This is a genomic window from Rhodococcus sp. NPDC059968, assembly GCF_042738615.1.
Taxonomy (GTDB): domain Bacteria; phylum Actinomycetota; class Actinomycetes; order Mycobacteriales; family Mycobacteriaceae; genus Rhodococcus_F.
Genome location: NZ_JBHWUE010000011.1, coordinates 1 through 57671, shown reverse-complemented (window position 1 = coordinate 57671; position 57671 = coordinate 1). Strand labels below are relative to the sequence as shown.

52 protein-coding genes and 1 pseudogene (1 of these 53 running past the window's edge) are annotated in these 57671 nt (G+C 68.1%); 34 read left to right on the top strand and 19 right to left on the bottom strand.

The window, feature by feature from the left end:
- The 4 genes from ACFWAY_RS12840 to ACFWAY_RS12825 form a co-directional block, all read right to left on the bottom strand.
- A protein-coding gene (locus ACFWAY_RS12840) for an AMP-dependent synthetase/ligase (protein ID WP_378510860.1) crosses the window boundary here: on the bottom strand, positions 1–91 show its start. 1727 nt of this gene lie to the left of the window's left edge; the window shows 91 of its 1818 coding nt (coding positions 1–91); it begins with the start codon at positions 89–91; its stop codon lies beyond the left edge, outside the window.
- Positions 92–230: 139 nt separating this feature from the next.
- Positions 231–935 (bottom strand): heme peroxidase, encoded by a 705-nt coding sequence (locus ACFWAY_RS12835; protein ID WP_087558999.1) that lies wholly within the window; start codon positions 933–935, stop codon positions 231–233.
- Between the two features lie 99 nt (positions 936–1034).
- On the bottom strand, positions 1035–1664 hold the full coding sequence (locus ACFWAY_RS12830) for a phosphoribosyltransferase (protein ID WP_378455223.1): 630 nt from the start codon (positions 1662–1664) through the stop codon (positions 1035–1037).
- 57 nt (positions 1665–1721) lie between these two features.
- Entirely contained in the window at positions 1722–2519 is a 798-nt protein-coding gene (locus ACFWAY_RS12825) for a carbon-nitrogen hydrolase family protein (RefSeq protein ID WP_378510859.1), read from the bottom strand.
- Positions 2520–2628: 109 nt separating this feature from the next.
- On the opposite strand from ACFWAY_RS12825, the gene ACFWAY_RS12820 reads away from it, so the two are divergent.
- Complete coding sequence (locus ACFWAY_RS12820) at positions 2629–4389, top strand: DEAD/DEAH box helicase (RefSeq protein WP_378455225.1); 1761 nt, start codon at positions 2629–2631, stop codon at positions 4387–4389.
- Positions 4390–4425: 36 nt separating this feature from the next.
- Here ACFWAY_RS12820 and ACFWAY_RS12815 read toward each other — a convergent pair whose 3' ends face one another.
- The 3 genes from ACFWAY_RS12815 to ACFWAY_RS12805 form a co-directional block, all read right to left on the bottom strand.
- On the bottom strand, positions 4426–5058 hold the full coding sequence (locus tag ACFWAY_RS12815) for a hypothetical protein (RefSeq protein ID WP_378510858.1): 633 nt from the start codon (positions 5056–5058) through the stop codon (positions 4426–4428).
- A gap of 87 nt (positions 5059–5145) precedes the next feature.
- Positions 5146–5610, bottom strand: coding sequence for a DUF664 domain-containing protein (locus ACFWAY_RS12810; protein WP_378510857.1), 465 nt, complete (start codon positions 5608–5610; stop codon positions 5146–5148).
- A 58-nt stretch (positions 5611–5668) separates the two neighbouring features.
- Positions 5669–8035 (bottom strand): arylsulfatase, encoded by a 2367-nt coding sequence (locus ACFWAY_RS12805; RefSeq protein WP_378510856.1) that lies wholly within the window; start codon positions 8033–8035, stop codon positions 5669–5671.
- A gap of 240 nt (positions 8036–8275) precedes the next feature.
- On the opposite strand from ACFWAY_RS12805, the gene treS reads away from it, so the two are divergent.
- Complete coding sequence (treS, locus tag ACFWAY_RS12800; protein WP_378455229.1) at positions 8276–10132, top strand: maltose alpha-D-glucosyltransferase; 1857 nt, start codon at positions 8276–8278, stop codon at positions 10130–10132.
- Positions 10129–11532, top strand: a complete 1404-nt coding sequence (locus ACFWAY_RS12795; protein WP_378510855.1) for a hypothetical protein — start codon at positions 10129–10131, stop codon at positions 11530–11532. The genes treS and ACFWAY_RS12795 overlap by 4 nt, the downstream gene beginning before the upstream one ends.
- On the opposite strand, the gene ACFWAY_RS12790 is transcribed toward ACFWAY_RS12795, so the two are convergent.
- The 5 genes from ACFWAY_RS12790 to ACFWAY_RS12770 all read right to left on the bottom strand — a co-directional run bounded on the left by ACFWAY_RS12790 (position 11513) and on the right by ACFWAY_RS12770 (position 17117).
- Positions 11513–13411 carry an ABC transporter ATP-binding protein gene (locus tag ACFWAY_RS12790; RefSeq protein WP_378510854.1) on the bottom strand — a complete coding sequence of 633 codons (1899 nt, stop codon included), beginning with the start codon at positions 13409–13411 and terminating at the stop codon, positions 11513–11515. The two genes, ACFWAY_RS12795 and ACFWAY_RS12790, sit on opposite strands and share 20 nt — an antisense overlap.
- Positions 13412–13512: 101 nt before the next feature.
- Entirely contained in the window at positions 13513–14115 is a 603-nt protein-coding gene (locus tag ACFWAY_RS12785; RefSeq protein ID WP_378510853.1) for a hypothetical protein, read from the bottom strand.
- A 24-nt stretch (positions 14116–14139) separates the two neighbouring features.
- On the bottom strand, positions 14140–14568 hold the full coding sequence (locus ACFWAY_RS12780; RefSeq protein ID WP_378455233.1) for a YchJ family protein: 429 nt from the start codon (positions 14566–14568) through the stop codon (positions 14140–14142).
- Positions 14565–16127 carry a long-chain-fatty-acid--CoA ligase gene (locus ACFWAY_RS12775; protein ID WP_378455234.1) on the bottom strand — a complete coding sequence of 521 codons (1563 nt, stop codon included), beginning with the start codon at positions 16125–16127 and terminating at the stop codon, positions 14565–14567. Before ACFWAY_RS12775 ends, ACFWAY_RS12780 begins: the two co-directional genes overlap by 4 nt.
- Positions 16128–16199: 72 nt before the next feature.
- The gene (locus tag ACFWAY_RS12770) at positions 16200–17117 is read right to left on the bottom strand and encodes a hypothetical protein (RefSeq protein WP_378510852.1); all 918 of its coding nucleotides are present in this window, start codon (positions 17115–17117) and stop codon (positions 16200–16202) included.
- 144 nt (positions 17118–17261) lie between these two features.
- On the opposite strand from ACFWAY_RS12770, the gene ACFWAY_RS12765 reads away from it, so the two are divergent.
- The 4 genes from ACFWAY_RS12765 to ACFWAY_RS12750 all read left to right on the top strand — a co-directional run bounded on the left by ACFWAY_RS12765 (position 17262) and on the right by ACFWAY_RS12750 (position 22628).
- Positions 17262–18035: an ABC transporter ATP-binding protein gene (locus ACFWAY_RS12765; RefSeq protein WP_378510851.1), complete on the top strand. Its 774-nt coding sequence runs from the start codon at positions 17262–17264 to the stop codon at positions 18033–18035.
- A 4-nt stretch (positions 18036–18039) separates the two neighbouring features.
- Entirely contained in the window at positions 18040–20571 is a 2532-nt protein-coding gene (locus ACFWAY_RS12760; protein WP_378510850.1) for an ABC transporter permease, read from the top strand.
- Positions 20572–20640: 69 nt separating this feature from the next.
- The gene (locus ACFWAY_RS12755) at positions 20641–21822 is read left to right on the top strand and encodes an NAD(P)/FAD-dependent oxidoreductase (protein WP_378510849.1); all 1182 of its coding nucleotides are present in this window, start codon (positions 20641–20643) and stop codon (positions 21820–21822) included.
- Between the two features lie 32 nt (positions 21823–21854).
- Positions 21855–22628, top strand: coding sequence for a glutamate racemase (locus ACFWAY_RS12750; protein WP_378510848.1), 774 nt, complete (start codon positions 21855–21857; stop codon positions 22626–22628).
- Here the strand turns inward: ACFWAY_RS12750 and ACFWAY_RS12745 are convergent.
- Together ACFWAY_RS12745 and ACFWAY_RS12740 are read right to left on the bottom strand one after the other, a co-directional pair.
- Complete coding sequence (locus tag ACFWAY_RS12745; RefSeq protein WP_378455240.1) at positions 22616–23269, bottom strand: TetR/AcrR family transcriptional regulator; 654 nt, start codon at positions 23267–23269, stop codon at positions 22616–22618. The genes ACFWAY_RS12750 and ACFWAY_RS12745 overlap by 13 nt on opposite strands.
- Positions 23270–23356: 87 nt before the next feature.
- A complete protein-coding gene (locus ACFWAY_RS12740) occupies positions 23357–23722 on the bottom strand; it encodes an SPW repeat protein (RefSeq protein WP_378455241.1) in 366 nt (121 codons plus the stop codon).
- A 174-nt stretch (positions 23723–23896) separates the two neighbouring features.
- Here ACFWAY_RS12740 and ACFWAY_RS12735 point away from each other — a divergent pair, with 174 nt between their 5' ends.
- Positions 23897–24625: a DNA alkylation repair protein gene (locus tag ACFWAY_RS12735; RefSeq protein ID WP_378510847.1), complete on the top strand. Its 729-nt coding sequence runs from the start codon at positions 23897–23899 to the stop codon at positions 24623–24625.
- A 25-nt stretch (positions 24626–24650) separates the two neighbouring features.
- On the top strand, positions 24651–25247 hold the full coding sequence (locus ACFWAY_RS12730) for a CHAP domain-containing protein (protein WP_378510846.1): 597 nt from the start codon (positions 24651–24653) through the stop codon (positions 25245–25247).
- Between the two features lie 6 nt (positions 25248–25253).
- Here the strand turns inward: ACFWAY_RS12730 and ACFWAY_RS12725 are convergent, their stop codons facing one another.
- Positions 25254–26309 (bottom strand): 2Fe-2S iron-sulfur cluster-binding protein, encoded by a 1056-nt coding sequence (locus tag ACFWAY_RS12725; protein WP_378510845.1) that lies wholly within the window; start codon positions 26307–26309, stop codon positions 25254–25256.
- Positions 26310–26631: 322 nt separating this feature from the next.
- On the opposite strand from ACFWAY_RS12725, the gene mdo reads away from it, so the two are divergent.
- From mdo to ACFWAY_RS12685, 8 genes are all read left to right on the top strand, one after another.
- Complete coding sequence (mdo, locus tag ACFWAY_RS12720; protein WP_378510844.1) at positions 26632–27903, top strand: NDMA-dependent methanol dehydrogenase; 1272 nt, start codon at positions 26632–26634, stop codon at positions 27901–27903.
- Between the two features lie 106 nt (positions 27904–28009).
- The gene (locus ACFWAY_RS12715; protein WP_378510843.1) at positions 28010–29116 is read left to right on the top strand and encodes an AAA family ATPase; all 1107 of its coding nucleotides are present in this window, start codon (positions 28010–28012) and stop codon (positions 29114–29116) included.
- 2 nt (positions 29117–29118) lie between these two features.
- Complete coding sequence (locus tag ACFWAY_RS12710; RefSeq protein WP_378510842.1) at positions 29119–30657, top strand: VWA domain-containing protein; 1539 nt, start codon at positions 29119–29121, stop codon at positions 30655–30657.
- A 138-nt stretch (positions 30658–30795) separates the two neighbouring features.
- A complete protein-coding gene (locus tag ACFWAY_RS12705; RefSeq protein ID WP_378455247.1) occupies positions 30796–31983 on the top strand; it encodes an iron-containing alcohol dehydrogenase in 1188 nt (395 codons plus the stop codon).
- A 4-nt stretch (positions 31984–31987) separates the two neighbouring features.
- The gene (locus ACFWAY_RS12700; RefSeq protein WP_378455248.1) at positions 31988–33328 is read left to right on the top strand and encodes a histidine kinase; all 1341 of its coding nucleotides are present in this window, start codon (positions 31988–31990) and stop codon (positions 33326–33328) included.
- Positions 33325–34011 carry a response regulator gene (locus ACFWAY_RS12695; protein WP_378510841.1) on the top strand — a complete coding sequence of 229 codons (687 nt, stop codon included), beginning with the start codon at positions 33325–33327 and terminating at the stop codon, positions 34009–34011. The genes ACFWAY_RS12700 and ACFWAY_RS12695 overlap by 4 nt, the downstream gene beginning before the upstream one ends.
- Before the next feature lie 70 nt (positions 34012–34081).
- Positions 34082–35017, top strand: a complete 936-nt coding sequence (locus ACFWAY_RS12690; protein WP_378510840.1) for an ATP-binding cassette domain-containing protein — start codon at positions 34082–34084, stop codon at positions 35015–35017.
- Positions 35014–36678 (top strand): ABC transporter permease, encoded by a 1665-nt coding sequence (locus ACFWAY_RS12685; RefSeq protein ID WP_378510839.1) that lies wholly within the window; start codon positions 35014–35016, stop codon positions 36676–36678. Before ACFWAY_RS12690 ends, ACFWAY_RS12685 begins: the two co-directional genes overlap by 4 nt.
- Here ACFWAY_RS12685 and ACFWAY_RS12680 read toward each other — a convergent pair.
- A complete protein-coding gene (locus ACFWAY_RS12680) occupies positions 36665–37237 on the bottom strand; it encodes a putative immunity protein (RefSeq protein WP_378510838.1) in 573 nt (190 codons plus the stop codon). The two genes, ACFWAY_RS12685 and ACFWAY_RS12680, sit on opposite strands and share 14 nt — an antisense overlap.
- A 42-nt stretch (positions 37238–37279) precedes the next feature.
- Positions 37280–37582, bottom strand: coding sequence for a putative quinol monooxygenase (locus ACFWAY_RS12675; RefSeq protein ID WP_378510837.1), 303 nt, complete (start codon positions 37580–37582; stop codon positions 37280–37282).
- 219 nt (positions 37583–37801) lie between these two features.
- Between ACFWAY_RS12675 and ACFWAY_RS12670 the strand changes: the two genes are divergently transcribed.
- The 4 genes and pseudogenes from ACFWAY_RS12670 (at position 37802) to ACFWAY_RS12655 (ending at position 40666) form a co-directional block, all read left to right on the top strand.
- Positions 37802–38173, top strand: a complete 372-nt coding sequence (locus ACFWAY_RS12670; protein WP_378510836.1) for a DUF664 domain-containing protein — start codon at positions 37802–37804, stop codon at positions 38171–38173.
- A gap of 261 nt (positions 38174–38434) precedes the next feature.
- Positions 38435–38965 (top strand): annotated as a pseudogene (locus ACFWAY_RS12665) (DUF6226 family protein); the annotation flags it as partial.
- Between the two features lie 84 nt (positions 38966–39049).
- Positions 39050–39247 carry a hypothetical protein gene (locus ACFWAY_RS12660; RefSeq protein WP_378455257.1) on the top strand — a complete coding sequence of 66 codons (198 nt, stop codon included), beginning with the start codon at positions 39050–39052 and terminating at the stop codon, positions 39245–39247.
- Positions 39248–39382: 135 nt separating this feature from the next.
- A complete protein-coding gene (locus tag ACFWAY_RS12655; RefSeq protein WP_378510835.1) occupies positions 39383–40666 on the top strand; it encodes an HNH endonuclease in 1284 nt (427 codons plus the stop codon).
- 5 nt (positions 40667–40671) lie between these two features.
- On the opposite strand, the gene mftM is transcribed toward ACFWAY_RS12655, so the two are convergent.
- Both mftM and mftR read right to left on the bottom strand, forming a co-directional pair.
- Positions 40672–41496: a mycofactocin oligosaccharide methyltransferase MftM gene (gene mftM / locus ACFWAY_RS12650; protein WP_378510834.1), complete on the bottom strand. Its 825-nt coding sequence runs from the start codon at positions 41494–41496 to the stop codon at positions 40672–40674.
- 38 nt (positions 41497–41534) lie between these two features.
- On the bottom strand, positions 41535–42158 hold the full coding sequence (gene mftR, locus ACFWAY_RS12645) for a mycofactocin system transcriptional regulator (protein WP_378455260.1): 624 nt from the start codon (positions 42156–42158) through the stop codon (positions 41535–41537).
- Positions 42159–42291: 133 nt separating this feature from the next.
- On the opposite strand from mftR, the gene mftA reads away from it, so the two are divergent.
- The 13 genes from mftA to ACFWAY_RS12580 all read left to right on the top strand — a co-directional run.
- Positions 42292–42387: a mycofactocin precursor MftA gene (gene mftA / locus ACFWAY_RS12640; protein ID WP_005573048.1), complete on the top strand. Its 96-nt coding sequence runs from the start codon at positions 42292–42294 to the stop codon at positions 42385–42387.
- A gap of 2 nt (positions 42388–42389) precedes the next feature.
- Positions 42390–42692: a mycofactocin biosynthesis chaperone MftB gene (gene mftB, locus ACFWAY_RS12635; protein ID WP_080578158.1), complete on the top strand. Its 303-nt coding sequence runs from the start codon at positions 42390–42392 to the stop codon at positions 42690–42692.
- A 35-nt stretch (positions 42693–42727) separates the two neighbouring features.
- Positions 42728–43945 carry a mycofactocin radical SAM maturase gene (gene mftC, locus ACFWAY_RS12630; protein WP_378510833.1) on the top strand — a complete coding sequence of 406 codons (1218 nt, stop codon included), beginning with the start codon at positions 42728–42730 and terminating at the stop codon, positions 43943–43945.
- Between the two features lie 29 nt (positions 43946–43974).
- Positions 43975–45156: a pre-mycofactocin synthase MftD gene (gene mftD, locus ACFWAY_RS12625; protein ID WP_378455262.1), complete on the top strand. Its 1182-nt coding sequence runs from the start codon at positions 43975–43977 to the stop codon at positions 45154–45156.
- 16 nt (positions 45157–45172) lie between these two features.
- The gene (locus ACFWAY_RS12620; RefSeq protein WP_378510832.1) at positions 45173–47137 is read left to right on the top strand and encodes a mycofactocin system FadH/OYE family oxidoreductase 1; all 1965 of its coding nucleotides are present in this window, start codon (positions 45173–45175) and stop codon (positions 47135–47137) included.
- Between the two features lie 8 nt (positions 47138–47145).
- The gene (locus ACFWAY_RS12615) at positions 47146–47958 is read left to right on the top strand and encodes a mycofactocin-coupled SDR family oxidoreductase (protein WP_378510831.1); all 813 of its coding nucleotides are present in this window, start codon (positions 47146–47148) and stop codon (positions 47956–47958) included.
- Entirely contained in the window at positions 47955–49916 is a 1962-nt protein-coding gene (locus tag ACFWAY_RS12610) for a mycofactocin system FadH/OYE family oxidoreductase 2 (RefSeq protein ID WP_378510830.1), read from the top strand. Before ACFWAY_RS12615 ends, ACFWAY_RS12610 begins: the two co-directional genes overlap by 4 nt.
- A 129-nt stretch (positions 49917–50045) precedes the next feature.
- A complete protein-coding gene (locus ACFWAY_RS12605) occupies positions 50046–51728 on the top strand; it encodes a transposase (RefSeq protein WP_378510829.1) in 1683 nt (560 codons plus the stop codon).
- Positions 51729–51933: 205 nt separating this feature from the next.
- A complete protein-coding gene (gene mftE / locus ACFWAY_RS12600; RefSeq protein ID WP_378455266.1) occupies positions 51934–52656 on the top strand; it encodes a mycofactocin biosynthesis peptidyl-dipeptidase MftE in 723 nt (240 codons plus the stop codon).
- Positions 52657–52762: 106 nt separating this feature from the next.
- On the top strand, positions 52763–54163 hold the full coding sequence (gene mftF / locus ACFWAY_RS12595; RefSeq protein WP_378455267.1) for a mycofactocin biosynthesis glycosyltransferase MftF: 1401 nt from the start codon (positions 52763–52765) through the stop codon (positions 54161–54163).
- A complete protein-coding gene (gene mftG / locus ACFWAY_RS12590; RefSeq protein ID WP_378510828.1) occupies positions 54163–55638 on the top strand; it encodes a mycofactocin system GMC family oxidoreductase MftG in 1476 nt (491 codons plus the stop codon). Before mftF ends, mftG begins: the two co-directional genes overlap by 1 nt.
- Positions 55639–55704: 66 nt before the next feature.
- Entirely contained in the window at positions 55705–57021 is a 1317-nt protein-coding gene (locus ACFWAY_RS12585) for a transcriptional regulator (RefSeq protein WP_378455269.1), read from the top strand.
- A gap of 75 nt (positions 57022–57096) precedes the next feature.
- The coding region (locus tag ACFWAY_RS12580) for an aldehyde dehydrogenase family protein (protein ID WP_378510827.1) at positions 57097–57671 on the top strand (575 nt) is incomplete at its 3' end.

The following is a 57671-nucleotide window of genomic DNA, read 5'->3' as shown; positions in this document are numbered from 1 at the left end:
TCGGATCTTCCTCGGCGTGACGGAAGACCGTGTCCGCCATGGAGGCGTCCTCCGGAATTGAGAACGACTGCGGTACCGAGAATTCACGCACTATGACCCCTCCACTGAAACGACATGACGGATGTGCATTCGATCACATTTGTCCCAGTTTCGCACCAGGGTCGATGTCCGTTATGTGTATTTCTGTTCTGACCAGCGGAGATTAGTGTAACTCGGCGTAAACTGATAACTCAGGCGGCCTCTTCGAGACGGCGCGAGTTGGCCGACAGCCAGCGCCGGATCGCGTAGTTCAACTGGTCCGGATCGACACCGAGTTCGGTCGCGGTCGCCGCGAGGATCTCCTCGGCAAGGCCGTCGTCGGTGGCTTCCGAAATGCCGAGCGCGCCGCTGATGAACACGTCCGCCACCCGATTCGGCCGAACCCCGGGGATCCCGGCGAGCATCAGGAAATGCGCCCACGTGACGTCGCTGCTCTCCCCGCAGACCTCGATCCACGCATCGTGGATCTGTTCCAGGGCGGCTTCGTCCCGGGCGGCCTCGAGAAGGTCGTCGATGCTGTTGATGCGGAGCTGGTGTAGTCGCTCCGCCGCCAGCTGGATGTGACGAGCCTCGATCGGCACGCCGGTCGCGGTGTACCGCCGCTTGTACGAGCCGACTTTGCCCGCCCACTGATCCGAGCTGCCCGCCTCCTCGAACGTGCGCAGAAGGTCGCGGGCGCCGTCGGTGAGGGGCTGATCGGGGTGCGCCCGCCGGTACGCCAGATAGCGGTCGACGACGGCGACCTCGCTGTGCCCGGCGCTCGACTGCACCGATTCGATGATGCAGAGGGCGAGGCTGTGCCGATAGGCATCGGAGGTGACCCAGCCGGACGGGTCGCCCAATCGGTCGCGGCAGGCGGTGACGACGGTTTCGACGGTATCGGCAGAGACGGTCACGAGATCCTCCAAAGGCAGTCTGTTCTGTGCTCTGTCCGGTGTATCGACAGGGCCTCCGGGAACGTTGCACTGGAGCTGAAGATTCCTCGAGAATCACCGTCAGCGGTGGGCCAGCAGGTCTGTGACCTCGGTGTCCGAGAGTTGATGGAAATCGTCGTACGCGTTGCCGACGCCGCCGAGATCGGCCGGGATGTACGGGCAGACCACCTCGTCGGCGGTCACGCGCAGGCGGCCGACAGCCTCGGGGGCGGCCACCGGAACCGCGACGATCACGCGTGCCGCGCCCAGTTTCTTCACCGATTGGCAGGCCACCGCCGCGGTCGCGCCCGTGGCCATGCCGTCGTCGACGAGGACGGCCGTGCGGCCCTTCAGTGACGCTCGCGGCTTGCCGCCGCGCAGCACCCGTGCCCGCCGTTCGAGCTCGCGGCGCTCCTTCGCCTCGACCATGGCGAGCGCGGTCTTGCTGATTCGGGCGATGCGGAGAACGTCGTCGTTGATCACCCGGGATTCGCCCTCACCTATGGCACCCATGGCGAGTTCCGGCTGCCATGGGACACCCAGCTTTCGGACGAGCACGACGTCGAGAGGGGCCGACAGGGCGGCAGCGATCTCGAACGCGACGGGGACGCCGCCGCGCGGCAGACCGAGCACCACCAGATCGGTGCCGCGCAGGTGTTCCAGTGCGGCGGCCAGTCTGCGACCGGCGTCGGCGCGACTGGTGTACAACATCGAACGCTCCGTGATCGGGAAGAACTTCGTCTCCGACGCTACTCCCGATCGGGCCGTTCAGATCTCGCTGACGGTGAATCGGCGCAGGGCGAGGGCGGGGTTCTTCTCCCTCACCTCGGCGATCCGCTCCGCGCTGACCGCCGCGACCGCGGTGCCCACCCGCTCACCGAGCGACGCGAGGGTCACGCCCATCGGATCGACGATCATGCTGTTCCCGGCACCGGTGCGCGCGCTCTGGTCGGCGGCGGCCACGTACACGGTGTTCTCGATGGCGCGTGCCCTCACGAGAGTGGACCAGTGGTCCTCCTTCAACGGTCCGGGCACCCACTGCGCGGGCAGCAGCAGCACGTCGGCGCCCGCATCGACGATGCGGCGGGTGACCTCGGGGAATCGGAGGTCGTAGCAGGTCTGCATGCCGAACGTGAGGCCGTCGACGGCGAAGGTCTCCGGGGCGCCGATGTCCCCGGCGCGGATGACGTCGGACTCCTTGTAGCCGAACGCGTCGTACAGGTGGAGTTTGCGGTAGGTGGCGACGACGTCGCCGCCCGGTCCGAGCGCGACGAGGGTGTTGGAGATGTGATCGTCCCCGGGCAGCTGCTCGTTGACCCCTGCCACCAGGTGGACGTCGAGTTCCTTCGCGGTCGCGGCCAGCCCACCGACGAACTCGCCGTCGAGGCCCTCGGCGGACTCGACGATCCGCTCGTCCGTTCTCGGCGCCGTGAACATCGCGTACTCGGGCGCCACCACCACCTTCGCGCCACGGCCCGCGGCCTCGGCGGCGAGCATGCGGAGGGTGCGCAGGTTCTCCTGCTTGTCCTGACCGGGAGCGAACTGAATGACAGCGACATCGACCATGCCGTCCACGCTAGGCGACGACCCCGCGGCAGGTGCCTCCCGTCCCGGTCGCCGCGTATTTCCGCGGCGTGGCGATGCACTGTGGACTCGTGCACTAAACTGCTGGTCAATGAGTGATATCGAGCGTGACCCCGAACCCCCCACTTTTGCCGACCTCGACATCGATGATCGGGTCTTGAAGGCACTGTCCGATGTGGGCTACGAGTCGCCCTCGCCGATCCAGGCAGCCACCATTCCGCCCCTCCTCGCCGGCAACGACGTCGTCGGCCTGGCGCAGACCGGCACCGGCAAGACCGCTGCGTTCGCGGTACCGATCCTCTCGAAGATCGACCTGACGCAGAAGTCGCCGCAGGCATTGGTCCTCGCGCCGACGAGGGAGCTGGCCCTGCAGGTCGCGGAGGCATTCGGCAAGTACTCCGCCCATATTCCGGGCCTGCACGTCCTGCCCATTTACGGCGGTCAGAGCTACGGCGTCCAGTTGTCGGGACTGCGGCGCGGCGCACACGTGGTGGTGGGCACGCCCGGTCGCGTGATCGACCACCTGGAGAAGGGCACGCTCGACCTGTCCAAGCTCTCCTACCTCGTCCTGGACGAGGCCGACGAGATGCTGAAGATGGGTTTCCAGGAGGACGTCGAGCGCATCCTCGCCGACACTCCGGAGTACAAGCAGGTGGCGCTGTTCTCGGCCACGATGCCAGGGGCCATCCGCAAGATCTCGAAGCAGTACATGCACGACCCCGTCGAGATCACGATGAAGTCGAAGACGTCGACCGCGTCCAATATCTCGCAGCGGTACGTCCAGGTGGCGCACCAGCGCAAGCTCGACGCCCTGACGCGTGTCCTCGAGGTCGAGGCCTTCGAAGCCATGATCATCTTCGTGCGCACCAAGCAGGCCACCGAAGACCTCGCGGAACGACTGCGCTCGCGCGGATTCTCGGCCGCGGCCATCAACGGCGACATCGTGCAGGCGCAGCGTGAGCGGACCATCGGCCAGCTCAAGAGCGGCGCCCTCGACATTCTCGTGGCCACCGACGTGGCCGCGCGTGGCCTCGACGTCGAGCGCATCTCCCACGTCGTCAACTACGACATCCCGCACGACACGGAGTCGTACGTCCACCGGATCGGCCGTACCGGCCGCGCCGGGCGCGCGGGCGAGGCGCTGCTGTTCGTGGCACCGCGCGAACGCCACCTGCTCAAGGCCATCGAGAAGGCGACCCGTCAGCCGCTGGCCGAGATGCAGCTGCCCAGCGTCGACGACGTCAATGCGCAGCGTGTGTCCAAGTTCGGCGACTCGATCACCGAGAGCCTCACGTCCGACAATCTGGCGTTGTTCCGCAAGATGATCGAGGACTACGAGCAGGAGCACGACGTGCCGCTCGCCGACATCGCCGCCGCGCTCGCGGTGCAGTCGCGCGACGGTGAGGCGTTCCTCATGGCGCCCGAGCCGCCGCCGGCGCCCCGCCGTGAGCGTGAGCCCCGCGAACGCCCGGCGCGCCGGTTCGACGACGGCCCGCCCACGCGGTCGCGTGGACCGGAGGGCCAGGAGCTCGCGACGTACCGCATTGCGGTCGGCAAGCGGCACCGCGTGGTGCCGGGTGCGATCGTCGGTGCCATCGCGAACGAGGGCGGGCTGCGGCGCAGCGATTTCGGGCACATCAGCATCCGCCCGGACCACAGCCTGGTGGAGTTGCCCGCCGACCTGGCTCCCGAGACCCTCGAGGCCCTGCGCCGTACCAGGATCTCCGGTGTGCTGATTCAGCTGCAGCCCGATTCGGGTCCGCCGTCGGGCCGACCGCGCGGGGGTCGCGACGATCGGGCCGGCGGAAAGTTCCAGCGCGACCGGGACAGCGGGAAACAGCCGCGCGAGTAGTCCTCGCGCGGCCCTCCCGAAAGGGATCCCCGGCGGTTACGCCGGGGGAGCGGGAGCCGGGGCCGGCTGTGCCGCCTCGGCGGGCAGCGGGCCCTCCTCGGGAACGAAGAACGAACCGACTGTCGGCAGCACGTAGCAGGTCGCGTCGGTGTAGCCGACGGTGCCGAAGATCGATGCCACGACGGTGCCCGCCCCCGTCGCCACGACCTTGTTCAGTGCCGGGTAGCCGCCTTCGGTGACGCCGTCGAGGGGCAGGATTCCGCTGGCGCCGGTGTTGGTGTTGATCCACGCGACGTTGAGTCCCGACGACTTCACGACACCGGGGTACGCGGAGAGGGCCTGGAAGCTGATCTCGTTCGCCTTGACCTCCGCCGTGGGCCCGGTGGTGCCCGACGCCAGCGTCAGCGTGACCGGTGCGACGGTGCCGCAACCCACGGTCGGTGCGGTGTAGAGGAATGGCGTGGACGCGCCCGCGACGTCATGCAGCACGGTCGACGTGGCCAGCGCCTCGACCGCGGCCTTCTCCTCGGGCTTGTCGGCCTGGGTGCGCAGTTCGGCGAGTCCGGGGACGTCCGGGGTGGCCGGTTCCGCCGCTGCCGTGCCCGAGAGGCTGAAAGTCGCCGCGATACCGACCGTTGCCGCCGCGATCGTGCGTCGCATCACGCTCATACCGTCCACCTGAACTCCTCGTTGTCTCGTCCGGGCAGCTCTGCAGCGCCGCCCGTGCGGAGAATTTACCCGAGAGAGTGGAAACAGTCAGGACCAGCTGCCGCCGCCGGCCAGCGTATCGGCGCGCGCGCCGTCGAGGGACTGCCGGATGATGTCGGCGTGACCGGCGGGCAGGTCGACGTCGCGATCCAGGTCGGTTTCGGCGGAGACTGCGGCCTCGGTGGCGCGCTGTGCATCGTCGAAGCGGGCGAGGAGGACGTCGACGGTTTCGTCCTCGGTGACGTTCCATGCGGCCATCCACGCTGCCACCGGATCGTCGCCGACACCGCGCGGAGCCCCGGTGATGCGGGAGGTCATCGCCTCTTCGCCGTCGATCACGTGTTTGAGGAGGGAAGCCAGGCTCATCTCGCTGGCGCTGGGGACACTGCGGGCCTGCTCCTCGGTCAGCCCGGACACCGCGTTGCGGAAGGCGGTGCGCTGGTTGTCCAGCATGAGGAGAAGGAGTCCGCGCTCGTCGGAGATGGTGTGCTGGGTGCTGGGTGTCTCGGTCATGCGTTCAGTGTGGCGCGGATAGCGGACACCTACTGTCCTCGATCAGCGACTTTCGGGATCATTGGCGGGACGTCGCGACCCTCGCCACCTCCGCCGGGTCGATCAAATGGGAGTGGTCGTCGTCGCCGACGTCGATCTGCACGACGTCGATTCGCCCGTTGAACCTGGTTTCTCCACCGTAGTGGGCGCTGACCGGCATCCCGTAGTCGTCGCCGATGTCTGTCGTCTCGTCCGCGGAGAAGATCATCGGCTGCGTCTGTTCGACTCGGCCGGACCCGACGCTGCGGCCGTCGTAAAAGAGAGTGACGTCGCCGCCCTTCGCGAGACCGCCGCCGTCGTAGGCGAACTCCGCTCGAATCTGCAGACTGCCTGCGGGCAGGTCTTCGGTGGCCTCGGTCGTGAACTCCTTCATGCCGAGCAGGTTGTAGACGAACGCAGCCCGCCCCTCCTTGACATAGAGGGCCCACCCGCCGAAGCGGCCGCCCTGGGCGATGACGACACCGTTGGTGGCGGCGTTCTTCGCCGTCTCGACGGCTGCGGTCACCGAGAACGAGCGGTTCTTGATGTCGATGACGCTGTGCTCGGTGAGCCGCTTCATCCCGGGAAACAGCACCTGCCTACTGCCGGACACCAGTTGGGGCCGGCCGGCGATCGTCGGGTTCAGGCGTTCGAACCGGCGGTCGTCGATGGGCAGCACGTTGTATTTCACCGCTTCGATCAGCCACAGTCGCTGCAACGCAGCGAGTTTCTCGGGCATCTCCGCGGCCAGGTCGTGCGCTTGCGTCCAGTCGGTGGTTCCGTCGTACAGTTCCCACACGTCGTCGTCGAGTGCGGGCAGCACCTCGTCCGGCAGCCACGGGGTGCTGTGCCGGGTGACGGCGCTCCAGCCCTTGTAGTAGATGCCGCGGTTGCCTGCCATCTCGAAGTACTGCAGGTCGTGGCGCTCCGGAGCGTCCGCCTCGTCGAAGCTGTACACCATGCTCGTGCCCTCGATCGGTGCCTGCTGCACCCCGTTGACGAACGTGGGCTCCGGCAGTCCGGCGGCCTCGAGCACCGTCGCGGCGACGTCGATGACATGGGTGAACTGGGACCGGGTCTCGCCTCGGCTGCTGATGCCGGCAGGCCAGTGCACGATCGTCCCGTTGCGGGTGCCGCCCCAGTGCGAGGCGACCTGCTTCGTCCACTGGAACGGTGCGCACATCGCCCACGCCCAGCCCACCGAATAGTGGTTGTAGGCCTCCGTGGTCCCGAGCTTGTCCTTCACCTCCGCCATGAACTCCGGCGTCTCGATCGCGGCGAGGCCGTTGAAGTTCGCCATCTCGTTGAACGCACCGTTGAGCGTTCCTTCGGCGGAGGCACCGTTGTCGCCGATGATGTAGTACACGAGCGTGTTCTCGAGGGCGCCGATCGCATCGATCGCGTCGATCACGCGGCCGACGTGGAAATCGGTGTGCTCGAGGAAACCCGCATACACCTCCATCTGACGTTCCAGCACCGGCTTCAGCGCGTCGTCCATCTCGTCCCACGCCGGGATCGCATCCGGACGCGCGGTCAGCCCGGCGTCGGCGGGCACGACCCCGCGCTGCTTCTGCTGTTCGAGGATCGACTCACGCTGCGCGTCCCAGCCGCCGGCGAACCGGCCGGCGTATTTATCCGCCCACTCCGGCGGCACGTGGTGCGGTGCGTGGGTGGCGCCGGGGGCGAAGTAGACGAAGAACGGCTTGTCCGGGGCGAGCGCCTTCTGGGTGCGCACCCAGTCGATGGCGTGGTCGGCGAGGTCCTCGGTGAGGTGGTAGCCCTCCTCGGGTGTCTTGTCGGGCTCGACGGGGGCGAAACCCTCGTAGAGCGCCGGGTAGTACTGGTTGTTCTCGCCCCCGATGAACCCGTAGAAGTGCTCGAACCCGCCGCCGCCGGACGGCCAGGCGTCGAACGGTCCGACCGGCGAGGTCTGCCACGGCGGCACCTCATGGCACTTGCCGAACTGGGCCGTCGAATAGCCGTTGAGTTTCAACGTCATCGGCAACGCGGCCTTGGTGTTCGGACGGAGCCCGGACGAACCGGGAGCCGACGTCGCGGTCTCGGTGATCATGCCCATTCCGACCGAGTGATGATTGCGACCGCTGAGCAGAGCCGCACGGGTCGGTGCGCACAGCGCGGTCGTGTGGAATCGGGTGTACGTGAGCCCACCGGCCTGCAGGCGCTCCGCGGTCGGCGTCTGCGCGGGCCCGCCGAATGCGCTGCTGGCGCCGAATCCCACGTCGTCCAGGAGCACCACGAGCACATTCGGGGCGCCCTCGGGTGGCAGCAACGGCTCGATGGGCGGGAACGACGTGTCCGGATCTTTCGCGTCGTAGGTTGTCAGGCCGAGATGCTGCCGATCGGGAATCGGAAGAACCCCGCGACGCCCGCCCGTACGATCCACCATGGCTACTCATTCCGCTGGTTCACATCGGAACGCCCGACGGCGCCTGCCGAAATTCAGAATAGTCGCAGGCTGCGGCGCACCGCGGGGGATTGGACCGCGCGAACAGGGCTCGGCCCCGCTCACCGAAACCGGGGGCGGCTGCGCGCGTTCCCAGCGGTTCGGGCAGGACCGACCTACGATCGAGGCACGTGTCCGGGGAACGCCCCTGTTCCTGTGATCGAGTCGCGAACCGAGGTGCTTATGCCCCTGGAAGATTCGTCGTCGGCCTTCGCCGACCAGTCCCGGGAGGGCGCGACCCCACCGGAGCACGACCTCGAAGGCCACATCATCGAGGCCCGGTCCGAGGATTTTTTCCACGCCCGAGAACTGCAAGTGGACAACGAGTGGTTCAAGACCGCGGTGTTCTACGAGGTTCTGGTCCGCGCGTTCTTCGATTCCTCCGGAGACGGAACGGGCGATCTCCAGGGGCTGACGTCCAAACTCGACTACCTGTCCTGGCTCGGCGTCGACTGCCTGTGGCTGCCGCCGTTCTACGATTCACCGCTACGCGACGGCGGATACGACATCCGCGACTTCCGCGCCGTGCTGCCGGAGTTCGGGACGGTCGAGGATTTCGTCCAGCTCTTCGATCAGGCGCACCGCCGCGGGATCAGAGTCATCACGGACCTGGTCATGAACCACACCTCCGATACGCACGCATGGTTCCAGGAGTCGCGCACCGACCCCGAGGGCCCGTACGGCGACTTCTACGTGTGGTCGGACCGCGACGCGGGGTATCCGGACGCCCGCATCATCTTCGTCGACACCGAGACGTCCAACTGGACATGGGATCCGGTGCGCAAGCAGTACTACTGGCATCGCTTCTTCTCCCATCAGCCGGACCTGAACTACGACAATCCCGATGTCCAGGACGCGATGATCGACGTGCTGCGATTCTGGCTGGACCTCGGAATCGACGGCTTCCGGCTGGACGCCGTGCCCTATCTTTTCGAGCGGGAGGGCACCAACTGCGAGAACCTGCCCGAGACCCATGCATTTCTCAAGAAGTGCAGGGCCGTCATGGACGCCGAGTACCCGGGGCGGGCGCTGCTCGCCGAAGCGAACCAGTGGCCGTCGGACGTCGTGGAGTACTTCGGGGAGCCGGACGTGGGCGACGAGTGCCACATGGCGTTCCACTTCCCGCTGATGCCCCGCATCTTCATGGCGGTGCGGCGGCAGAACCGGTTCCCGATCTCCGAGATTCTCGCGCAGACCCCGCCGATTCCGAGCTCGTGCCAATGGGGAATCTTTCTCCGGAACCACGACGAGCTGACGCTCGAAATGGTGTCTGACGAGGAGCGTGACTACATGTATTCCGAGTACGCGCAGGACCCGCGGATGAAGGCGAACATCGGCATCCGGCGACGGCTCGCGCCGTTGCTCGAGAACGACCGCAACCAGCTCGAGCTGTTCACCGCGCTGCTGCTGAGCCTGCCGGGTTCGCCCGTCCTCTACTACGGCGACGAGATCGGCATGGGCGACAACATCTGGCTCGGTGATCGGGACTCGGTGCGGACGCCGATGCAGTGGACTCCCGACCGCAACGCCGGATTCTCCCGTGCCGACCCGGCCCGAATGTACTTGCCCGTCATCATGGATCCCACGTACGGCTACCAGTCGGTGAACGTCGAGGCGCAGATGAACTCGACCAACTCGCTGCTGCACTGGACTCGGCGCCTGCTCCAGGTCCGCAAACAGCACCCGGCGTTCGGAACGGCGTCGTTCACCGAACTCGGCAGTGCGAACCCGGCCGTCCTGTCGTATGTTCGGGAGACGCCGCCGAGCCAGGACCGGCCGTACAGCGACGTCATTCTGTGCGTCAACAACCTGTCCAGGTTCCCGCAGGCGGTGATCCTCGACCTCACCCAGTTCGCCGGCCGAATCCCCGTGGAGCTCACCGGTTCCGTTCCCTTCCCCTCCATCGGGGACGACGGGTACATGATCACGCTCCCCGGGCACGGATTCTTCTGGTTTGCGCTGCAACCGGATCCGAAGTCCGACGGCGCGGTGAGCGGACACCCGGTCAGCAGCGAAGCGGAACAGGCGGTGCAGCAGTGAACGAACCCAGCAGTGAACGCATTCCCGACGAGACCCTGGAGCGGCAACTCGTCCGGTGGTTGCCGGACCGGCGGTGGTTCGCCGCCAAGGGCACCACCATCTCGGCGGTGCGGATCCTGCTGCGCCACGAGCTGACGTCGGCCTTCGGGTTCTCCGCCGAGCATCTCCTGGTCTCGGTGGAGTTCGAGGCAGGGCCGTCGCAGGTGTACCAGATACCTCTGGGGTTCCGCAGTCATCTGCCCGAGGACCTCGAGCCGTGGGCGCTGCCGGACGCCGACGGGAACATCATGATCGCGTACGACGGCCTGCACGATGCCGAGATCATCACGCTGTACGCCGACCTGCTGTCGGAGGCCGAGGGGTCCGGGCCGGTGCAGTTGAAGACCGTGCCGGGCACGGTGATCGAACCGGGGCTCCGCGGGCGGACACTCGGTGCGGAGCAGTCGAACACCTCGGTGGTGCTGGGGGAGAAGCTCCTGATGAAGATCTTCCGTCTGGTCACGCCGGGGGTGAACCCCGACGTCGAACTCCACCTCGCGCTCGCCGAAGCGGGCAGCGAATACGTGGCGACGCTGCGGGCGTGGATGGAGACGGACGTGGCCGGGATTCTGACCACCCTCGCGATGGTGCAGGATTTCGAGGCCAACTCGGCGGACGGGTGGAGTATGGCACTCGGCAGTGTCCGTGACCTCCTGATCGAAGCGGATCTCCACGCCGCGGAGTTGGGGACGGACTTCGCCGGTGAGTCCTACCGGATGGGCGCCGCGGTCGCCGAGGTGCACGCGACACTGGCGCGTGCGCTCGGTGCGGAGGAACGTCAGGTGGCGTCGACGACCGTGGAGGCGATGACGCGCAGACTGGACGCCGCCACCTCGATCGTTCCCGAACTGGGGGAGGTGGCCGCTGCGGTGCGGGGAAAGTTCGCCGAGGCGGAAGCTCTGGGCGCCACCACCGTCCAGCGGATTCACGGCGACCTCCACCTCGGTCAGGTGCTGCGGACACCGGAGCGGTGGCTGCTCATCGACTTCGAGGGCGAACCCGCCAAGACCCTCGACGAGCGCCGGGAACGGGATAGTCCGTTGCGGGACGTTGCGGGAATGCTGCGGTCCTTCGACTACGCCGCTCACCATCTGCTGGCCGATTCGGTGCCGATGGGAGCGATGGGGGCGGCGTCGCAGCGGGACTTCCGCGCGAGGGAGTGGGCTCAGCGCAACGCCGACGCGTTCTGCGAGGGCTATGCCTCCGTGTCGGGCACCGACCCACGCAAGGCGGCGGCGCTGCTCCGGGCCTACGAACTCGACAAGGCGGTGTACGAGACCGTGTACGAGGCGAGGAACCGCCCGAATTGGATCGGCCTGCCCCTCTCCGCCATTCGCAGACTCACCTCAGCACCTCGGTGAGGGCCGGGGACGAGACCGTGCCCGTGTCGAACTGAGTGCGGTACAGCTCTTCGTACCGGCCGCCCGCGGCGAGCAGTTCGGAATGGGTGCCGCGTTCGACGATGCGCCCGGCCTCGACCACGAGGATCAGATCGGCCGCGCGGACGGTCGACAACCGGTGCGCGATCACCACCGCGGTCCGGCCGGCGAGGGCCTCGCCCAGCGCCTCCTGGACGGCGGCCTCGGACGTGGAGTCGAGGTGTGCCGTCGCCTCGTCGAGGATGACCACCCGCGGATGCGCGAGCAGCAGGCGCGCGATGGTCAGCCGCTGGCGTTCGCCTCCCGACAGCCGGTAGCCGCGTTCGCCGACCACCGTGTCGAGGCCGTCGGGCAGTGCGGCGACGAGGTCGGTGAGCCGCGCCCGGTCCAGCACCTCCGCGAGTTCGGCCGGCGTGGCGCCCGGGCGGGCGAGCAGGAGGTTGGCCCGCACGGTGTCGTGGAAGAGGTGCCCGTCCTGAGTCACCATGCCGACGGTGGCCCGCACGGAGTCGGCGGTCAGGTCGCGCACGTCCACCCCGCCGAGTTTCACCGAGCCCGCGTCCGCGTCGTAGAGCCGGGGAACCAGTTGGGCGATGGTGGACTTGCCGGCTCCGGACGATCCCACCAGCGCGACCATCTGCCCGGGTTCGGCGCGGAACGACAGCCGGTGCAGCACCTCGACGCCGCCGCGGGTGTCGAGGGTCGCGACCTCCTCGAGCGAGGCCAGCGACACCTTGTCGGCCGAGGGATACGCGAACTCCACGGAGTCGAACTCCACCGACACCGGGCCCTCGGGCACCGCGACCGCGTCGGGCTTCTCCGCGATCAACGGCTTCAGGTCGAGGACCTCGAAGACGCGCTCGAAACTCACCAGCGCGCTCATCACGTCCATGCGTGCGCTGGCCAGTGCGGTGAGGGGTGAGTACAACCGGGTCAGCAGCATCGCCATCGTGACGACGGCACCCGCGTCGAGTTGTCCGCGCAGTGCGTAGAACCCGCCCAGTCCGTAGACGAGCGCCAGCGCGAGAGCCGACACGAGAGTGAGCGCGGTGACGAACACCGACTGCAGCATCGCCGTGCGGACGCCGATATTCCGCACCCGTCTGGCCCGGATCGCGAACTCCGCGGACTCCTCGGACGGACGGCCGAACAGCTTGACGAGTGTGGCACCCGGCGCCGAGAACCGCTCCGTCATCTGAGTGCTCATCACCGAATTGTGGTTGGCCGCCTCACGATTGAGCTGCGCCAGCCGCGCACCCATCCTGCGGGCGGGCAGGACGAAGATCGGCAACAGCAGCAGCGCGCACAGCGTGATCTGCCAGGAGATCCCGATCATCACGATGAGCGTGATGCCGAGCGTGACGAGGTTCGACACCACGCCCGACAGCGTGTCGCTGAACGCGCGCTGCGCACCGATCACGTCGTTGTTGAGGCGGCTGACCAGCGCGCCGGTGCGAGTGCGGGTGAAGAAGGCGATCGGCATCCGCTGCACGTGGTCGAACACGGCGGTCCGCAGGTCGAGGATCAGGTTCTCGCCGATGCTCGCGGACAGCCACCGCGTCCACAGGGCGAGTGCGGATTCGAGTACGGCGATGACCGCGATGAGTGCCGCGAGGCGCACGACGACGGACACCGCGTCGCCGCCGACGATGGCGTTGACGACACGGCCCGCCAGCACCGGGGTGGCCACCGCCAGTGCGGCCGTGACGACGCTGAGCAGCAGATACCACCCGAGGCTGCGGCGGTGCGGCAGGGCGAATCGGGCTATCCGCCGCAACGTCGTGCGGGAGAAGGGTCGACGATCCTCTTGGGCGTGCATCGCGTTGTACATCGCGTTCCACGCCGTGACTTCCATGCTCATGCCAGCGGCCTCCTGTCGCTATCCCCCCACGGTAGAGCCGGGGTATGACATGACGGTAGAACCTCAACTTTACTCGAGGTCAAGCTGTGAGCGTGGAAGCGTTACTTCGCGACGTCCACGACCACTCGCGTCGGGTCGGACAGAGTCGAGACCGTGAAGGGGCGGTCCGGTTGTGTCACGCCGATGAACGACTGCGTGACGCCTTCGAACACGAGCGCGCCGTTGACCTCGGTCACCGTGCCGCCGGGAACACCGGGCACCGGGTTGGGGCCCGAGTATCCCTCCACATCGCTGTCGAACGGGTACGCCGAGCCGTCGATCTGCACCTGCAGGATGCCGTTGCCCGACACCGGGATCGTCTTGCCGCTGCCGTCCTGCACCGCCTCGTTCACGTAACCGACCCGCCAGCCCGGCGTGCCCTTGCCGCCGAGTTCGTACACCACGCGGTCGAAGCCCTCGTGCTCGCCGACGCGGACATCGGTGACCGTGAGCTTCGCGGACTCGGACGCCGCTGACGATTTCGGCGACGCGTCGGTCGGGATCGGCGCCGACTCGGGTTCGAGGGCGCTGCTGGTGGTGGCCGCCGCGGCGGGTGACGTCGCCGCCATACTGCTGGCGGAGTTCGACTCCGAGCATCCGGTGAGCGTCAGGGCCAGAGCACAGGCGGCGAACGCGGCGAAGGGACCGATCCGGTGGTTGATCATGATCCGATCGTAAGCCGGAGCCGATCAGACGCGGGGGAGCCCCGGGCGTGGCGTCGCGATCGCGTCCAGGTACAGCCAATTGCCGTCCTCGCGGACGAATCGGCTGTTCTCGTGCAGCGATTCGCGGTGGCCGTCCAGTACGTAGTGCGCGCGGAACTCGACGGTGCCGGTGGAGTCGAGCAATCCACCGCCGCTCGTGCCCAGGATGTCGAGGCGGGTCCAGCGCTGCTCCGGATCGAGATCCAGACTCCCGGGCCGCGTGCTCGGATGCCACGTCGCGAGGAGGTAGTCGGCATCCAGGACGGCGAACGCGCTGAACCGTGATCGCATGAGGCGCTCGGCCGTGGGCGCCTTCGCCTCGCCGCGGTGATACCTCCCGCAGCACTCGTCGTACGGTTCACCGAGCAGGCAGGGGCATCGAACGGTCACGGTCCCAGTATGGACGGCGGTCACACGAGCTTGTGGGTGCGGTCCTTCCAGTACGGCGCGCGGAGTTCCCGCTTGAGGATCTTGCCGGTGGGGTTGCGGGGCAGCAGGTCGACGACGTCGACCGTCGTCGGGCACTTGAACTTCGCCAGACGCTGGCGGGTGTAGTGGATCAGCTCGTCCGGTTCGATCCTGGTTCCGGTCACCGGCACGACGACGGCTTTGACCGTCTCACCCCAGTGGTCGTCGGGCACGCCGATCACCGCCACCTCCGCCACCGCCGGATGCTCGACGAGCACCCGTTCGATCTCGGGGGAGTAGACGTTCTCACCGCCGGTGATGATCATGTCCTTCAGCCGGTCCTCGATGAACACGAAGCCGTCGGCGTCCGCGCGTCCCATGTCGCCGCTGCGCAACCACCCGTCGGCGCTGATGGCCTCCGCCGTCGCCTCGGGCTTGCCCAGATAGCCGGGCGTGCGTTGTTCCGAACGCCACCACAGTTCCCCCGTCTTGCCGGGGGCGACGTCCTCGGCGGTGGCCGGATCCACAATGCGCATCTCCACACCGGGAATGGGCTGTCCCGCCGACGCCATCCTCGCCTCCTGCGCCTCGTCGCGATGCACGTCGGGCAGTAGAGCGGTGACGACACCCGCGCATTCGGTCATTCCGTAGACCTGGACGAACTCCGCCTCCGGCCAGGCGGCGAGCGCGCTGCGCAGCAACGGCAGCGGCATCGGCGCCGCGCCGTACGTGATGCGATGCAGCGCACCGAACGCGGCCACGGCCTGCTCACCTGCGGCAAGCACTCCGGCGATCACCGGCGGCACCAGGAACGCGATGTTCGCACCCGCCGCGAGCGCGCCGAACAGGGACGGGGCGTCGGCCTCCCGGGTGAAGTGGCACCGGGCGCCGGCGTGCACGCCCATGATCGCGTAGCAACTCCCACCGACGTGGAACAGCGGCATGGCGACGAGCAGGCAGTCGTCGTGCCGCGCGGGCAGGATCTCGAGCACCGCGACGCTGTGGGCGATCAGGTTGCGGTGGGTCAGCTGAACTCCCTTCGGCCTGCCGGTGGTTCCCGAGCTGTACAGGATCAGGGCGGTGGCATCCGCTCCCACCTCCGGCCTCGACGACAGCACCGACGCCTCGGCGAGCCACGGCTCGAACTCGTCGTGCTCCCCGCCGACGGTGATGATCTGCTCGATGCCGGTCAGCCGGTCGCGGAGTGCCATGACCTGTTGGAGGAACTCGTTGCCCACGAACAGGATCCGCGCCCCGGAATCGTTGATCACGTAGTCGAGTTCCTCACCGGCCAGTCGCCAGTTGGGAACTGCGGCGGCTGCGCCGAGGACCGACGCGGCATAGGTGACCTCGAGGCAGGACAGATGGTTCTTGTCGACGAACGCGACGGTGTCACCGGCCCCGATTCCGCCTTCCGCCAAGGCTCCCGCGATGTGCAGGATCCGGTCGTGCCACCCGGACCACGTGTATTCGGTGCCCTGGAACTGCACGGCGACGTCGTCCGGTCGGACCTGCGCCCAGTGCGCGAGTCGGTCGAAGATGATCTCGTTGTCGGCGTCCGACATGCGCCCACCTCTCGTCTGTGACGTCAGTCACATCAGGCTAGTAGCCGGTGATCCGATCAGTGACGTTTTGCCTCACGCGGCCGAACTGCTTCGGCTCTGTGCGTCCGCGCGTCGCAGCGCAGCGGTGCCGAGGGCACCGACCACGATCAGGGTGATGCCCAGCCAGTCGGGGTCGTTGTCGGTGACGAGCATCGCGATCCCCACGCCGACCACGAACGGCGGCAGGAAGTCGAACAGTTTGACGAGGGGCGGTGCCACCTCTTCCGGTTCTCCGGGCTCCCGCGGCGCCTGCGCGCTCGCCACGTCCGGATACCACTCGGTGAAGGACAGCGCGAACAGCAACGCCCCGATCGGGATGATCCAGCCCGTCCAGAAATTGTCCGGCTGGTCGAGGACCAGGTCGCCGTACAGTCCGGCCGCCGCCGATACCGTGAAGGACAGCGCCCACACCAGCGTGATGAGCTGGTTGACCTTGAGGAACAGTGGCGAGGCCCAATACTCCTCGGGTGTGGTCTCTTTCGCGTACGGGAGGGTGAACGGATTGCGCAGCAGCAGCGAGCCGAACGCGAACGTGACCAGCGCCAGGCTCGACATCTCACCCGACCACTTCTCCAGCCACGTGATCAGGTCGTCGGACGCGAACAGTCCGATCGCGGCGAGGCAGCCGAAATAGAGGATGTCGAACACTTCGAGGGGTTTGAGGGTTCCGCCGCGGCGGTGGCTGAGGAACAGGAACAGGATCGACAACCCGAGAGCGGTGGCGACCGATTCCTCGAACCGCCCAGGGCCGGACAGCAGCGACATCACGATCCACGGCGCCAGGCCGGCGAACGGTGATTGCAGGAACGCGTCGAGGAACCGCGATCCCACCCGGGGTTTGGGGGATTCGATGGCCATGAGGCTCTCCTTCGCACCGGCGATACCGGAATTCTCCCAGGTCGGTAGTTCCGTCGTGGGCGTTTCCGTGCGGGTCTCCGTGTCCGAGATCACGCGCAGTCGGACCGAAGATCAGGGTGGTCCCTGATGGCGGGCTGCCGCGGGTGTCGACAAGATGGAGGAGTGCGCCGCGCGTGCACCGTCCCGGCCCGTCACCACGGGGCCGGACCGCCACAAGAGGAATGACGAAAGGCGATCATGAGCACGCATGCCCCCGCTGTCGCTGCCCGTGCTGTCGAGCTGTCCAAGACGTACGGCACCGGCGACACCCAGGTCCACGCGCTCAGCGCGGTATCCGCGGAGTTCGCCCGTGGTGAGTTCACTGCGATCATGGGACCGTCCGGTTCAGGTAAGTCGACGCTGATGCACTGCCTGGCCGGTCTCGATGAGGCCAGTTCGGGTTCCGTCCTCATCGGCGACACCGAGTTGACGACGCTGACGGACAAGCAGATGACGCAACTGCGACGCGACCGGATCGGCTTCGTATTCCAGGCGTTCAACCTCGTGCCGACGCTGACGGCACTGGAGAACATCACCCTTCCGCTGGACATCGCGGGCCGCAAGCCGGACGTCGCGTGGCTCGAGAACGTGCTCACCAAGCTCGGACTGCAGGACCGTCTCGAGCACCGCCCCGGCGAGTTGTCCGGAGGTCAGCAGCAGCGGGTCGCGTGTGCCCGCGCCCTGGCCGGGCAGCCGGAGATCATCTTCGGCGACGAGCCGACCGGCAACCTCGACTCGAAGTCCTCAGGTGAGGTGCTGTCGATCCTGCGCGCCGCGGTGGACGAGTTCCACCAGACCGTCGTCATCGTCACGCACAATCCCCGCGCGGCGGCCTACGCCGACCGGGTGGTCTTCCTCGCCGACGGCAAGATCGTCGACGAACTGCGTGACCCGACGGCCGATTCGGTCCTCGACACGATGAAGCGACTCGACGAGCCCGCCCACGCCCTCGCGTCCGACGCGGCGGTCTGACCGCATGGCGTCCACATCCAGCGCTCCGATGCGCAAGGTGTCGCTGCGCAACCTGGCGGCACACAAGGTCCGGCTGGCACTGACGGTGCTGTCTGTGGTGCTCGGCACCGCGTTCGTCGCCGGCTCCTTCGTCTTCACCGACACACTCCAGAAGACGTTCGACTCGATCTTCGAGAACACCGCGCAAGGGGTCGACGTCCGGGTGTCGGGCGAGGAGCGCAACTCCAGCGGAGTGCCCCTCGCCGACCTCGACACCATCACCGCGCTGGACGGAGTGCGCGCGGTGGCACCTGCCGTCAGCGGGCAGATCGTCCTCATCGATTCCGACGGCGCCGCCGTCCAGACGGGTGGTGCGCCGAGCATCGGCGAGTCGTACCTGCCGCCGGGCCAGGCGCTCGGGGAACCCGACGAGTACGTCCAGGGAACGCCGCCGGCACAGGTCGGCCAGATGGCCGTCAACGCCAGTGCCGCCGAACGCGCCCAGCTGGCGGTCGGCGACACCACCAAGGTTCTCGTGCCCGCTCGCGGCATGGTCGACGTCACCGTCTCGGGTATCTACGACACCGGCAACGAGACCGGTGGGTTCATCGGCGCGACGTTCGTCGACTCGCAGGCCCGCGAACTGTTCACCGACGGCAAGCACGTCGAGTACATCGACGTCGCCGGCACCGGTCTGTCCCAGACCGAACTGCGCGACGAGATCGCCGCCGCCCTTCCCGACGCAAAGGTCCAGACCGGCGACGAGGTGCGCGAGGAGACCAAGGCGCAGGTGACGGAGGCGCTGAGCTTCATCAACTACTTCCTCCTCGCATTCGGTGCGATCGCCCTGCTCGTCGGCACGTTCATCATCTACAACACGTTCTCGATGATCGTGGCGCAGCGTCTGCGTGAACTGGCGCTGCTCCGCGCGATCGGCGCCAGCCGCAAGCAGGTGGGCCGTTCCGTGGTCTTCGAGGCTCTCGTGGTCGGGATGATCGGCAGTGCGATCGGGATAGCCGCCGGCGTCGGCCTGGCCTACGGTTTGCGCGCACTGCTGAACGCGTTCGACGTCGGTCTGCCCGAGGGTCCCCTACAGGTGGGGCCGCGCACGATTCTCATCGCCCTCGTGGTCGGTGTGCTCGTCACGACGATCAGCGCGTACGCACCCGCCCGGCGCGCGTCCAAGGTGCCGCCGGTCGCGGCGATGCGGGAGGAATTCGCGTCCACCGGTGACTCACTGCACGTGCGCACCATCGCCGGCGCCGTCCTCGGTGTCCTCGGCGTCGTAGGACTCGTGATCGGTTCGCGGGGCACGGGTGGGGGCGCGGCCGCCGTCGTCGGTGCCGGCGCGCTCGCTCTGATCCTGGCTGTGCTGTTCGCCGCCCCGGCGTTGTCCCGGCCGATCGTCGGGGCGCTCGGAGCGGTGCTGGCCAAGCCGTTCGGCCCGGTCGGGCGCCTGGCCCGCACCAACGCCGTGCGGAATCCGCGCCGTACCGCCGCCACCGCGTTCGCGCTGACGCTCGGTCTGATGCTCGTGTCCGTGATCGGCGTGTTCGGCGCGTCCGCGAAGGCCAGCGTCAACCAGCTCGTCGACTCGGGGGTGTCCGCCGACTACGTGCTCACCGGACCCAACCAGATCGGTGTGCCCAGCGGCGCGGCGAGGGCCGTGCGGAACCTCGACGACGTCCAGAGTGCCGCCGCCCTGCATCCGGTGTCCGTGAAGGTCGACGACGAGCAGCAGCAGGGCGCGTCGCTGGACGGCCCGCTCGAGGGCGTCCTGGACTACAAGCTCATCGAGGGCGGCGCCGATCTGACGGGTAACCACCTCATCGTGTCCCAGACGACGGCCGCGCAGAAGGGCTGGGCGCTGGGGACGACGGTCCCGATGACGAGCGCCGACGGGAAGGTCGTCGACGCCGAGGTGACGGGTGTCTTCGAGGACAACCAGCTGGTCGGCGATTGGCTCGTCTCGGACGACGTGTACCGCCAGGTGATGCCCGCCGCGACCATTCCCGATCTGGCTGTCCTCATCGACGCGAAGCCGGGTGCGGATCTGACGCAGCTGCGTGCCGACCTCGAGTCCGCGACCAAGCAGTTCGTCGTCGTTCAGGTGCAGGACCGGGAACAGTTCAAGGGAACGCAGGGGCAGCAGATCGACACGCTCCTCGCCATCCTCTACGGACTGCTCGCACTCGCCGTCGTGATCGCGATCCTCGGCATCATCAACACGCTCGCGCTGTCGGTGGTCGAGCGCAGGCGGGAGATCGGCATGCTCCGCGCGGTCGGAATGCAGCGGTCCCAGATGCGTCGCACGATCTACCTGGAATCGATGCTGATCGCGGTGTTCGGTGCGGCCGTCGGCGTGCTGCTCGGCATCGCATTCGGCTGGGGCTTCGTGAGCACCCTGAAGGATCAGGGTCTCGACCAGGTGACGGTGCCGTGGGGGCAGGTGGTCGCGATGCTCCTCGGATCCGGCGTGGTCGGTGTGCTCGCAGCGCTGTGGCCGGCGAGCCGCGCCGCCCGCACCCGCCCGCTCGAGGCCATCGCCGATCTCTGACCCGTGAGTACTTATCAACCGCGGGCGGTTGATAAGTACTCACGGGCGCGGAGCGCATAATGTGGTCGCGTGCAGAGAATTGTGATCGTCGGTGCGGGCCTGGCAGGTCTGCGCACAGCCGAGGAACTCCGGCGGGCCGGATACGAGGGTGACCTGGTTCTTCTCGGCGGTGAACCGCACCTTCCCTACGACCGGCCGCCGCTGTCGAAGGAAGTGATGCGCGGGGAGAAGAGCGACACCACGCTCAAGCCGCGTGAGTTCTTCGACGAGAAGAACATCCAGTTGCGTCTGGGGGTCGAGGCGGTATCGGTGGACACCGGATCCCGCATTCTGAGACTCGCCGACGGCACCGAACTCGACTACGACGAACTGGTGATCGCCACCGGCCTCGTGCCGCGGCGCATCCCGGGTCTGCCGGACCTCGCGGGCGTCCACGTTCTCCGTTCCATCGACGAGAGCCTGGCGTTGCGCGCGGACCTCGGCGAGGGCAAGCGCGCACTGATCGTCGGGGCGGGCTTCATCGGCTGTGAGCTGGCGGCGAGCATGCGGGCCGGTGGTCTCGACGTGGTGCTGGTGGAGCCGCAGGCGACACCGCTCGCGTCCGTCCTCGGCGAGAAGCTCGGCGGACTCGTCGCCCGGCTGCACACCGCCGAGGGGGTCGACCTACGGGCCGGTGTCGGGCTCGCGTCGCTGGTGGGCACCGACCGGGTCACCGGAGCCGTCCTCGGCGACGGAAGCGAGGTGGACGTCGACGTGGTGGCGATCGGAGTCGGCTCGGTGCCGGTCACCGCGTGGCTCGACGGCTCGGGCGTCGAACTGGACAACGGTGTGGTGTGTGACGGCGTCGGACGTACCGCGGTCCCGCACGTGTGGGCGGTCGGCGACGTGGCCGCGTGGCAGCTGCGGGTGGGCGGTCGCAAACGCGTCGAGCATTGGAGCAATGCCGGTGAGCAGGCCAAGATCCTCGCCGGGGCGTTGACGGGGACCGGCGACGAGAACGCCGCCGCTCAGGTGCCGTACTTCTGGAGCGACCAGTACGACATCAAGATCCAGGCACTGGGCACGGTGGCGTCCACCGACGAGGTGCACGTGATCAAGGACGACGGCCGCAAGTTCCTCGCCTATTACGAGCGGGACGGCATCCTGGCTGGTGTCGTCGGCGGTGGAATGGCGGGAGGCGTCATGAAGATGCGCGGCAAGATCGCGGCGGGAACTCCGATCGGCGAAGTTCTCGAGGCCGCGTCGGCGTAGGCGGCCGGGCGGGGGCGCGATAGATTCTCCGGGTGATTGTTGCGCTCATCGACTCGGGTCTCGGCATGCTGCCGACGTCGGCGTGGCTGCGCAAGTTGCGACCCGACCTGGATCTGATCCTCGCTCTGGATCCGGACGGGGCTCCGTGGGGTCCCAAGCCGGAACAGTGGGTGATCGACCGCGTTCTCGCGACCGCGCAGCGCTGCCTCGACCGCGGAGCCGAGGTGATCGTGCTGCCGTGCAACACGGCGAGCGTCACCGCGCTGGACCACGTCAGGGAGTTCGTCGGACCGGCAGTTCCGGTCGTCGGCACGGTTCCGGCGATCAAGCCGGCGGCCGCCGCGTGTCCGTCGGTAGCCGTCTGGGCGACCGCGGCGACGACGGCGAGCCGGTATCAGGCCGATCTGATCGAGACGTTCGGGAACGGCAGTTCCGTGGTGGGGGTCGCGTGCCATGGTCTCGCGGAGGCCATCGACCGCGGCGAGCGGGACGCTGCCACCGCGGCCATCGCCTCCGCCGTGGAGCGCACGCCCGACGACGTCGGCGGAGTGGTGCTGGGCTGCACTCACTACCCGCTGGTGGCCGACGAGATCGCTGCGCAACTCCCCGCCGGGGTGCGGTTGTTCGACAGCGCGGAGGCGGTTGCGGCGCAGACCCTCCGCCGTATCGATGCGTTGAACCGTCCGAGCGCGGGGGAGGGCACCGTCGAGGTCTTCCTCAGCGGCAGGCCCGGACGTCTGCCTGCGAGCGCGGAGGCGTTCCCCGCCGGTCAGCTGCTGTCCGCGGGACATTCTCAGCCGAGCTGAACCATCCCGGCCGCCACCACCCGCGCGACGTTGTCGAGTTCCTCGCCGTGCCGTCGTGGCAGGTCGTCGAGGTCGTGCAGGCGGTCGTTGCCTGCGACGGAGAACATCGCGGCCACCCATGCCGTCGCGCATGCCCGGAGTGTTCCGGGTTGCACGGGATACGGCGAACTGGCCTGGAGCAGTCGCTCGGTGATGTCGCTGAGGTAGTCACGGAACCGCCGCAGATGGGCGCGGACGTCCGGGTGGGTCTCGGCTTCACGCCAGATGATCACGCGCATCACCGACGAGTGGTGATCGCGCAGATTCAGCGCGGTGTCGAGGTTGACGAGGCTGGCGGCGGGGTCGCCCGGGGTGACCAGGGGGCTCACGTCGCCGAAGGGTTCGGTCGGCAGTCTTTCGGAGAGCAGCGCCAGAAGGATGTCGGTCTTGGTGGGGAAGTAGTAGAACACCAGGCCTTTCGGGACGTGCGCGGCAGAGGCGATCGATGCGGTGGACGTGGCATCGAATCCGTTTGCGGCGATGAGGGATTCGGCGGCGTCGAGAATCAGTTCCCGGGCGTCTCCGTCGATCTTCGCGCTGCGCCGCCGCCGGCCTTTCCGCGGTTGGGGGCCACCGGGTTTACCGAGATGGGGTGCTGGCATGGGCCTTTCCCGACGTGAACGGCGGGGCGCAGGCCGTAAGCCTGCGCCCCGCCCGAATCGATGTTCTCGGTGCTGTTGGTTCACAGATCAGTGATGTGTCGCCAGCCCTCCGTGTCCGTGCATCCGGGAACTCATCATCGGCAACCCCGTGACAGCCACGACGACTGCCAGGACACCGACGACCCATGCGGTCCACGACGCGCCCGTGAGTGCGTCGAAGTTCATCACCCACGGGGAGAGGAACAACAGCACTCCGAAGACCGCCATTGCATACTCGGCGACAGTCATCTCCGGGCGGCTCATGTGGACGAGACCGGAGAGGGCCACCAGCACACCGAGCACGATGAGTGACCACATCGCGGCGTTGTTGGTGTCGAGCCACAGCGGCGAAAGTGCCGCGAAGGCGCCGATCACGATCGCCACCACATCTTGCATACGACTCCACGATCTCATGTCCAACCTCCTCGAGAACGGATTGTGTCCACCTCGAGTACACGCCTGATTGACCGCCCGATCAATACTTGCATCGTTGCATTCGAATAACGCGAACTGCAGGTCAGAGTATGTTTCGTGATCTTCGTCCGTAGTGTCGCGGCGACTGTCGCTCACCTGTGGGACAGTGCCTTCGTGACTTCCACCGCAGCCGACGTGAAACGCGCACTCGCCGAGTTGTCGGACGAGGCCGACGCCGTCAATCTGGCACGGTTCTTCAAGACCGGTCCGGGGGAGTACGGGGAGGGCGACGTGTTCATCGGCGTGCGGGTTCCCGGGACGCGCAGCGTGGTTCGTGCTCACGCCGATCTGGACCTGCCGGAGGTGACGGTGCTGCTCGACAGTCCGGTGCACGAGCATCGACTGGCGGGGCTGCTGGTACTCGTTACGCAGTTCGACCGGGCGACGAAGGCAGGCGACGACGCCTTGCGCGAGAAGATCGTGTCCTTCTACCTCGACCTGCTGATGCGGGGACGCGTGAACAACTGGGATCTGGTGGACTCGTCCGCCGACCGGATCCTGGGCGCGTGGCTGTACGACCGGCCGCGGGACCCGGTCTTCGAGCTGGCCGCGGACGACGACCTCTGGCGGCGGCGCGTCGCGCTGCTCAGTACGTTCGGTTTTATCCGCCGGGGTGACGCCTCCACCACGCTCGACGTCGCGGAGTCCGTCCTCGGTGATCGCCGAGACCTCACACAGAAGGCGACGGGCTGGATGCTGCGTGAGGTCGGCAAGCGGGTCGACCGCGACCTGCTCACCGGTTTCCTCGACCGGCACGCCGCGGCGATGGGCCGCACCGCCTTGACGTACGCGTGCGAGCATCTGACAGCCGAGGAGCGCGCCGGCTACCGCGCGATGCGGTGACCGGATACCCGCTACATTCGGTGGCATGACTGCTCCCGCGCCCACTCGCCGCCGCCGACGTGCCGGGCTGATCCTCGGCGCCGTCGTCGCGGTGATGGTCGTCGTGGCGGGAGGGGTGTTGTGGCTGGCGCCGGACCGCTACCTGCCCTGGGACACGGCCGAATTCCCGGCCGTCGACACGTCCGCGTTGTCGCCGCAACAGGCACGGATCGTCGGGCTGCTCGAGGCCGAGCACGACAGGCAGCGGCCGGGCACGTTCTACTCCGAAGGGGTCGAGGAGCCCTGGTGCGCGGACTTCGTCAGCTGGATCATGCGGGAAGCCGGCCGGCCGCTGTCGAATCCGAATTCCGGGCACTGGCGGATCCCCGGGGTCTACACGTTGCAGGAGTACTACGAGTCGCAATCGCGGTTCGAGGAGGTCGGTGGCGGGTACCGCCCGACCGTCGGGGACGTGGTGCTCTACGACAACAGCAGCTGGGTCGGCCAGCACACCAACGTCGTCGTCGCTGTCGACGGGGACACCGCTACGACGGTCGGCGGCAACGAGTTCGGCCGTATCCGCGTGCACACCGTGGACTGGACGAGCGACTCCGCCGTTGTCGGTTTCGGCCGACTGGGGTGAGCGGCGTCAGAATTCGATCTTGAGGTGATCTGTGACCGGACGGGCCTGGCAGCCCAGGATGTAGCCGCTCTCGATGTCCTCGGGGTCGAGGATTTCGCTGTTCTCCATCTCGACCTTGCCTTCGAGCACGGTGCACGCACAGGACCCGCACTCGCCCTCCTGGCAGGAGTAGGGCACGTCGATTCCCTTGGCCAGCATGATGTCGACGAGGGTCTGCTTGCGGGGCCAGCTCAGATTGTGGATCTCGCCGTCGAGTTCCACCTCCACGGTGGCGGCGTCGGCGGCCTCGTCTTCGGTGACCTCCACGACGTCGGCGTCACGGAACGGGTCGCCGGCCAGCGAGTTGAACACTTCGGCGTGCACCTGGCTGCGCGGCATCCCGGCGTCGGCGAGGGCCTTGTGGATCGTGTCCATGAACGGCGCCGGTCCGCACATGAATGCTTCGTGCCCCAGGTAGGGCGCGACGGCAGAGGCGAGCTGATCGACGCCGGGCAGTCCCTGGACAGTCTCGAGCCAGTGGATGGACACGAACCGTGACGGGTACCGGCTCGCGAGGGTGCGGAGTTCCTCCGCGAAGATGACCGACTTCTCGTCGCGGTTGGCGTAGAAGAGCACGACCTTGCCGGATCCCTCGGTGAGGGCGGACTTGAGGATCGAGATCACCGGGGTGATGCCGCTACCTGCCGCGAACAGCAGGAAGTCGTGGTCCAGCGACTTGGGTGTGAACACTCCCGACGGGGGGAGGACCTCGAGGGTGTCGCCGACGGCGACGTTGTCGCAGAGCCAGTTGGACCCGTAGCCCTCGGCCGTCCGCTTGACGGTCACCTTGGGGGCGTCGTCGGTGAACGGTGAGCTGGCCAGCGAGTAGCACCGGGCGACCGATCCCGTGCGGTCGCTGGGGATGCGCAGGGTGAGGAACTGACCCGGCTTGTAGGCGAACTTGTCGGCGAGGTCTGCCGGGACGTCGAAGACCAGTGACAGGGAGTCGGGGGTTTCCTCGACCACGCCCGAGACGGTGAGCACCACCGATCGTGAGCTGTGCGGCACCTCGACAGTCGTCATCGTGTGTGCAGTCCTTCCGTACTTCGCAGCGCCGGAACGCTCGCTTGCCTGCTCCAAATATAGAACAGGTTCTAGTTTTTGCCTAGCGGGTGGACTCCGCGTGAAGTGGACAGCGTATCGAGTGCCGCCCCCTCCGGCTCGGCCCGGCCGCACCTGTCCGTTCGGGCAGTTTGTGCGCCGCGGTCGGACGGTTCGGGCCCGCAGGCCTGTAACCGGGGCCCGAACTAGGTCACAGTGGGTTCCAGGTGAGACGCCGATCACATCAATTGGGTCCCCTTCCACAACGCTTCAGATCCGACATCGACTAATCGAGGAGACGGCCATGGCCATCGAGCTCAACCAGATCTGGGACTTCCCCATCAAGGAATTCCACCCGTTCCCGCGGGCACTGATGGGAGTGGGCGCCCACGACATCATCGGCGTCGAGGCGAAGAACCTCGGATTCAAGAGGACCCTGCTCATGACCACGGGCCTGCGTGGCTCGGGCATCATCGAGGAACTGGTCGGCAAGATCGAGTACCAGGGCGTCGAGGTCGTGCTCTACGACAAGGTCGAGTCCAACCCCAAGGACTACAACGTCATGGAGGCGGCCGCGCTCTACCAGAAGGAGAAGTGCGACTCGATCATCTCCGTCGGCGGCGGCTCGAGTCACGACGCCGCCAAGGGCGCCCGTGTGGTGGTCGCGCACGACGGCCGCAACATCAACGAGTTCGAGGGATTCGCGAAGTCCACCAACAAGGAGAACCCGCCCCACATCGCCGTATCCACCACGGCCGGTACGGGTTCGGAGACGTCGTGGGCGTACGTCATCACCGACACGTCGGACATGAACAACCCGCACAAGTGGGTGGGATTCGACGAGGCGACCATCGTGACCCTCGCGATCGACGACCCGCTGCTGTACTACACCTGCCCCCAGCACTTCACGGCGTACTGCGGATTCGACGTCCTCGCGCACGGCAGTGAGCCGTACGTGTCGCGTCTCGACTTCGCGCCGTCGCTCGGCAATGCGCTGTACTCGGTGGAATTGGTCGCGAAGAACCTGCGGGAGGCCGTGTTCGAGCCGCGCAACCTGAAGGCCCGCGAGGGAATGATGAACGCGCAGTACATCGCCGGCCAGGCATTCAACTCCGGCGGCCTCGGCATCGTGCACTCCATCTCGCACGCGGTCAGCGCGTTCTTCGACAGCCACCACGGCCTGAACAACGCCATCGCCCTGCCCCGCGTCTGGGAGTACAACCTGCCGTCGCGGTACGAGCGCTACGCCCAGCTGGCCGGAGCGCTGGGAGTCGACACCCGCAACCTCAGCACCGTGCAGGCCGCGGACGCGGCGGTCGAGGCGGCCATCCGCCTCGCGAAGGACGTCGGCATTCCGGACAACTTCGGTCAGGTGCGCACCGACTCGTACGACAAGAACCAGATGAACACCAAGAAGTACGAGGGTCGCGGTGACACCATCCGGGGCGACGAGAAGACTGTGCGGGCCATCTCCGAGCACATCCAGGGCGACTGGTGCACGCCGGGCAACCCGCGCGAGGTGACGGTCGAGTCGATGCTCCCCGTCGTCGACCACGCGATCAACAGCGCGTACTGACCGACCACAGAAACTCGCGTCCGGGGCGGGAGCCTCACCCCAGCCCGGCCCCGCCCCGGATGCGTTTCCACCACCACACCGCTGACGAAGGACGGACGCCCCGATCATGACTGCACCGCACACAGCCCCGGAACCGGTGGACATCCGCTTCGCCGACGGCGCGGAACTGAAGGCGGCGTTGCGCGAGGTCGACTACATCGTCGACGACGAGTTCGCGGTGGTCGTCCACCTGGCGACGGCGCTAGAACGTCCGCTGCTCCTGGAGGGGCCGGCCGGCGTCGGCAAGACCGAGCTGGCGAAGTCGCTGGCCGAGGCGTCGGGGCGGAAGCTCGTCCGTCTGCAGTGCTACGAAGGTCTCGACGACAACCGGGCCCTGTACGAGTGGGACTACGCGAAACAGCTTCTGCACGTACAGATGTTGCGAGACCGCATCAGTGAGAAGATGGCCGCGTTCGACGACGTCGCCGAGGCGTCGCAGTTCCTGGCCGCGCAGGATTTCGGTTTGTATTCGGAGAAGTTCCTGTCGGTCCGTCCGCTGCTCGAGGCGATCCTGTCACCGGAACCAGTGGTGCTGCTCGTCGACGAGGTGGACCGCACCGAGGAATCGATGGAGGCGTTGCTCCTCGAAGTTCTCGCAGAGGGGCAGGTCACCATCCCCGAAGTGGGGACGTTCGCCGCGCGGTCGGCGCCGTGGGTGATCCTGACGTCCAACGACACTCGCGAACTCTCGCCCGCACTCAAGCGGCGTTGCCTGCACTACCACCTCGGCTACCCGACACCGCTGCGTGAGCGGGACATCGTGACGGCCAAGGCCCCCGAGGTCGAGGAGGCCGTCGCGGCGGACGTCGTGGATCTGGCTCGCACGTTGCGGCAGTTGCCGCTCCGCAAGAGTCCGTCCATCGCGGAGGTCATCGACGCGGCCCGTGCGGCGGTGGTCCTGAAGTCGACGGGGGTGGCCGTGAGTTCGCAGGCCGCGGTCCGCGACATCCTGCTCACCGCCCTGCTCAAGTACACCAGCGACGTCGAACTGGTCCGCACCCGGCTGTCCGGTGACCAGCCTTTCCCGGCGGACGATCAGGAGACCGCTCCGGCCGGGCCCGTGGAGCGGGTGACGGTCGCATCGCGGCCGGCCAACACCACCACCGCAGTCTTCCGCGGGCACGGTGGCCGCGACCGTGGCGGCATCGGCGCGGGTCGGCAGGGCAGGCGCTGACGATGCTCCGCGCGCAGCCCGACCCCTCCCCGTCTCTTCCCGCGCAACTCCTCGACGTTCTCTCGGCGTCCTTCGGAAAAGTGTTGCGCCGCTACGGCGTCGCCGCGTCTCCTGCCGAGGTCATCGAGGTTCGCCGGGTGTTCGGCTTGGTCGGCGGCCGGGACCTGCCCACGCTGAGGGCGTCGCTGCGTGCGGTGTGCGCGAAATATACGTACGAGCAGGCGGGTTTCGACCGCGCCTTCGACGTATTCTTCGAATCGGCCGCCGACGCGTCACCCGACGACGTGCGTGCGCCGTCCCGGACCGAGTTCGCGGAGGGTCTGCCCTCCGCGCTGGAGGTGGCGGACAACGCGGAGACCGCCCGGTACGCGGAATACAACGAGCGCGCCGCCGAGGTGGGCGACCACTTCGACACCCCCGAGGCGCAGAAGGGGTTCAACCCCCACAAGGACGACGACGATGTCAGCATGACGTCGAGCGACGCGGATCTGTCCGTCGATTCGGAAGCGGAGTCCGGACGACGCGGTGTCACCTACACGGTGGAGGTCGAGCGGGCGGCGAGTACCGCCGTCGGTGACCTGGCGTCGTCGACGAGCGGTGCCGTCGTCGGATCGTTGTCCTGGGACGATCCGGAGTCGATTCTCGCGTGGCTCGACGCCTACGACCCGAGCAAGGTCTACGCCGATTCCGATGGGGCCGAACCTCTCACCGCGGCCCAGTTGAACCGGCTGGCGGAGGCGGTGGAGGCCTTCGTCGGCGCGCTGGCGGACGCCCGGGACCTCACCGCCGGACCCGCAGAAGGACCGGAGACCACGAGCGGGACCGTGGCGGCCACGACCCGCGCGGAAGTGAATCAGGCGTGCTACGAGGTGCTTCGGCGGATGCGCGGGCCGTCGCGTCCCCGCCCGCGCGAACTGGCGCGGGGCCGGCTCGACATGCGCCGGACCGTGCGCGCGAGCCTGCGGACCGAGGGCATACCCTTCCACCTCATGGTGAAGGCGCCCCGCCCGGACCGGGTGCGGGTGCTGATCCTCGCGGACGTGTCGCTGTCGGTACGACCCGTCACCGCCTTCACCCTCCGGCTGGCCCAGGCGATGCATCGCCGGGCGAGCCGCTGCCAGGTCCTGGCGTTCGTGGACCGCCCCGTCGACGTCACGGACACCCTCCTCGCCGGGGCCGACGACGACGCGCTCGCGTCCGTGCTCGCCGACCCGCGCATCGATCTGGAGGCGAGCAGCGACTACGGCCGGGTGTTCTCCGACGTGCTGACCGAGTTCGGCACCGACGTGAACTCCCGCACCTCGGTGGTCGTCGTCGGCGACGGGCGGTGCAACGGCCTGCCGCCGGGTGTCGACGAGTTCGCCGAACTGCGTCGCAAGGTGCACCGGCTGGCGTGGATCACCCCGGAACCCGAGCGGTACTGGAATCAGGCGTCGTGCGCGATGCCGGAGTACGCGGAAATCTGCGACCGTGTCGTCGTCGCGCGGGATGCTGCCCAGCTGATGGCCCGCGCCGCCGAACTGGGGCACGCGTTGCGGTGAGATCCCTGCTACCTACCCGATCGGGTAGGTACCGTACCTGTCCTTCGGTGGGTGTGGGAGCTCGTCCCGGACCGTAAGGTCTGGGTCAGAGTCTGTAATCTGGATCACATGCACACAGGTGTCGGGAGGAGTGTCGACTTGTCCGTGTCCTATCCGTCCACCCGCACGACCGCCCCGGGCAGACTGGTGAAATTCCACGCACCCGAGATCGTGTTCGGTATCGGGTCGATGGTCGAGGCCGCGCACGCGGTACTCCGACTCGGCGGTTCGAGGCCGATGCTCGTCACCGATCCGGGTCTGATCGACGCGGGCTGGGCGGCCGAACTCCAGGATCAGCTGCGCGAACAGGGCCTCACCCCCGTCGTGTGGAGTGCGCTGACGCCCAACCCCAAGGACCACGAGATCGCGGCCGGGCACGACGCGTATCGCGAGGGGGAGTGCGACGTCCTCGTCGCCCTGGGCGGCGGCTCCGTCATCGACGCGACGAAGGGCATCGCGGTGCTCGCCGCGAACGGGGGCAATATCCTCGACTACGAGGGAGTCGACCAGGCGACCAGTCCGATTCCGCCGCTGGTGATGGTGCCGTCCACGTCGGGCACGGGCGCCGACGTGTCGCAGTTCTGCATCGTCACGGACACGAGGCGGGGCACCAAGATCACCATCATCGGCCGCGCGCTCGTGCCGGACGTGACCGTCATCGACCCCCGGCTGCTCACCACCATGCCGGAGTGGCTCAACGCCGCGACCGGCCTGGATGCCCTCACTCACGGCATCGAGGCGTTCGTGTCGCTGGCACACAACCCGCTCACCGACCACCACGCGCTCCGCGCCGTCGGGCTGGTCACCGACACCCTGGTCCGCACCATCGAGGAGCCGATGGAGATGGAGTCGCGCGCCGTCATGGCGCAGGCGAGTCTCGAAGCCGGCCTCGCGTTCACCAACGCGATCCTCGGTGCCGCGCACGCGATGAGCCATCAGGTCGGGGGACTGCTCGACCTGCCGCACGGAGTCATCAACGGCATCCTTCTCCCGCACGTCATCCGATTCAACGCCACCGACGACGCCACTCCGTTCGTCGCCATCGCCGCTGCTCTCGGTCTCGAGGAGCGCCGCGGAACACCCGAGGAGGCTGCTCTGGCGGTCGCGGACCGGGTGGATCGCCTCGCCCGCGAGGTAGGAGTGCCGAAAGGTCTGGGACAGTTGGGAGTTCGCGAAGAGGATCTGTCACGCCTGGCCGAGTTCGCGCTCCGCGACGCGTGCATGTCCACCAACCCGCGCACGGCCACCCACGAGCAGATGGTGGCGTTGTTCCGGACTGCGCTGTGAGCGCATGAACGCCCCGGACCTGTCGACGCTCACCGGACTGCGGTCCGGCAAGCCGACGTTCTACCCCCAATATCGCGGCGCCGCAGAACGTCTCGAACGTGTCGTCCACGCACTGGAACTCATCTCGCGGGCCCTCGTCCGCACGGTGGACGGCCCCGAGACCCTCATCTGCGCGGTCGCCGAGGCGGCCCGGGCCCACCTGGACGCGCAATGGGTCGCGTTCGCCCTCGCCGACGGCATGCTGCCCGACGCCGGCCCGCGCCGGCTCGTCCTAGGGCCGGACGCGACGCCGTTCCTCGTCGACAACGTCGAGGGCCCACCGCTGCCCGATGAGGTCGTGACGTGTCTGGCCGACATCCGGTCCGCGCGTACCGGGGACGCTCCCGTCATCGACGCGCACCATGCCTTCGTACCAATCATCCTCGAGGGTGGCGTCGTGGGAGCCTTCGCGGCCTGGACGGCCGAGCACCGCACGCTCGACACCACCGACGGCGCAGTTCTCAGCATCCTGGCGAGCCAGACCGCCGTGGCACTGCAGAATTCGGCGCTCTACCAGCGGGGTCAGCTGCTGCTCGAGCGGGCTGAGCACGCGTACTCGGAGGCGCGTCGCAATGCTTCCGATCTCGCGGTGCGCAACGCCGAACTCGAATCCACCCAGCGTCAACTCGGAGCGGCCCACCGGCACCAGGTGCTCGACGAGGAACGGCACCGGATCGCCCGGGAACTCCACGACAGCGTCACCCAGGCGGTGCTGTCGGCGGGCATGCAGATCGAGGTGTGCCGGAGCGGTGTGCCGGACGACGAACGCAGCGAGAGGCTCGATCTTGCAAAGGAATTGACGCGCCGCGCCGTGGAGCAGTTGCGCTCGGCCATCTACGCGCTCAATCACTCCGGTGGTTCCGACCGGACGTCCCTGCCCGAGATGCTCGAGCAGCTCGGGGTGGTGCACATGCCCGACGAACTCGCGGTGACCGTCCGGGTCGGCGGCACCCCGGCCGAGCTGTCCAGCGACCGGGAACATGCGCTGCTGAGGATCGCCGGTGAGGCGCTGTTCAACGCGGCGGTCCACGCCAACGCGACGCGCGCCGTCCTGCGGCTCACGTATTCGGCCGATTCGGTGCTGCTCTCCGTCGCCGACGACGGAGACGGAGATCCCAAGCGGATGCGCCTGATGCTGCGGATGGCGGCGAACAACGACCTCGACGGGCACCACCGCGGGTTGGCGAACATGCAGGCCCGGGCAGCCGAGTTGGGCGGCTCCCTCGAAGTGGCGCGGGCCAGGATCGGCGGAGTCCGGGTGGCTGCCCGGATCCCGTTACATTCCGACAGTGAGGTGGACCGATGACCATACGAACCTCGGTGCGTGACCAGACCGGGTCCGCTCGCCCCATCTCGGTGGTGAAGCTCGTGCTCGTCGACGACCACGCGATTCTCCGTCAGGGTCTGCGTTCCGTCCTCGAGCGGGAGCCGGATCTCGAGGTGGTCGGGGAGGCGTCGTCCATGCAGGAGGCGCTGGCCGTCGTCGGTGACGTCGCGCCGGATGTCGTGCTGATGGACTTGAAGTTGTCGGCGGCCTCCGACTACGAGGGGCTGGCACTGTGCGCGCAACTGTCCGCCGCGGACGGCAAGATGGGTCTGCTCGTGCTCACCACGTTTCTCGACGAGCAACTCGTCGTCCGCGCGATCCACGCCGGCGCCCGCGGATACGTCGTCAAGGACGTCGACACCACCGAACTGGTGCGCGCCATCCGCGCCGTGTCCCGCGGCGAGAGCGCGTTCGATTCACGCAGCGCGTCGGCCGTGATTCGCTCGCTCAACGGGCAGACGACGCCGCGTGACGGGCTCACCGAGCGTGAACTCGAGGTCCTGCAACTCCTGGCCAAGGGGCTTTCGAATGCGAAAATCGGTGAGCGGCTGTTCATCTCGGCTACGACGGTGAAATTTCACGTCAGCAACATCATGCGCAAGCTCGACGTCGGCCGCCGTGCGGAGGCCGTGTACGAGGCGGGCAAACTCGGTCTGATCTGATCCGGCCCCGTCGCGGCGGGGGCCGCGGAACCCGTCGTGACCATCCGCGAACCGGCGTAGCGTCCCCAGCATGGCTGCGATCTCGGTGGAGAATCTCGTCAAGACGTTCGGGCCGACCCGCGCACTCGACGGCCTCGACCTCGAGGTGGGGACGGGGGAGGTGCACGGATTCCTCGGCCCCAACGGGTCCGGCAAGTCGACAACCATCCGGGTACTGCTCGGCCTGCTGCGCGCGGACTCGGGCAGTGCCCGCCTCCTGGGCGGCGACCCGTGGCGCGACTCGGTGTCGTTGCACCGGCGGCTCGCCTACGTTCCCGGTGACGTGAACCTGTGGCCGAATCTCACCGGCGGCGAGGCGATCGATCTCCTCGCCGGGTTGCGCGGCGGGCTGGACGAGCCGCTGCGCGCGGAACTCCTCGAGCGGTTCGAACTCGATCCGACGAAGAAGGCGCGCACGTACTCGAAGGGCAACCGGCAGAAGGTCGCGCTGGTGGCTGCGTTCGCGTCGGACGTCGAACTGTACGTGCTCGACGAACCCACGTCGGGGCTGGATCCGTTGATGGAGTCGGTGTTCCAGGACTGCGTCGAGGAGATGTCCGACTCGGGGAAGACCGTCCTGCTGTCGAGTCACATCCTCGCGGAGGTCGAGGCGCTGTGCGATCGGGTGAGCATCATCCGCGAGGGCCGGACCGTGGAGACCGGCACCCTCGCGGAACTGCGTCACCTCACGCGCACGTCGATCACCGCCGATACGCAGCGGCCGGTGACCGGACTCGAGGCCGTCGAGGGGGTGTACGACGTGCGGGTCGACGGCCAGCACACCCGGTGCGAGGTGGACACCAGCGCGATCGACGGGGTGCTGCGCCATCTCCTGACGTTCGGGATCACGTCGCTGACGTCGACGCCACCGACGCTGGAAGAGTTGTTCCTCCGGCACTACGGGGACGAACTGGCCCGAGAGGGCGAGAACCATCGGCGGGCCGAGTCGGGGACGCGGACGTCATGAGCACGGTGACGGCACCGTCGACGGCGGGCCGCGGCCAGTACGCGGGAACCGCCCGGCTCGTGCGGCTCGCGGTGCGCCGCGACCGCATCCAATTACCGGTGTGGTTGCTCGCTCTCGCAGCGCTGCAGGCGTTCTCGGCGTCGAGCGTGCTCGGCCTCTACCCCACGGAGCCCGACCTGCGCAGTTTCGCGATGGCCACTGCGGCGTCGCCGGTCGCGCTGGCAACCAACGGTCTCGTATCGGGGTACAGTGCCGGCGCCGTGCTCGCCTGCCAGATCGTCATGCCTCTGTCGCTGGCCGCCGGCCTGATGACCACCCTGCTGGTCGTGCGGCACACCCGCCAGAACGAGGAGACCGGCCGCGCCGAACTCGTCGAGGCCGCCGTGGTGGGCCGGAAGGCACTGCTCACCGCGGCCCTGGTGGTGGCGGTCGGTGCGAACCTTGCTCTCGGACTGCTCAACGTCGTCGTGCTGGTGGCGGCGGGTCTGCCACTGGACGGGTCGGTGGCGCTCGGCGCGGCTGTCGCCGGTGCCGGTATCGCGTTCGCGGCGATCGCCGCGGTGACGGCGCAGGTGACGGACAGTGCCCGCACCGCCAACGGACTGGCCGGGGCCGCCCTGGGCGTGGCATTCCTGTTGCGTGCGGTGGGTGACATGACGGGCACGGTGACGGACAACGGCACGCGGGTGGTGAGCGGCTGGCCGACGTGGGTGTCGCCGATCGGCTGGGCCGAGCAGGTCCGTCCGTACGACGACAACGCATGGTGGGTTCTGGCGCTGCCCGCCGTGTTCGCACTCGCGGTCGGCTCGGTCGGCTTCGCCCTCACGGAGCACCGGGACGTCGGCTCGGGGCTCGTGCCGACCCGCCCGGGCCCCGCCCGCGCGTCCCGTTCGCTGCCGACGGCGGTCGGATCGGCGTGGCGGATACAACGGACGATCCTGTTCTGGTGGGCATTCGGAATCGCCGTCCTCGCCGTGGTGTACGGCGCGATTGCAGACCAGATCGACGACTTCCTCGGCGAGGGTGAGCAGGTGGCCGACATGATGGAACAGCTCGGCGGCGGCACCACGAACATGGTCGACGCCTACTTCGCCGCGATCTTCGGCATGATGGCGATCGCGGTCGCAGGCTACGCCGTCCAGGCATTGCTGCGGATGCGCGGAGAGGAGTCGGCGGGGCGACTCGAACCCGTTCTCGCGACAGCGGTCTCGCGTCCGCGGTGGATGCTGGCGCACGTCGGCCTGGTCACCGTCGGCATCGTCGTCCTGCAGACGCTGACCGGGGCGGCGACCGGGCTCGCGTACGGTCTGGTGACCGAGGACGCGCCGGGGAAGGTCGTGCACCTCGCGGGGGCCGCCCTCGTCTTCGTACCGGCGATCGGGGTGGTCGCGGCATTGGTGGTGCTGGTGTTCGGCGGCGTCCCGGCCTGGTCGGCCGGGCTCTCCTGGGGTGTGCTCGCGGTCTGCCTGATCTTCGGTTTCCTCGGATCACTGCTCGGGCTGCCTCAGGCGGTCCGCGATCTGTCGCCGTTCACGCACGTCCCGCCCGTTCCCGCCGCGGACGTGACGGCCACTCCGCTGATGTGGCTCGCGGTGATCGCGGTCGGCGTGGGTGCCGTCGGAGTGGTGCTGTTCCGTCGCCGCGACCTCACGAACTCGTAGCGGAACCAGGAGGCTGGGCCGGCGATCGGCGCCGAAGGTCGGTGTCCAGCTCGCGGATCAACTCACCGAGCCGTCCACCGCCTCCCGGTGCCGCCGGGAAGCGTTCGAGCACGTCGACGACGACCGGTGTCGCACGAAGCGCCGCGTGCTCGACGTGACCGGCACCGACGGTCCAGTCGTCACCGGCGACGAGCTCGGCGGCTCTGGCCGCGTGAGCGCCTGCTCCGAGAATATGTTTGACCTGGGTGGCCTTGGCCAACGGATGCAGATAGGCGGCGCCTGCCGCAGACATCGCTGCCCACGCTGCCTCGCGCGCAGCCGCAGTGTCCGTGCCCTTGGCTGCCGCGAGCGCCGCCCACGCTGTGTCGCGCAGAGACTTGCCACGTTCTCCACCCCGCGCGAATTCCCACGCAGCCGTGATCGCGTCTCGGGGCCGCGGGTCGTGCGGCTGATCGGCCTCGAATATCTCGAGGACCACCTCCGCACACTCCACGGCGAACGCGGTGACCTCACGAAGTTCCTGCTTGCTCAGAACGATCTCGTTCGCTTCCCCTGCCATCGTTCCATTTTCGACCATCGGGGCCGGAGCCGTGCCGCGCGTTCACGCTGTGTCTTCCCCGAACAGGGCCCGCACGTCGGCGACGTCGTACTCGGCTACCGACGCCGACAGCATGTCCGCGCCTTGCTCGTCGCTCGGGCCGCTGCCGCGGAAAGTGTCGACCGCCGCTTGCGACTCCCAGCGCTCGAAGACGTTGATGCGACCGGGGTCGATCAGGTCGGCGGAGATGGCGAAGTCGAGGCAGCCCGCGGCGCCGCGGGCCTGTTCGACGACGCTCACGCAGCCTGCGATATAGGAATCGCGCTGCTGCGGTTCGACGGTGATGTGTCCTGCGACGATGACCATGGGTTCGCTCCTCTTCCTGGCGTCCTCGTGTCGAGCCGGTCGGGTGTACGTCGGGCCGGGACGCGTCTTCGCCACAGCACCGCTCATCCAGTACAGACAGCATGCGCGCGCGAAACTCATCGCGGTCGTTGTCGCCGCAGCACAGCAGATTTGATATGTCGGCCGCGTGGGGGCGATTATCATGCCCGGCATGGGCGGACTGACGATCTCCGTCGCCGGTTGGACGAACTACTCGACGGGTACCGGGCCGCCCTGCGCGGCAGTGTGGACGGTCTGGACGACGAGCAAGCGCGCCGGCGTCTGGTGCGCTCGAAGACGACGCTGCTCGGATTGGTCAAACACGTCACCGACGTCGAGGGCGTGTGGTTCGACCAGGCGGTGACCGGTCGCTCGTATCGGGAGATCGGCATCGCGAGCACCCCGGGCCAGTCGTTCACCCTCACCCGGGCCGACACCATCGCATCCGTGCTCGACGCCCACGCCGATGGGGCGCAGACCATACGCTGTGCGCCGTGCGCCGTGCAGTGCGAGTGCCCGATCTGGGCGTGGTGCCGGTGTGACAGTCCGCCGCCGCGACCACCGCGGCGGTGAGGGTGGACGACGCGGCCGCGCCGGCGAGGAACCTGCGGATCCTGTGGGTCATCGGGTACTCCTTCGGGTCCGTATGTTGCTTCTGTCGGTGCGGCATCGGATTTCGTTAGTCCTACGGCATACGCCTGTGCTCAACGGTGGTCGGCGCCCGCGGTAAATCGGTTGCCGACCGTCGACAGTTTTCGCGACGATGGACCTTCGTGGCGCCCACCGTGAGCGCCGACCGAGGCGAAAGGGACCGGGGTTGCGGCGGACCCACCGGAGGAAGCGTACGGGCGGGTGACGAATCCGGAGCGGTTCGCCCCGCTGATCCCGGCGGCCGAGGCTCTGATCGCCGATCTCGGTCGTCGGTTCGATGTCGCTGTCGACCGCGCGTCCGCGCCGCCGTCGGAGTCGCGGACGGTGGCGACCCTCGAATTGGTGACGATCACTCCCGTTCAGCGGGATCAGGCTCCACTGACGATCACCTTCACGTCGTTTCCCGGCCTGTACCTGCGTGCGGGAGCGTGGCAGGACTTCGCGCTCCCGGCGTGTGGCTGCGACGCGTGCGACGAGGACGCGGAGTACGTTCTGCGCGAGCTAGCCGAGAATACGGAGGCGCTCACCGCCGGGCGGCTGTCCGAACGGATCACCGGCCGGCCCCGCGCTGTTCTCGAGTTCTCATGGGAGGGCGACGACTGGCGCCGGCACGGAACCAGGACGCTGTCGGTGGCGGACGTGAACGAATTGCGCGCCCGGCCGGTGCAACCGCCGGCCGATGGTCACTCGCGGCCCTGGTCACCGCGCCGCTGAAGGCAGCTGTGGAAGTAGGCGGCCGGCACCGAGCAGGATGGGCAGAGTCCTTCCCTCGGTGGCGTCGCGGGCGGCCGCGACGGCGTGCGCCAGCCCAGTTTGATCAGCTCTGGCGGCCGCCATCTGCGGCCCGGCCGGTGGCTGAGGACGAACAGCGGCGCTGCCGGTTTCGTGATGTACTGCGGCGAGCTGGGCCGAGTCGACCTGCGCTGCACCGACTGCGGAGAGTCGATGCAGGCCGGCGACGTCGACGACCTTCCCGGGCCCGGCGCTGCCGCGTGACCTTCGCGCGGTTCCGACACCGGGGAGATGGTCGAACGCGTACCTGTATTGACCGCGACGTCGGAACCCATTGCTCTGGTCGCGTTCGGTTGCTAGATCGAACAAAGTTTCGAACGACCTTGGGGGAGGTTGGTTGTGGGGGCAATACTGCTCGAAGAATTACGCACATTCACGGCGCGGCTGCAATGTGCCGAGGCGGCGAGTGGCGACGCGGGATTGGGCATTGATCTGATCGACGCGATCGAGACGTTGAAGTCTGTCGGGTGTGCGGTGCAGGCGGTGATCACGGACGATGTCGCGACGAGTATTCGTGCGGACCGCAGGGCTCGGCGACTTCCGCAGTCCGAGTGGGGCCGCGGCATTGGGTCGCAGATTGCGTTGGCGCGAAGGGAGTCCCCGAACCGCGGCGGTCGACATCTGGGGTTCGCGCAGGCTCTGGTGCACGAGATGCCGCACACGTTGGCCATGTTGCGGACCGGCCGGTTGAACGAATGGCGTGCGACGTTGCTCGTGCGGGAAACGGCGTGCCTGTCGGCGGCAGATCGGGGAATCGTCGACCGCCGGTTGTGCTCGGACCCGGCCACTCTCGTCGGCGTCGGCGACCGTGGTCTGATCGCACGGGCGAAGGGATTGGCGGTGGAACTCGACGCCGCCGCGGTCGTGGCCCGGCATCGCAAGGCCGAGTCCGAGCGTCGGGTGACGACGCGCCCGGCACCGGATTCGATGGCGTACCTGAGTGTGTTGATGCCGGTCGAGCAGGCGGTGTGTTTGCAGGCCACGTTGGGTCGGGATGCGGACAGTCTCATCGCGACCGGGAACAGCGGTGGCCGTACCCGCAATCAGGTGATGGTGGACTTGTTGTTCGCACGCGGCACCGGAGCCTCGTTGGCGTCGGGTGTTCCGGTGGCGGTGAATCTGGTGCTCTCGGACGAGGTGCTGCTGGCAGGCGGGCATGAGGCCGCGCAGTTGCAGGGGTTCGGGCCGGTGCCGGCGGGGATTGCGCGGCGGCTGGTGGCCGACGCCGTCGATAGTGACACCGAGACGTCGTTGCGGCGAGTGTATTCGTGCCCGCAGTCGGGTGCGTTGACGGCGATGGAGTCGCAGTCGCGCACGTTCCCGAAGAGTCTGCGAAAGCTGATCGATCTGCGGGATCAGACGTGCAGGACTCCGTGGTGTGATGCGCCGATCCGCCATCACGACCACATTCGCTCACACGGCAAGTCCGGTGCGACGTTGGCGGACAACGGGTCCGGGCTGTGCGAAGCGTGCAACTATGCGAAGGAAGGCGACGGATGGACCGCCCGCCCAGTACAGAACCCTGGCCGCACCCACCTCATCGACCTCGGCACGCCGACCGGACACCACTACCGCTCGGCGGCCCCACCGCTACCGGCGCCTGCACACCTGCGCGCATCGTGAGGTGGTCAGCAGTCGATGACGAGCCACCCGCCGTGGTGCTCGAACACCTCGAACGGGCGTCCCGTCGATTCGCCGAGCTTCGTGAGCGATGGGGTGTCGAAGGTGCGGATGTGTCCGTGGCAGGCCGTCGCCTCGTCCTCGTACGGGACGGCGACGACAACCCTGTCGCGGGCAACGCGGAGCGCCTCGGATATCACTGCGGCCCCGATGTTTTCGTCGACGTGTTCGAGGAGGTGGATGGCGGTGACGGTGTCGGCGCTGTCGTCGGGAACCGGCACGTGCGCGGCGTCGCACACGAGGGTGCGCAGATCGAGTCCGAGTTCCGGTGCCACGGCGTCGAGGAGGGTCATGGTGCCGGGCAGGATGTCGGTCGCCGTGACGGACCGCCCTGCGCGGGCGAGTCGCAGCGGAAGGAATCCGAAGCACGACCCGAGGTCGAGGACGGAGCCGCGGACCAGTTGTTCCGCCTTCTCGTGGATCGGTGCGAAGTCGGCGGTGCCGTCCAGCAGTTCGTCCAGGGAGTTGCGGTAGTAGACGGTCCACGCTTCGAGCGCACCGTTGACGGTGGAGCGGACCAGTCCGACCATGGTCGATTCGAATTCGTCCTGACCGAAGTCTGCGTCCTCGATGGATGCGGTGACCGAGGCGACGAGTCGTTCGCTCAGATCGTCGGGCGTCAGGGCGTGCGTCACTCGCAGTTGGTCGCCGTCGCGGGTGAGTGTGAGCGGCCCGCCTGCGACCCGCTCGACCGTGACGTGACCATGTGACCACAGTCCGGATTCGCAGGGTGCGAGAGAGTCGAAAGCGGGTGTGTCGAGAGTGGAAGTCATTCGAAGCAACCTTGCCGAGAGGTGATGGCGGGAGTGGGTCAGGTTCGGGTGTCGGGCTCGCCGAGGGAACTCAGCCCATCGTAGAGCGATTGCATTCCGCTGGCGAGTAGTTCGTTCAGTTCGAGCGAATCGTCGTCGAGCCACTGCTCGTACGCCGACATCGCTACGCCGAGTAGGAGATAGCCGACTGTCCGCGGAACGTGGTCGGTCGATGAGGTTCCGAGCCGGCTCGCGACGTACTCGGCGATGACGTTGCGCCACCCTTCGTACATCACCACCGAATACGCCTGCAGGGCGGGGACTCGCAGGATCAGCCCCATGCGCTTGCGGTGGTTGATTTCCTCACTCTCGGGAAACGCGTTGAACTGCAGGAGTGCTGCGGTGAGCCCGTCGACGATCGGGATGTCATCGGGTTGCGCTGCGAGTTGGGCGCGCATTTCGGCGAGGTGGGCGTCGAAGTCTCCCCACGGGATCGCGTTCTTGGACGGGAAGTAGCGGAAAAGGGTGCGCCGGGCGATGCCGGACGCTTCGGCGACTTCGTCGACGCTGGTGGCGTCGAACCCCTGTTCCGTGAACAGTTCGATCCCGACGGTACTGATCCGATCCTGCGTTGTGGACGGGCGTCGCCCTATCCGACTGGATGGTTTTCGACGACTTCTCAATTTTCGTTCCCTCCCGATCTGTCATTCTGCACTCGATGCCATTACAGTGGTGAGGCGAGTCACAGGGACGGTCTCCTATGACGGGGAACATCCCTCCGGCTCGCGCCGTATCGCCGAACAGTAGGAGGAAATCATGTCGGATCGCGACAACAACGTGCTGGAAAACGACTTGGTGGAGGAATCCCTGGTGGAAGAGGTCTCGATCGACGGCATGTGCGGCGTGTACTGATCATGTCCGCTCCAGCTTCTGCTTCAGTGGCCGGCAACGCCGGTATCGATCTCGATGTGGGCTGGAAGCTTCATCCGCAGGTGGCGCTGCGTCCCGAACCTTTCGGGGCGCTGCTCTACCACTTCGGGACGCGCAAGCTGTCGTTCCTGAAGAACCGCACGATCGTCGCGGTGGTCGAAGCCCTTCCCTCACACGCCGACGCCCGGTCCGCACTGCGGGCGCAGGGTATCGGGGACGACACTGCCGCGCAGTATGCGCGAGCGCTCGGCACGTTGGCCGAGTCGCACATGATCGTCCCCGCCTGACCAGCTCTCTTCACCCGTACCAGAGGACACAGCCCATGACCTCCATGCTCGAAAGGCCTTCCGCCCCGGTCGGCCGCCTCGTCGACCAGTTCGAACTCGGTCTCGACGCCCCGATCTGCCTCACCTGGGAGTTGACCTACGCGTGCAACCTGTCGTGTGTGCACTGTCTGTCCTCCTCCGGCCGGCGTGACCCGCGCGAGTTGAGCACCGAGCAATGCAAGTCGATCATCGACGAACTGCAGCGTATGCAGGTCTTCTACGTGAACATCGGCGGCGGTGAGCCGACGGTTCGCTCGGACTTCTGGGAGTTGGTCGACTACGCGACCGCCCACCAGGTGGGGGTGAAGTTCTCCACGAACGGGGTGAAGATCGACAAGAAGGTCGCCGCCCGGCTCGCGGCCAGCGATTACGTCGACGTGCAGATCTCCCTCGACGGTGCGACGGCCGAGGTCAACGACGCCGTCCGTGGTCCGGGTTCGTTCGCGATGGCGGTGCGGGCACTCGAGAATCTGTCCGAGGCCGGTTTCAAGGACGCCAAGATCTCCGTGGTGGTCACCCGGCACAACGTGTCCCAGCTCGACGACTTCAAGGCCCTGGCCGACAAGTACGGCGCCACCCTGCGTATCACCCGGCTCCGACCTTCGGGGCGCGGCGCGGACGTGTGGGACGAACTGCATCCCACGCAGGCGCAGCAGCGTGAGCTCTACAACTGGCTGGTCGCCAACGGCGAGGGCGTGCTCACCGGCGACTCCTTCTTCCACCTGTCCGCGTACGGCGACGCGTTGCCCGGTCTGAACCTGTGCGGCGCCGGACGGGTGGTGTGCCTGATCGACCCGATCGGCGATGTCTATGCCTGCCCGTTCGCGATCCACGAGCAGTTCCTCGCCGGAAACATCGTGGCGGACAGCGGTTTCCAGCAGGTGTGGCAGACGTCGGAGCTGTTCCAGGAGCTGCGGTCCCCGCAGACCGGCGGCGCGTGCAGCAAGTGCGACCACTACGACTCCTGCCGCGGCGGATGCATGGCCGCGAAGTTCTTCACCGGGCTGCCCATGGACGGCCCGGACCCCGAATGTGTGATCGGCAACGGCGAACTGGCGTTGGCGGCCGCGGGGGAGATCCCGAAATCCAGTGTCGACCACTCCCGCACCGGCCAGCGCCGGACTCCGCGGGCGCCGGTTCCGTTGACGCTGATGGTGCGTCCGCCGGCCAAGATTTGTGACGAGAACCCGCTTGCGGGCATGGACCAGACGTAAGTCGTCTGCCAGGTACGAGAGGTATTGCCATGGGTAAGAATCCGTTCTTCGAGACGGTGGCCGAGGCTCAGCGTCGCGCGAAGAAGCGCCTGCCGAAGTCGGTGTACGCGGCGCTGATCGCCGGTTCCGAGCGGGGCGTGACGGTCGACGACAACATCGCGGCGTTCGCCGAGCTGGGGTTCGCCCCCCACGTCGTCGGTCTGTCCGACAAGCGTGAGCTGTCCACGACCGTGATGGGACAGCCGATTTCGCTGCCCGTCGTGATCTCCCCGACCGGTGTGCAGGCGGTGCATCCGGACGGCGAGGTCGCGGTCGCCCGTGCGGCGGCGGCGCGGGGAACGGCGATCGGGTTGAGCTCATTCGCGAGCAAGTCCATCGAGGAGGTCACGGCGGCCAATCCTCAGACGTTCTTCCAGATGTACTGGGTCGGTAGCCGGGACGTGCTGATCCAGCGAATGGAGCGCGCCCGGGCCGCCGGGGCGACCGGACTGATCATCACCACCGACTGGTCGTTCTCTTACGGACGCGACTGGGGCAGCCCAGCCATCCCCGAGAAGATGGACCTCAAGGCGATGCTCCAGTTCGCGCCGGAGGGCATCACCCGTCCGAAGTGGTTGTACGAGTTCGCGAAGACCGGCAAGATCCCGGATCTGACCACCCCGAACCTGGCGCAGCCCGGTCAGGAACCGCCCACGTTCTTCGGTGCCTACGGCGAGTGGATGCAGACACCGTTGCCGACGTGGGACGACATCGCGTGGCTGCGCGAGCAGTGGGGCGGCCCGTTCATGCTCAAGGGTGTCATGCGGATCGACGACGCCAAGCGCGCCGTCGACGCCGGCGTCACCGCGATTTCCGTCTCGAATCACGGCGGCAACAACCTCGACGGCACCCCGGCGCCGATCCGAGCGCTGCCCGCCATCGCGGAGGCAGTCGGCGACCAGGTCGAGGTGCTTCTCGACGGTGGTATCCGCCGTGGCAGCGACGTCGTGAAGGCCGTCGCGCTCGGCGCCAGGGCGGTCATGATCGGCCGCGCGTACCTGTGGGGCCTCTCGGCGAACGGTCAGGCCGGCGTCGAGAACGTCCTCGACGTCCTCCGCGGAGGTATCGACTCGGCACTGCTCGGGCTGGGTCATTCGTCCATCCACGACCTCACGCCGTCCGACGTCGTGATCCCGCCCGGATTCGCGCGTGTGCTCGGCGCCGAATCCTGACCGACGAACGGCGTAGATGTCTGCGCAACTGACAGACCCGATCACTCTGGCCGGGCGCCACGCCCGGTCCAGGGTGCTTCTGGGTCCGCACCCCACCAATCTCGGTGCGGGAAGAACGCTTTCATCGCGGCACGTCGCGTACTACGAGCGTCGGGCGCGTGGTGGCGCGGGGATCGTCGTCACCGAGGTGGCGTCGGTCCATGCCTTCGACTGGCCTTACGAGCGGGCTCCGCTGGCGTCCGACTGCGTCGGCGGCTGGCGGGACGTGGTCGCGGCCTGCCGTCCGCACGGCACGCTGGTGCTGGCCGGGCTGGGGCACACCGGACTGCAGGGGTCGAGCGCGTATTCGCAGGCGGTGCTGTGGGGGCCGTCGGGGATTGCCGACGTGATCTCCCGTGAGATGCCGATGCAGATGGAGCAGGCGGAGATCGACGGTCTCGTCGAGGGCTTCCGTGCCGCCGCGGCCGCGGCCGTGTCCGCGGATGTGGACGGTGTCGAGCTCGACGCCGGACCGAGAGGGTTACTGCGACAGTTCCATTCGAACCTCACCAATGTGCGCGAAGACGGGTACGGCACCGACCCGCTGCGCCTCACCCGGGAGGTCCTCGCCGCCGTCCGCGACGAGTTGGGCCCCGACCGGATCCTGTCCCTGCGCCTGAGTTGCGACGAGGAGACGTCCTGGGCGGGGATCACGCCGTCGATCGCCGCCGGACACGCACGGGAACTTGCCGAGGCTCTCGACCTGCTCGTGGTGGTCCGGGGCGGACCGATGACGCCGAACGCCTACCGGCCCGACTTCCACCGGCCACCCGCGTTCAACACTGAACTCTGCCGGGACATCCGCGCGGCGGTCGCAGGCGCGGTCCCGGTCGTCCTCCAGGGCAGTGTCGTCGATCCGGCCGACGCCCGGCGGGCGCTCGACGAGGGTGTCGCCGACGTCGTCGAGATGACGCGCGCCCAGATCGCCGACCCCGACCTCGTCGTCAAGATCCGGCGCGGTGCGGTGCCGCGGCCGTGTGTTCTGTGCAATCAGACGTGTCAGGTGCTCGACCCCCGCAATCCGGTCGTCACCTGTGTCGGTAATCCGACGGCCGGGCACGAGACCGTTGATCCCGCCGAGGACATCGCCGATGTGGCCGCCGGCGCGGTGCTGGTGGTCGGTGGTGGTCCGGCCGGTCTCGAGGCGGCGCGAGTGCTGGCCCTGCGCGGTCTCCGCGTTACCGTGGCGGACGCGTCGCCACGGCTCGGCGGGATCGTGCGAGCCGCCGCGGGGGCGCCGCACCTCAGGGCGCTGACCGATTGGTTCGAGGACGAATGCCGCAGCCTCGGGGTCGAATTCCGTCTCGGTACCGCTGTCTCGGAGGCCGAACTCGACGCCGCGGAACGCGCGGGCGCGACGGTGATCCTCGCGACCGGCAGCAGGGCTCGCCCGCTGCCGTTCCCGGTCGAGGGGAGCGTCCGGTGCATCGGCGCCGCGGACCTGCTGGATGGAGGGGCGCCGACGGACGGGCCCCACGTCGTCTTCGACCCAGTCGGTGGACCGGTCGGCGTGGCAGTCACCGAATGGCTCGCGGCGCGGGGACGGAATGTGAGCATCGTGACCCAGGACTCCGTGGCCGGCTCACGACTCGGCATGACCGGCGACCTCGCCGACGCCAACACCCGGTTGCAACGAGCCGGGGTGACGCGCCACCTCGACAGCCGCATCGTGTCGATCGGCGACGAAGGTGTGCGCCTACGCAACCGGTACACCGCGGAAGAGTCGGTGGTGCCGTGCACCGTGCTGATCGACTGCTCGCATCGCCTCCCCGACGACGCACTCGGCTCGTCGCTCGAGGGAGCGGTGCGGGTCGGCGACTGCGTCGCCCCCCGCACACTGCTCGAGGCGGTCCGGGAGGGTCGCACCGAGGCGCTGACCGTGATCGCGCACCGACACAACGAGTCCGACCACCATCCGTTCACCCTCGTCAACGAGAGATAGGACATTTCATGGGACAGTTCGACGACAAGGTCGCGTTCATCACCGGGGCTGCCCGTGGGCAGGGGCGGACGCACGCGGTGCGGTTGGCGCGGGAAGGTGCGGCGATCATCGCCGTGGACATCTGCGGGCCGGTGTCGGAGTACAACACCTACGAGCCGGCGACGCCGGACGACCTGGCCGAGACGGTGCGGCTCGTGGAATCCGAGGGCGGCAAGATTCTCGCCGAGCAGGCGGACGTGCGTGACAGTGCACAACTGAAGGCTGTCGTGGACCGGGGAGTCGAACAGTTCGGCCGGCTCGACATCGTGATCGCGAACGCCGGGATCTGCAATTGGAACCGCTTCTGGGAGATGCCCGACGAGCAGTGGGAGACGCTGATCGACGTGAACCTCACCGGCGCGTGGAAGACGCTGAAGGCTGCGGTCCCGGCGCTGATCGAGGGAGGTCGCGGGGGCTCGATCATCGTGATCAGCTCCGTCGCGGGCATCAAGCCGCTTCCGGGGCAGGCGAATTACGCCGCCTCAAAGTTCGGGCTCGTCGGTCTCACCCAGACCGCGGCAAAGGAACTGGGCGAATACGGCATACGGGTCAACTCCGTTCATCCGTACGGGGTGAAGACCCCGATGGGCACGGATCCGGGCAGCCTCGTGATACTCGAGAAGCACCCGCACTATCTGTCGAGCTTCGGCACCATCCTCACCGAGCACCCGCTTGCCGACACCGACGACATCACCGATGCGGTGCTGTGGCTGGCCGGAGACGGTTCGCGGAGGGTCACGGGCAGTCAGGTCGCCGTCGACATGGGCAACACCAAGGTGTGAGCACCTCCGCGTACCGCCACTTGTTCACCCGATTGCGCCTGGGGCCGCTGACCCTGCGCAATCGGGTGGTCTTCTCCGCGCACCTCACGGGGTACGCCGTCGACGGCCTGCCCACTGCGCAGCACGCCGCCTACTATGCGGCGCGCGCGAAGGGCGGTGCGGGCCTGATCATCTCCGAGGAGCACGCCACCCATCCCGGTGACTGGCCGTACGAGAAGGTGATCGCCGGCTACCGGCCGGAGGTCGTCCCGGGATACCGGCGGATCACCGACGCGGTCCACGAGCACGGTGTCCCGATCCTGGCTCAGGTCAACCACAACGGCGGTCAGGGATCGAGCATGTACTCGCGGCGGCCGCTGTGGGCGCCGAGCGCCGTCCCCGATCCACTGTTCCGTGAAGTTCCCAAGGCGGTCGATCGGCGGGAGATCCGGACCCTCGTCGAGGGGTACGCGCGCGTGGCCGAGCACTGTGTCCGAGGCGGATTCGACGGGATCGAACTGCAGTGCTCCCACTCGTCGCTGGTGCGCAGTTTCCTCGCCCCCGCCACGAACCAGCGCACGGACCGGTACGGAGGATCGCTGGAGAACCGTGCCCGGTTCCTCCTCGAGGTCGTCGAGGCCGTGCGCGCCGCGATCGGTCCGGACCGCGCACTCGGGGTGAGGCTCGCGGGGGAGGACCTGTTCGACGGTGGAGTCCGCCTCGACGAGGCGGTGGAGGTGGCCGCTCTGGTGGAGGCGGGCGGCCGCGTCGACTACATCAACACGTCCATCGGGATGGCCACCGAGACGCTCCACATGATCGAGGCGTCCATGGCCGTTCCTCGCGGGTATGCGTTGTTCGTCCCGAACGCCATCCGGCAACGGGTCGGTCTTCCCGTGGTGGGCGTCGGCCGATTCTCCGATCCGCACCAGGCCGACCAGGCCTTGGACGAGGGGCACTGCGACCTGATCGGGGTGGTGCGCGGCCAGATCGCGGACCCCGACTTCGCGGCGAAGGCCCTGGCCGGCGAAGAGGGGAACATTCGAACGTGCCTGGCGTGCAATCAGGAATGCATCGGGCGCATGGGGCTGGGCCGGTGGCTCGGGTGCGTCGTCAACCCGCGAGCGGGCAGGGAATCGGTCCTGTTGCCCGAACCGACCGTTCGCGGCAGGCGGGTCTTCGTGGTCGGCGGTGGACCGGCTGGGTTGAAGGCCGCGGCGACCGCGGCGCAGCGGGGTCACGACGTGACGTTGTCCGAACGCGCGCCTGTTCTCGGCGGTCAGGTCCGGACGGCTGCCGTCGTCCCTGGGCGCCGGGAGTTCCTCGACCTCGTCGTCGATCTGGAATCGGAATGCGTTCGGCGTGGTGTGGACGTGCGGACCGGCACCGACGTGACCGCCGACGCACTAATGCAGGCATGTCCCGACGTGGTGGTGCTCGCGACCGGGGCGCGTCCGCGCCGACCGCGTTGGGCGGGCGCGTCGGACCGGGTGGTGGACGTGCGGGACGTGCTGGAGGGCCGCGCGCGTCCGTCCGGGACGGTGCTGGTGGTCGACGAACTCGGATTCCATCAGGGCACGTCGGTCGCGGAGTTCGCCGCCGACGCCGGGTGTGCCGTCACGATCTGCACACCGGGGATGATCGTCGGCCAGGACCTCGGCATCACGCTGGACCTCGAGGGATGGAACCGGCGGGCGCACGACAAGGGCATCGCGCAGGTGACGGACGTGGTGCCGGCCGGATGTTGCGTCGCCGACGGCGGGCGGCTCGTGGTCACGCTCCTGCACCACCCGACCGGTGAGTCGCGGCAGCTCACCGTCGACTGGGTGGTGTCCTCGGCGCATCAGCAACCGGAGGACGGTCTCTGGAAAGACCTGGCCGACAGCGGTATCGAGGTTCACCGCATCGGCGACGCACTGGCCCCGCGGCGCGCGCATTCCGCCGTCATCGAGGGGGAGCGGGTCGCCCTCGTGCTCTAGGAGGGCGCAGCGGTCGGTTCCGCGTCGCCTAGGTGGCTGGTGTTTTTCGCGGCGTGGCGGTCCCAGGTGATGTTGATCTTTCCGGGAGAATGTCCTTATGGCGCAAGGGCATCGATCTTGGGGTGAGTCGTGACGTTGGGGCTGACGCCGACGCAGGCGGATCTGTTCCGGTCCACGATCGGGTTCTGTGAGGCGCGCGTCGCGGCGGGGTCGATCTACGGGTTGTTGCATCGGGAGTGCCACCGACTGTTCCCGGATGAGATGTTCGCGGACCTGTTCACCGATGTCGGCCGGCGCAGCGTGCCGCCGATGATCGTGGCGACGGTGATGGTGCTGCAGCGGATCGAGGGCTGCAGCGATCGGGAGGCCGTGGACCGGTTCTGTTTCGATGCGCGGTGGAAGTACGCGGCCGGGGGCCTGGATTTCGACTACCCGGGGTTCGTGCACACGGTGCTGGTGGACATGCGGGCCCGGCTGGCTGCCTCGGATGCGCCGAACCGGATCTTCGATACGGTGCTGGAGGTGTGCAAGGCGGCGGGGCTGGTCGGGCGTACACGGGTGTTGGACTCGACGCCGTTGTATGACGCGGTGGCCACGATGGACACCGTCACCTTGATCCGTTCGGCGATCCGGGGGCTGCTCAGGTGCGCCGACAGCGCCCTGGCCGGCGAGTTGCGGGCGGCGGCGGCCCGCGACGACGACTACACCGCCGCGGGTAAGCCGGTCTGTGACTACGACGACCCGGACGCCCGGGTGCAGATGGTCGATGCGCTGGCCAAAGACGGCATGGCATTGCTCACGGTGCTGGACGGACGCGCGCTGTCCGAGGAGCTGAGGCAGGCCGTACAGCTGCTGGCCACCGTGCTCGGCCAGGACCTGGACCAGGATGAGGCGGGGGTGTTCCGGATCGCCCGGCGGGTCGCGAAAGACCGGGTGATCTCCACCGTGGACCCGCAGGCCCGGCACGGGCACAAGACCGCGGCGCGGGGCTTCGACGGCTACAAGGGGCATGTGGGCATCGACCCGGACAGTGAGCTGATCACCGCCACCACGGTCAGCGCGGGCAACGCCGGGGACGCCGGCGCAGCCTGCGACCTGATCGCCGATCTGCTCGATGAACACGCCGACGACACCGAGGGCAGCGAGCACGGCAACGGCGAGGACCTGATCGACGACCTGCTCGAGCAGCCCAGCGAGGACACCGAGCACAGCGCAGCTGGCGAGGGCGGTGCGCACGGCGAGGGCGGTGCGAGTGTGTTCGGCGATAACGCCTACGGCACCGGGCCGTTGCATGACCGGCTGGAGCGGGCCGGGATCGAGGACAAGTGCAAGACCCAGCAGCCGGTCGCCGCAGGCGGCATGTTCGCCAAAGACCGTTTCGACATCGACCTGCAGGCCGACACCGTCACTTGCCCGGCCGGACACACCGCACAGATCCGGCGCGGCAAGGACGGGTCCGGAGCCGCCCGCTTCGGTGCGGCGTGCGCAGGGTGCCCGCTGCGTGAGCAGTGCACCAAGTCCGCCACCGGACGCACCGTCAACGTCGGGGTGTACGAGCAGCAGCTGTCCGACGCCCGGGCACGACAACAGCATCCGAACTGGGTCGCCACCTACCGGGCCACCCGGCCGAAGGTGGAACGCAAGATCGGTCATCTGATGCGCCGTCACCACGGCGGACGCCGTGCCCGGGTCCGCGGCAGAGCGAAGGTTGCCGCCGACTTCGCTTTACTCGCCGCAGCCGTCAACCTTGCGCGCCTCGGCGTGCTCGCCGTAGCCAGCACGCCCGCCGGGGGCTGGGCAACCGCGGCCTGATGGGCCAGACGGGGCGCTGAAAAGCCCTGTCCAGCAGTCGACACGGGCGCCGAGCGCGTCATCGCGGGTCCAACCGGCCGATCATCTCTGCCCGGCCAACTATCGCGTGTGTCATCCGAGCACCGATCCACTCGCTCCTCGCCGCCCACACGCCCGGCCCTCACGCAGAGACAGCCGTTCGACACCAGCCACCTAGCATCGGAGGATGCCCCATTCCGGACACCTCGACGACGCGGTGTGGCCCGACCTCGTGTCCCGTGTGTCGACGGTCGTGGTCCCGGTCGGCTCTCTCGAGCAGCACGGTCCGCACCTGCCGCTCGACACCGACACCGCCATCGCCGACGCCGTGTCCCGCGCGCTGCCGCACGTACTGGTGGCACCCCCGATCGCCTACGGCGCCAGCGGCGAGCACGAGGGGTTTCCCGGGACCGTCTCGCTCGGGGCAGAGGCGCTGGAGACCGTGCTGGTCGAGTACGGCAGGTCCGCGTGCCGGTGGGCCGACCGCGTGCTGTTCGTCAACGGTCACGGAGGAAACGGGCCCGCGCTGGTCAAGGCTGTCGCCTTGCTTCGGTACGAGGCCCGCGACGTGGCCTGGGTGCCGTGTGCAGTACCAGGGGCGGACGCCCATGCCGGGCGTACGGAAACGTCCTTGTTGCTGCACCTTTCACCCGGTCGGGTGCGGTTGTCCAGGGCTGAAGCCGGTAACACGGAACCTGTTGCGAGGTTGATGCCAAGACTGCGCGAAGGCGGTATGGTCGCCGTGTCGGCCAACGGCGTGCTCGGTGACCCGACGGACGCTACGGCCGCGGAGGGGGCGCAGATCTTCGGCGTACTCGTCGACACAGTCACCAAGGCACTGGTCCGGTGGGAACCGGGCCCCGATGGAAGGCTCCGGTCGGAACCGGGCGCCGATGGGAGGCTCCAATGACCCGCACGGGCGTCCTCGAGTTGCCGAGGGCGGATTTCCGGCATGCCTACGCGACCAATTTCCGGCATGCCCTGCCAGCGCTCTCCGATCCGCATACGATCGACTGATGCGCCAAGCTCGACTTCCCGATGGATTCGGGATCCGAATCGACCCCAAGGTACGCGCATATTCCGGAGGTCGAGTGCTCATCGGCGGTTCGCCGACTCGGATGCTGAAGCTGGCGCCCACCGCCGCGGCCATGATCGGAGACGGCTACCTCGAGGTCGTCGATCCGCAGTCCGCGGTCGTCGCACGCCGCCTCCTCGACTCGGGGGTCGCCAACCCGCGCCCCATGAGTACTCCGTCCCCCCGAGATGTCACCGTTGTCATTCCGGTGAAGAACAACGCGTCCGGGCTGCACCGGGTGCTGGCCTCGCTCCGCGGACTCGCGGTGGTCGTCGTCGACGACGGCTCCGACGTCCCGATCGTCGCGCCCGTGCTGCAGAACGGGTGCGGTGGTCACGTCACCGTCCTCCGACACGAGACGGCCAAGGGGCCGGCTGCGGCACGGAACACCGGTCTGCGTTACGCCGCAACTCCGTTCGTGGCGTTTCTCGACTCCGACGTCCTGCCGCGCACCGGCTGGATCGAGGTCATGCTCGGCCACTTCAGCGATCCCGCGGTCGCACTCGTCGCCCCGAGGATCGTGGCGCTCGAACCCGAGGCGAGCACACTCGCGCGGTACGAGCACGCCCGCTCCTCCCTCGACCTCGGACGCAAGGAGTCCGCGGTCCAGTCCGGCGGCCCGGTGTCGTATGTCCCGAGCGCCGCGATGATCGCCCGTCGCGAGGTGCTCGACGAGTTCGGCGGCTTCGACGAGTCCATGCACGTGGCGGAGGACGTCGACCTGTGCTGGCGACTCCAGGAGTCCGGCTGGCGACTGCGGTACGAGCCCGTGGCCCACGTTGCGCACGATCACCGTGTGACGTTCGGAAAGTGGTTCGACCGCAAGCTGTTCTACGGCACCGGTGCGGCGCCGCTGGCGGCGAGGCATTCGGGCATGGTTCCACCGCTGTCGATGTCGCCGTGGACGTTCTTCGCGTGCATCGCCGCCGCCACCTGTACCCGGCTGGGCCTGCTCGGCGCCGTCGCCACGCTCGCGATGATGTTGCTGCGCCTGCGCCGCATGTTCACGGGCCTCGACCAGCCCACCCGCATCGCCGCGATCCTCGCGGCCCAGGGCTTCGCCGGCGGTGCCTGGCAGCTGGCGTCCGCGATGTGTCGCCACTACTGGCCGATCACACTGCTCGCGGTGCTGCTGTCGAAACGGATTCGCCGTATCGCGCTCGCGATCGCCGTCGCCGAGGGCGTCGCCGACTGGGTGACCCACCGGGAGCCCGGGGGACTGGGACCCGTGCGGCACACCGTGTTCAAGCGGATCGACGACGTGGCGTACGGCGCCGGGCTCTGGAAGGGCGCCATCACCGCCCGCGATCTCGATGCATTGAAGCCCCGGTTGAAGTCGTAGTGGCCGATCCGATTCGCGCCGCCGACGTCGTGGTCGTCGGCGGCGGTTCGAGCGGATGTGTGGTGGCTGCCCGGCTCAGCGAGAATCCCGGACGATCGGTTCTTCTCCTGGAGTCCGGACCCGGCTACCGGTCGGTCTCCGACTGTCCCGTGCTCGACTACCGGACGCTGCCGGTCGGTCCGGGCAGCGCGTTCGCGGAGACGTACGGCGTGGAGTTGGCTCCGAGCGTGCCCTCGGCCATGGTGCGTGGGCACGTCCTCGGCGGTTCGGGCGCCGTCAACGGCGCCTACTTCGTCCGAGGGACGGAAGCGGACTTCCGGCACTGGCCCGCGTCGTGGTCGTACGAGAACGTGCTGCCCGCCTTCCGGGCACTCGAGCGTGACGCCGACTTCGACGACTCCCGGCACGGCACGACCGGGCCGATGCCTGTTCGCAGGCAGCCCGCGGAACGGCTGAGCGAGATCAGCGCGGCATTTCGCGCCGCGGCGCTCGGCGCGGGACATCCCGAGGAACCTGACAAGAACGGCGCCGGCGCCGGCGGGGTCGGTCCGGTGCCCCTCAACGTCGACGGCGGCCGCCGTGTCAGCACGGCAGTGGCGTACCTGCTGCCGGTGTGGGAGCGGCCCAATCTGACGGTCGAAGCGAATTCCGATGTCGTCCGAATCCTGTTCTCCGGTAACGAAACCGTCGGGGTGGAGGTGGAGTCGGACGGCGTGCGGCGCACGGTCCGCACCAGTCGGGTCGTGCTGGCGGCAGGTCCCGTCGAAACCCCAGTGCTGCTGATGCTTTCGGGAATCGGACCGGCAGAACACTTGAAGGACAACGACATTCCCGTCGTGCTCGACGTGCCCGGTGTCGGCAGCGAATTCAGCGATCACCCCGAAGTCGCTCTGCCGTACCGTATCCGGGACTCGATCCGCCGCAGCGACACGAGTCCGGTCGTCGAAACGGTGCTGAATGTCGGCGACCTCGAGATCCGTCCGTACACGGCGCCGTTCGACGTGCTCGTCCCCGGATCCGGGCAGCCCGACCCGGTCTTCGGGATCGGGCTCATGGTGACGGACAGCCGGGGCGACATCCGGCTCACGTCGGGGCACCGCCGGGACCGTCCCCGAATCGTATACCGCTACGCGCAATCCGCCGCCGATCGCCGGGCGCTGCGCGAGGGGCAGGCCATCGGACTGGAACTGCTCCGTTCACCGGAACTCGGTCCGCTGCTCGAACCGCTGTCCCGGGAGGTGTCCGACCGCGCGGTTCTCGCCCACCTGGGGACGTCGCTGCACCTGTGCGGCAGTTGCCGGATGGGCGGACGCGACGACGCTGGCGCGGTGGTGGACGAGTGGTGCAACGTCCGCGGAATGGAAGGACTGACCATCGCCGACACCTCGGTGTTCCCGGTGGTCCCGAGCCGTGGGCCGCACGCCACGGCGGTCATGGTCGCCGAGCGCGTCAGTACCTTCCTGGGGGAGGAGTGACCGAGGGGACGACACAGGCCCGTGTGATGCGGGTTACAGTAGGCAGAGACGCCGTGGAGGAGTTCGATGCAAAGTCAACCGCCCACCGGGGGCAATCCGTGGGTCGCCGTGCGCCCGGGAGACGACGTCGCGATGCTGGCGCGCAGGGTGTCGTCGGCGCATCAGTTGTTCGTCGAGCGTCACGCGCCCGCCGATCGTGCCCCGGACGGTGAGGGGAGTTCCGTTCGTTCCGTCATCCTCGACTCGTGGATGCGCAGCACCAGCAAGGGCGTGAACCCGGACGGGTCGGCCCGCGCGGTCGATCTGGCGGCCGCGGATCTCGCCGTGTACCGGGCGTCGCACCCGATGTCGATCATCCGCCCGGTGGTCCGCAAGCTTCTCGTCGAGGACGCCGCCGACACCGGACTGCTCGTGGCCATCACGGACGAGAAGGGTCAGCTGCTGTGGGTCGAGGGCGATTCGTCCGCCAAGGACCGCGCACTGGAGATGAACTTCGTCGAGGGCGCCGACTGGAGTGAGGACACCGTCGGCACCAACGCCCCTGGTACCGCGCTGGCGCTCGACCACTGCGTGCAGATCTTCGGGGCCGAGCATTTCAGCCGCTCGGTGCACGACTGGAGTTGTTCGGCGGCTCCCGTCCACGACCCGGCGACCGGACTGATCGTCGGGGCGATCGACATCACCGGTGGTCCGCGGGTCGCGGTGCCCGAGGTGCTCTCGCTGATCAGGGCGACCGTCGCGGCCGCCGAGGCGGAGTTGCGCCTACACCAGCTGCGTTCACCGCATCCGCTCGTCGAGACGGTGCTGCGGTTGGAGGTGCTGGGATCGGGACGGCCGACTCTGGTCCGTGGGGCCGACCGCATCCCGCTGTCGCAGCGGCACGCGGAGATCCTCCTGCTCCTGGCGGAGCATCCCGAAGGCCTGAGTTCCGACCGTCTCGCGGTCCTGCTGGACGAGAACGAACTCGACGCCGTCACGATTCGTGCCGAGATGTCGCGCCTGCGTAAGGTTTTCGGCCCCGCAAACCTCGGTTCGCGGCCCTATCGGCTGCTCGCCGAGTTGACGTCGGACGTCCGGCAGGTCCGCGGAGCCCTGGACCGTGGTGAGCTCGCCGCCGCCCTCGACGTCTACTCGGGCCCGGTCCTCCCCGGGTCGGAGGCGCCCGGGGTCGAGGACCTTCGCGACGAGTTGCGGGCACGCGTCCAGGCGGCGCTGCTGCGAGAAGGTGATCAACGGTTGCTGGCCAAGTGGACCACGTCCGTCCACGGCCGCGAGGACGTCGCCGCATGGGAGGCGTATCTGGCAGGCCTCGACCCGCGTTCGCCCCTGTATTCGCAGGTCAAGTCCAGGATCGATCTGTTCGATCAGCAGTACGCAACGTAGTTGCAACGGTACGGTCCCTAGTGTTGTGAGTCACACCCAGTTCCACCCGAGTTTCACGACACCAGGGAGTTATCGATGACCGTGTATGCCCGCCCGGGTTCGCCGGACGCCGTCATGTCCTTCCAATCGCGTTACGACAACTGGATCGGCGGCCAGTGGGTTGCGCCCGTCAAGGGCCAGTACTTCGAGAATCCGACACCCGTCACCGGGCAGCCGTTCTGCGAGGTCGCGCGTTCGACGTCCGAGGACATCGAACTTGCGCTCGACGCCGCACACGCTGCGGCTCCGGCCTGGGGCAAGAGGTCGGTGGCCGAGCGCGCCATCATCCTGAACAAGATCGCGGACCGCATCGAGGAGAACCTCGAGTCCATCGCGCTCGCCGAGTCCTGGGACAACGGCAAGCCGATCCGTGAGACCCTGAACGCCGACATTCCGCTGGCCGTCGACCACTTCCGGTACTTCGCCGGCGCGATCCGGGCGCAGGAAGGCGCACTGTCGGAGATCGACTCCGACACCGTCGCCTACCACTTCCACGAGCCGCTCGGCGTCGTCGGCCAGATCATCCCCTGGAACTTCCCGATCCTCATGGCCGTGTGGAAGCTCGCTCCCGCACTCGCCGCAGGGAACGCGGTCGTTCTCAAGCCCGCCGA

Excerpts from the sequence above, each read along its gene's own strand:
- mftF (WP_378455267.1), top strand. The coding sequence starts at position 52,763 with ATGCGCCAAGCTCGACTTCCCGATGGATTCGGGATCCGAATCGACCCC.
- ACFWAY_RS12805 (WP_378510856.1), bottom strand. The coding sequence starts at position 8,035 with ATGGTGGATCGTACGGGCGGGCGTCGCGGGGTTCTTCCGATTCCCGAT.
- ACFWAY_RS12695 (WP_378510841.1), top strand. The coding sequence starts at position 33,325 with ATGACCATACGAACCTCGGTGCGTGACCAGACCGGGTCCGCTCGCCCC.
- treS (WP_378455229.1), top strand. The coding sequence starts at position 8,276 with ATGCCCCTGGAAGATTCGTCGTCGGCCTTCGCCGACCAGTCCCGGGAG.
- ACFWAY_RS12675 (WP_378510837.1), bottom strand. The coding sequence starts at position 37,582 with ATGGTCATCGTCGCAGGACACATCACCGTCGAACCGCAGCAGCGCGAT.
- ACFWAY_RS12815 (WP_378510858.1), bottom strand. The coding sequence starts at position 5,058 with ATGAGCGTGATGCGACGCACGATCGCGGCGGCAACGGTCGGTATCGCG.
- mftC (WP_378510833.1), top strand. The coding sequence starts at position 42,728 with ATGACCTCCATGCTCGAAAGGCCTTCCGCCCCGGTCGGCCGCCTCGTC.
- ACFWAY_RS12685 (WP_378510839.1), top strand. The coding sequence starts at position 35,014 with ATGAGCACGGTGACGGCACCGTCGACGGCGGGCCGCGGCCAGTACGCG.
- mftB (WP_080578158.1), top strand. The coding sequence starts at position 42,390 with ATGTCCGCTCCAGCTTCTGCTTCAGTGGCCGGCAACGCCGGTATCGAT.
- ACFWAY_RS12620 (WP_378510832.1), top strand. The coding sequence starts at position 45,173 with ATGTCTGCGCAACTGACAGACCCGATCACTCTGGCCGGGCGCCACGCC.
- ACFWAY_RS12830 (WP_378455223.1), bottom strand. The coding sequence starts at position 1,664 with ATGTTGTACACCAGTCGCGCCGACGCCGGTCGCAGACTGGCCGCCGCA.
- ACFWAY_RS12810 (WP_378510857.1), bottom strand. The coding sequence starts at position 5,610 with ATGACCGAGACACCCAGCACCCAGCACACCATCTCCGACGAGCGCGGA.
- ACFWAY_RS12740 (WP_378455241.1), bottom strand. The coding sequence starts at position 23,722 with ATGAGATCGTGGAGTCGTATGCAAGATGTGGTGGCGATCGTGATCGGC.
- ACFWAY_RS12775 (WP_378455234.1), bottom strand. The coding sequence starts at position 16,127 with ATGTCGGACGCCGACAACGAGATCATCTTCGACCGACTCGCGCACTGG.
- ACFWAY_RS12680 (WP_378510838.1), bottom strand. The coding sequence starts at position 37,237 with ATGGCAGGGGAAGCGAACGAGATCGTTCTGAGCAAGCAGGAACTTCGT.
- mdo (WP_378510844.1), top strand. The coding sequence starts at position 26,632 with ATGGCCATCGAGCTCAACCAGATCTGGGACTTCCCCATCAAGGAATTC.
- ACFWAY_RS12585 (WP_378455269.1), top strand. The coding sequence starts at position 55,705 with ATGCAAAGTCAACCGCCCACCGGGGGCAATCCGTGGGTCGCCGTGCGC.
- ACFWAY_RS12745 (WP_378455240.1), bottom strand. The coding sequence starts at position 23,269 with ATGCCAGCACCCCATCTCGGTAAACCCGGTGGCCCCCAACCGCGGAAA.
- mftA (WP_005573048.1), top strand. The coding sequence starts at position 42,292 with ATGTCGGATCGCGACAACAACGTGCTGGAAAACGACTTGGTGGAGGAA.
- ACFWAY_RS12785 (WP_378510853.1), bottom strand. The coding sequence starts at position 14,115 with ATGATCAACCACCGGATCGGTCCCTTCGCCGCGTTCGCCGCCTGTGCT.
- ACFWAY_RS12730 (WP_378510846.1), top strand. The coding sequence starts at position 24,651 with ATGACTGCTCCCGCGCCCACTCGCCGCCGCCGACGTGCCGGGCTGATC.
- ACFWAY_RS12760 (WP_378510850.1), top strand. The coding sequence starts at position 18,040 with ATGGCGTCCACATCCAGCGCTCCGATGCGCAAGGTGTCGCTGCGCAAC.
- mftD (WP_378455262.1), top strand. The coding sequence starts at position 43,975 with ATGGGTAAGAATCCGTTCTTCGAGACGGTGGCCGAGGCTCAGCGTCGC.
- ACFWAY_RS12825 (WP_378510859.1), bottom strand. The coding sequence starts at position 2,519 with ATGGTCGATGTCGCTGTCATTCAGTTCGCTCCCGGTCAGGACAAGCAG.
- ACFWAY_RS12765 (WP_378510851.1), top strand. The coding sequence starts at position 17,262 with ATGAGCACGCATGCCCCCGCTGTCGCTGCCCGTGCTGTCGAGCTGTCC.
- ACFWAY_RS12615 (WP_378510831.1), top strand. The coding sequence starts at position 47,146 with ATGGGACAGTTCGACGACAAGGTCGCGTTCATCACCGGGGCTGCCCGT.
- ACFWAY_RS12725 (WP_378510845.1), bottom strand. The coding sequence starts at position 26,309 with ATGACGACTGTCGAGGTGCCGCACAGCTCACGATCGGTGGTGCTCACC.
- ACFWAY_RS12690 (WP_378510840.1), top strand. The coding sequence starts at position 34,082 with ATGGCTGCGATCTCGGTGGAGAATCTCGTCAAGACGTTCGGGCCGACC.
- mftM (WP_378510834.1), bottom strand. The coding sequence starts at position 41,496 with ATGACTTCCACTCTCGACACACCCGCTTTCGACTCTCTCGCACCCTGC.
- ACFWAY_RS12700 (WP_378455248.1), top strand. The coding sequence starts at position 31,988 with ATGAACGCCCCGGACCTGTCGACGCTCACCGGACTGCGGTCCGGCAAG.
- mftE (WP_378455266.1), top strand. The coding sequence starts at position 51,934 with ATGCCCCATTCCGGACACCTCGACGACGCGGTGTGGCCCGACCTCGTG.
- ACFWAY_RS12790 (WP_378510854.1), bottom strand. The coding sequence starts at position 13,411 with ATGAGCATGGAAGTCACGGCGTGGAACGCGATGTACAACGCGATGCAC.
- ACFWAY_RS12715 (WP_378510843.1), top strand. The coding sequence starts at position 28,010 with ATGACTGCACCGCACACAGCCCCGGAACCGGTGGACATCCGCTTCGCC.
- ACFWAY_RS12710 (WP_378510842.1), top strand. The coding sequence starts at position 29,119 with ATGCTCCGCGCGCAGCCCGACCCCTCCCCGTCTCTTCCCGCGCAACTC.
- ACFWAY_RS12820 (WP_378455225.1), top strand. The coding sequence starts at position 2,629 with ATGAGTGATATCGAGCGTGACCCCGAACCCCCCACTTTTGCCGACCTC.